Origin of the sequence: Streptomyces sp. NPDC089424 (genome assembly GCF_044749345.1) — a bacterium.
Classification (GTDB): Bacteria; Actinomycetota; Actinomycetes; order Streptomycetales; family Streptomycetaceae; genus Streptomyces.
Genome location: NZ_JBIVHU010000004.1, coordinates 513,510 through 571,180 on the forward strand (window position 1 = coordinate 513,510; position 57,671 = coordinate 571,180).

The window sequence follows — 57,671 nt, forward strand, 5'->3', positions numbered from 1 at the left end:
GTCGTACCGGCTGGGCGACTGGACGATGCCCGCGAGGAGCGCGGCCTCCGCCAGGGAGAGGTCCTTGGCGGACTTGGAGAAGTAGCGCTGCGAGGCGGCCTCGACGCCGTAGGCCTGCTGGCCGAAGAAGGTGATGTTCAGGTAGTTCTCGAGGATCTTCTTCTTGCCGAGCTCTTCCTCGACCTGGATCGCGTACTTCAGTTCGCGGATCTTGCGGCCCAGGGTCTGCTGGGTGGCCTGCGCGACCTTCGTCGGGTCGTCGCCGGCCTCCTCCACGAAGACGTTCTTCACGTACTGCTGGGTGAGGGTGGACGCGCCCTCGGCGACGCCGCCGCTCTGCGCGTTGCGGTTCAGCGCGCGCAGGACGCCCTTGAGGTCGACCGCGCCGTGCTGGTAGAAGCGCGAGTCCTCGATCGCGACGATCGCCTTCTGCATGAACGGCGAGATGTCCTTGAGCTCGACCACCGTGCGGTCGCGCGAGTAGACCGTGGCGATGTCGTCGCCGCGCGCGTCGAGGATGGTGGTCCGCTGGCTGAGCGGTGGGGTCCGCATGTTGGCGGGGAGCTCGTCGAAGCTCTCCACCGATCCCTTCGCGGCGAGGCCCAGCGCGCCGACGGCGGGCAGCGCGATGCCGGCCATGACGGCTCCCGCGAGCACACTGACACCGAGGAACTTGGCGGCCTGTTGCGTTGGCGACAGACCACCGCCCGAGCGCTTCTTTGGCATGAGGGCAGCCTACGTTCTCATTCGCCGGACACGCGTATATGCCTTGGCCTAAGCTGCTCTCAACTGTCACAGCAGTAGGGCTACGTATCAATACGTCCGGCGACCCCGAATCGTTCCGGATCCCCTCGGCCTTTTTCGTCGAGGCGTGTTGGGGGCGTGCCCGAATCGGCCTTGTGTGTCACTTGGCGTCCGTTGTGACGCAACTGAACCATCCCTAATTGTCGGGATTGTCGCGCATGTCGCAGGCTCACTCCCCCGGGTGATCTGCCGCTTACGCATAGTCCGTTCGGGCCATTCAAGATTGGGCCCGCTGGGGGTGTTGCGCCGTGCCCACCTTCCGTAACGTCCTCAACTGGCGGCGGTGAATATGCCGCTGCCGCCGTGGGGGAGCCTCGATTCGGGAGAGGACGGCGCCGGTATGGGCTGGGTAACCGACTGGAGTGCGCAGGCGGCCTGCCGCACTACCGATCCGGATGAACTGTTCGTTCAGGGAGCAGCGCAGAACAGGGCCAAGGCGGTGTGCACCGGATGTCCGGTACGCACGGAATGCCTGGCCGACGCGCTGGACAACCGCGTCGAGTTCGGCGTGTGGGGAGGAATGACCGAGCGCGAGCGCCGCGCACTGCTGCGCAGGCGCCCGACCGTCACCTCCTGGCGCCGGCTCCTGGAGACCGCGCGGACGGAGTACGAGCGGGGTGCCGGCCTGGTACCCCTCGACGACGACGAGGTGTACGAGAACTTCGCAGCGGTGGGCTGAGTGCGACAGGCCTGAGCGTCACGGGCCTGAGCGCGACGGCATTGGTCGCGACGGGGTTCGGCGTCACGGGCTGTTCGCTACGAGGCTCGGTACCACGGGGCTGAGTGTCCCGAGGCTGGTCGCGGCGGGGTTCGGCGTCACGGTGCTGGTCACGAACGGGTTCGGCCCCACAGGCCGGGCGCGACGAAGACTCGGCACCACGAAGCCGAGGTCACGGGGCTGAGCGCCAATGCTCGGCGTCGCGAGGCCGAGGTCACGGGGCTGAGCGCCAATGCTCGGCGTCGCGAGGCCGAGGTCACGGGGCTGAGCGCCATGGCTCGGAGTCGCGAGACTGAGCGCGGACGCTCACTCTCGCGAGAGCGCGGTCGCAGGGCCGAACACCACCGGGCCGGCCGCGACGGAGACTCGGCGTCACGAAGCCGAGCGTCGCGGGCCTGCGGGTCACGGCTCGGCGTCACTGAGCCCGGCGGGCGCGCTCGCGCGCGTGAGCGCCTGTCGCAGGGCTGGGCGTCACGAGGCCGGCCGCGACGCGGCCGGGAACCGCGGGACCCCCGTGGGGAGCCCGCCCTCAGACGTCCTCGACGGGCAGCTCCGGCCGATGGGCCGCGAGCCGTTCGCCGATGTTCCGCAGTCCCGTGAGGTCGTGCACGTCGCCCGGCAGCGCGGCCACTTCGACCACCGCCACCTCGGGGTGCAGCGAGGTGAAGCGGTCACGCGTGCGCTGCTCGCGCGCGATGAGTTGCATACGTTCCGCGTGCAGCCTCAGGAGGCCGGCGGTGAGCTGGTCGACGGGGCGCTGCGAGGTGAGCTCGTCCGTGACGACGGGGGAGTCGTCCTCGTCCGTGGCGGTGGGGGAGTCCTCGGTGCGAGCCGGTGCCTCGGAAGCGGGTGCATCTGAACTGCCATACATGTCGGGAGAGTTACGAAGTCCAGCTTTCCCGCCCCCCTGATCCACAATGCCGGGCTCTTCAAGATTTTCCGCGGCGGCGAGCGCCCGCTCGGCCGACAGCCGGTCGGCGCCGCTGCCGTGGACGCGGTTGAGCACCAGTCCGGCCAGCGGCATGTCCTCGGCGGCCAGCCGCTTCACGAAGTACGCGGCCTCCCGCAGCGCGTCCCGCTCCGGTGCCGCCACGACCAGGAACGCCGTCCCGGGCGCCTGGAGCAGCTTGTACGTGGCGTCCGCGCGCGTGCGAAACCCGCCGAAGGTGGTGTCCATCGCGGACACGAACGTCTGGACGTCCTTGAGCAGCTGACCGCCCAGCAGCTTGCCGAGCGTGCCGGTCATCATCGACATCCCGACGTTCAGGAACTTCATTCCCGCCCGGCCGCCCAGCTTCGCCGGGGCCGTCAGCAGCCGGATCAGCCGCCCGTCCAGGAAGGAGCCGAGCCGCTTGGGCGCGTCCAGGAAGTCGAGCGCGGAGCGCGAGGGCGGGGTGTCGACGACGATCAGGTCCCACTCGTCCCGGGCCCGCAGCTGGCCCAGCTTCTCCATCGCCATGTACTCCTGCGTGCCGGCGAAGCCCGCGGAGAGCGACTGGTAGAAGGGGTTGCCCAGGATCGTGGCGGCCCGCTCGCGGTCCGCGTGCGCCTCGACGATCTCGTCGAAGGTGCGCTTCATGTCGAGCATCATCGCGTGCAGCTCGCCGTCGCCCTCGACGCCCTTGACCCGGCGCGGGGTGTTGTCCAGCGAGTCGATCCCCATGGACTGCGCGAGCCGCCGCGCCGGGTCGATGGTCAGTACGACGACCTTGCGGCCGCGCTCGGCGGCCCGCAGGCCGAGCGCCGCGGCCGTGGTGGTCTTGCCGACCCCGCCCGATCCGCAGCACACCACGATGCGGGTGTCCGGATCGTCCAGCAGCGGATCGACGTCGAGCACGGGCGCGGGGGACAGCCGGTGGTGCGCCGGCGGGGGGTTCGGACTCATGAGAGGTCCTGCTTCCGCAGCTCGGTGGCCAGTTCGTACAGGCCCGCCAGGTCCATGCCCTCGGCGAGCAGCGGCAGTTCGTGCAGGGGCAGGCCCAGCTCCGCGAGGACGGCACGCTGTTCGTGCTCCAGCAGATACCGCTCGCCGTACTCCTCGGCCTGCGTCACCAGCGGGTCGACCAGCTTCTCGGCGTTCTGCCCGCGGCGCGCCCCGCCGAGCCCCGCGGCCGACAGCGACCGCGCGACATCGGCGCGCGGCAGCGTCCGTACGAGGTCCAGGTCGGCCGCGTCCAGCACCTCGGGCCGCACCATGTTCACGATCACCCGGCCGACCGGCAGCTGCGCCGCGCGCAGCTCGGCGATGCCGTCCGCGGTCTCCTGGACGGGCATCTCCTCCAGGAGGGCCACCAGGTGCACGGCGGTCTCCCGGGACTTCAGCACCCGCATCACGGCCTGCGCCTGATTGTGTATCGGGCCGATCTTCGCGAGGCCCGCGACCTCGTCGTTGACGTTGAGGAAGCGGGTGATCCGGCCCGTGGGCGGCGCGTCCATCACGACGTAGTCGTAGACGAACCGTCCGGCCCGGTCCTTGCGCCGGACCGCCTCGCACGCCTTGCCGGTCAGCAGCACGTCCCGCAGACCGGGCGCGATGGTGGTGGCGAAGTCGATCGCGCCGAGCTTCTTCAGGGCCCGGCCGGCGCTGCCCAGCTTGTAGAACATCTGGAGGTAGTCCAGAAGGGCCAGTTCGGGATCTATGGCGAGGGCGAACACCTCGCCGCCGCCGGGGGCGACGGCGATCTTGCGTTCCTCATAGGGCAGCGCCTCCGTCTCGAAGAGCTGTGCGATGCCTTGTCGGCCCTCGACCTCGACGAGAAGCGTCCGCTTCCCCTCGGTGGCCAGAGCCAACGCTAGGGCGGCGGCGACCGTCGTCTTGCCGGTCCCGCCCTTGCCGCTGACGACCTGGAGCCTGCTCACGTCTTCGAGCGTAACCAGTTCGCGCGAAAAGCAACCGGCGGCCTGTGGACAACCCTCACCCCGGACGGCCGCGAAGGCAGCCGCCGCCAGCGGATACAGTCGGCCCCATGACCAAGTGGGAATACGCAACCGTGCCGCTGCTCGTCCACGCCACGAAGCAGATTCTGGACACCTGGGGCGAGGACGGCTGGGAGCTCGTCCAGGTCGTGCCCGGGCCGAACAACCCCGAGCAGCTGGTGGCCTACCTGAAGCGCGAGAAGCAGGCGTGAGCGCGGTCGAGGCGAAGCTCACGGAGCTCGGCCTGACGCTGCCGGCGGTCGTGCCGCCGCTGGCCGCCTACCAGCCGGCCGTGCGGAGCGGGCCCTACGTGTACACCTCGGGCCAGCTCCCGATGGTGGAGGGCAAGCTTCCGGTCACCGGCAAGGTCGGTGCGGAGGTCACCGCGGAGGAGGCCAAGGACCTCGCCCGCGTCTGCGCCCTGAACGCGCTGGCGGCCGTCAAGTCCGTCGCCGGCGACCTGGACCGGATCGCGCGTGTGGTGAAGGTCGTGGGCTTCGTCGCCTCCGCCGCCGACTTCACCGGCCAGCCCGGCGTCGTCAACGGCGCGAGCGAGCTGCTCGGCGAGGTCCTCGGCGAGAAGGGCGTGCACGCGCGCAGCGCGGTGGGCGTGGCGGTGCTGCCGCTGGACGCGCCGGTCGAGGTCGAGATCCAGGTGGAGCTCGTCCAGCCGTAGCGGGCGGCGCCCGTCGAGGTGATCACTGCCTCTCGAACATCCGCTCACCACGGGATAGCCTCGCGCCCATGGCGAACGGTCAGTGGTACCCCCCGGAGTGGCCGGACCGGATCCGCGCGCTGGCGGCGGGCACGCTGACGCCGGTGACCCCCAAGCGCGCGGCCACGGTCATGCTCCTCAAGGACACGGGCTCCGGCCCCGTCGTCCACATGCTGCGCCGCCGCGCCTCCATGGCGTTCGCGGCGGGCGCCTACGCCTACCCGGGTGGCGGCGTCGACCCACGGGACGACGACCGTCACGTCCGCTGGGCGGGCCCCACGCGCGCGTGGTGGGCGGACCGCCTCGGCGTCGACGAGGCGGCCGCCCAGGCGATCGTCTGCGCGGCCGTGCGCGAGACGTACGAGGAGGCAGGCGTCCTGCTGGCCGGGCCGGACGCCGACTCGGTCGTCGGCGACACCACCGGGCCGGACTGGGAGGCGGACCGCGCCGCCCTGGTCGCGCGCGACCTCTCCTTCGCGGAGTTCCTGGACCGCCGCGGCCTGGTGCTGCGCTCCGACCTCCTGGGCGCCTGGACGCGCTGGATCACCCCGGAGTTCGAGGCCCGCCGCTACGACACCTGGTTCTTCGTCGCCGCCCTCCCCGAGGGGCAGCGCACGCGCAACGCCTCCACGGAGGCGGACCGCACGGTGTGGATCCGGCCGGCCGAGGCGGCGGCGTCGTACGACAAGGGCGAACTGCTGATGATGCCGCCCACCATCGCGACGCTGCGGCAGCTGACGGCGTACGGGGCCGCCGAACAGGCGCTCGGGGCGGCCCCGGGCCGCGATCTGACTCCCGTCCTCGCACAGGCCCGTCTGGAGGGCGACGAGCTCGTGCTCTCCTGGCCGGGCCACGACGAGTTCACCAAGCACATCCCGACCGGGGGAGCCCCCGCATGACGGACGCAAGCGCGCTGCCCGGCCGGCCCCGGGGCGGGGTCCTGAGCGGACCCGCCACCCCGCGCGCGGTCAACGTCCTCGCGCCCAACCCCTCCGCGATGACCCTGGACGGCACCAACACCTGGCTGCTGTCCGAGCCCGGCTCGGCGGTGGCCGTCGTGGTCGACCCGGGCCCGCTGGACGAGGGACACCTGCGTACCGTCGTCGAGACCGCCGAACGGGCCGGCAAGCGCGTCGCCCTGACCCTGCTGACCCACGGTCACCCGGACCACGCGGCCGGCGCCGCCCGCTTCGCCGAGCTGACCGGCACCAAGGTGCGGGCGCTCGACCCCGCGCTCCGGCTGGGCGACGAGGGGCTCGGCGCGGGCGACGTGGTCAGGGCCGGCGGCCTGGAGCTGCGGGTCGTGCCGACGCCCGGCCACACCGCGGACTCGCTGAGCTTCCACCTCCCGGCCGACCGGGCGGTGCTGACGGGCGACACCGTGCTGGGACGCGGTACGACGGTCGTGGCGCACCCGGACGGCCGCCTGGGCGACTATCTGGACACCCTGCGGCGCCTGAGGTCCCTCACGGTCGACGACGGCGTCCACACCGTCCTCCCGGGCCACGGACCGGTCCTGGAGGACGCCCAGGGCGCGGTGGAGTACTACCTCGCCCATCGCGCCAACCGGCTCGCCCAGGTCGAGACGGCCGTCGAGGACGGCTTCCGGACGCCGTCCGAGATCGTGGCCCATGTGTACGCCGACGTGGACCGCACCCTGTGGCCGGCGGCGGAGCTGTCGGTGCGGGCCCAGCTGGACTACCTGGTGGAGCACGGCCTCATCTGAGGCCGAGGTGCGCCACCGCGGCGCCGCCCGCACGCTGGAGGACATGTCCTGCGTCCTTCGGAAGGAGCGTGGCCGGCGTGGCCCGTAACCGCCGTCTGATCCTCACCTCGCCGTCGGAGGTCTGGAGCCTGCTGGCCGACGGCCGCCGCTACGGGGAGTGGGTGACGGGCACCCAGCGGATCCTCGCGGCGGACGCGCACTGGCCCGAGGTGGGCGCCCGCCTCCAGGTCCGCGTCGGCGTCGGAGCCCTGACCCTCGACGACACCTGCGTCGTGCGGATCTGCGAACCGGAGCGCCGCCTCGAACTGGAGGCGCGGGCGGACCCGTTCGGCGCGGCCCGCATCGCCATGACCCTGCTCCCCTGGGGCGACGCGACCCTCCTCACCATCGACTGGCACCCCCTGCGGGGTCCCGGCATCCGGATGCACGGACTGCCCGTGGACTACGTCGTCAAGGTCCGCAACGGCATGATGCTGACGAAGCTGGCACGCATCGCGGTGAACGAGGGCCGGCGCCCGCTCAGCAGGGCCTCGGCGCCTTGACCCCGTGCACGCGCGCGTACTCCTCGGCGAGCCAGGGCCCGAGGTCGTCGACGTATGCCTTCAGGACGGCGGGATCGCCGGTCGGCTCGTGACCGAGGACGGCGGCCGCGCGCATCTGCCCGGCGCGCAGGGGGTGGTACGCGCCGAAGACCGAGGCCATCTCCGCCAGATCGCTGGTCCAGCCTCCCCAGCGGGGCATCACGAGCGTGAACCCCGTGCGCACCAGGTGCCGTGACATGAACCGCACGAGAGGCCGCCGGCCGGCGTCGCTGTCCGGGGCGCCGGCGATCCGCTCACGCCAGCGGGGCAGCAGCAGGGCCAGGTCGCCGTTGGTCTCGCGCGCGAGGAGGCCGTCGGGCCGGTAACGCGGCAGGAGCGCGGCGAGGTCCGGACCGGTGAGCGGGGTGCAGAGGCAGGCGACGAACCATCCCAGGTCGTGCCTCTCCAGGTCGCTCAGCAGCCGCGCGCGGCCGTACAGGAGCGTCCCGACCCCGTCGATCTCGGGGAACTCGCCGTCCAGCGCCTCCCCGAGGGCACGGGCGTCCTCCCGGTCCGCGTCGCCGGGCTCGTCCCGCAGCGCGAGCAGCAGATCCAGGTCGCTGCGCCCCACGCGCGCGGTGCCGCGCGGGATCGAGCCGTAGAGGTAGGCGCTGTGCAGCCGTTCGCCGAACACGTCCGGCAACCGGTCGCGGGCGGCGGCCACGACGGGACGGAACGGGGCCTGGACGCGCGCGAGCGAGCCCTCACGCATCAGCAGGCCCTCGGGGTCGATGCCCTTCGGGGGTGTCGTCAACGCGGTGCCGGTCCTCGGTCCCGGCAGTCCTCAGCGCGAGCGCTTCGCGAGGCGCTCCACGTCCAGGAGGATCACCGCACGCGCCTCCAGCCGCAGCCAGCCGCGCTGGGCGAAGTCGGCCAGGGCCTTGTTGACCGTCTCGCGGGACGCGCCGACCAGCTGGGCCAGCTCCTCCTGCGTGAGGTCGTGGACGACGTGGATGCCCTCCTCGGACTGCACGCCGAACCGGCGGGACAGGTCCAGCAGGGCGCGCGCGACACGGCCGGGCACGTCCGAGAAGACGAGGTCGGACATCGCGTCGTTGGTCTTGCGCAGGCGCCGCGCGACGGCACGCAGCAGCGCGGTGGCGACCTCGGGGCGGGCGTTGAGCCAGGGCTGGAGGTCACCGTGGCCGAGCCCGAGCATCTTGACCTCGGTCAGCGCGGTGGCGGTCGCCGTCCGCGGACCCGGGTCGAACAGCGACAGCTCACCGATGAGCTCGCCGGGACCGACCACGGCGAGCATGTTCTCGCGGCCGTCGGGCGACGTGCGGTGCAGCTTCACCTTGCCCTCGGTGACCACGTAGAGGCGGTCGCCGGGGTCGCCCTCGTGGAACAGGGAGTCACCTCGCGCGAGGGTCACCTCACTCATGGAGGCGCGCAGCTCCGCGGCCTGCTCATCGTCGAGCGCCGCGAAGAGCGGATTGCGCCGCAGAACGTCGTCCACGAGTTCTCTCCTTGTCGACCTGCTCAGGGGATCTTTCTCCCCCGGTGTTCCAAGGCACCCTGGTGCCCATTTTGCCGGACCGTCCAAACAGTGTGATCTGTCACAAGGATGCCGCACCGGGGTCCAGTGGTAAGCGGCAGGGGTCCAATTGGGCGCTGATCTTCAGGGTCCGGGGCGGATGTCGGTGCCGGGGCTTAGGCTGGCCGGGTGTCCAAAACACCGGTGAGAGCACAGGCCTAGGGGGCTGCGCGGGTGGTTGTACGTCGAGATTCCGCTGTGGGCGAACAGGATTCCGGCGGCGGAGAGAAAGCGGCAAAGGCGGCAGAACGGGTGGTGTCCAAGGAGACCGGGCCGGCCGCGGGGGCCACCTCTGAGCAGGGTGCCTCCGCGAAGAAGACCGGCTCCGCGAAGAAGGCCGCCCCGCGCAAGGCGGCAGCCGCGAAGAAGGCACCGGCTGAGAAGCCCACCCCTGCGAAGAAGGCTCCCGCGAAGAAGGCCGCAGCGAAGAAGGCCGCCGCGAAGAGCGCCGCCTCGGCCAGGAAAACGACCGCCGAGAAAGCGACCGCCAAGAGCGCGGGTCCCGCCAAGAGCGCGGGTCCCGCCAAGAAAGCGGCCGCCAGGAGCACCCGTCCCGCGAAGGAGGCGACCGCCGCGGGCACCGGCCCCGTCAAGAAGGCCACCCTCGGACGCGGGAAGCCCGCCGTGGCCCCCGAGCGGACCTCGGCCTCCGTGAAGAAGGCCGCGCCCGCCAGGACGGTGACCACCGCGCGGGCGCCGGGCGGCGAGTCCCGTACCGCCCTGGTCCGCCGGGCCCGCCGGATCAACCGCGAACTCGCCGAGGTCTATCCGTACGCCCACCCGGAACTCGACTTCGACAACCCCTTCCAGCTCCTGGTCGCCACGGTCCTCTCGGCCCAGACCACCGACCTTCGCGTCAACCAGACCACCCCCTCCCTGTTCGCGAAGTACCCCACCCCCGAGGACCTGGCCGCCGCCGACCCCGAGGTGGTCGAGGAGATCCTGCGGCCATGCGGCTTCTTCCGGGCCAAGACCAAGTCGGTGATGGGGCTGTCCAAAGCCCTCACCGAGGACTTCGGCGGCGAGGTCCCCGGCCGGCTCGAAGACCTCGTCAAGCTGCCCGGCGTGGGCCGCAAGACCGCGTTCGTCGTGCTGGGCAACGCCTTCGGGCGCCCCGGCATCACCGTCGACACGCACTTCCAGCGGCTGGTGCGGCGCTGGCGGTGGACCGAGGAGACCGACCCCGACAAGATCGAGGCCGCCGTCGGCGCGCTGTTCCCGAAGAGCGACTGGACCGACCTCTCGCACCACGTCATCTGGCACGGCCGCCGTATCTGCCACGCCCGCAAGCCCGCCTGCGGCGCCTGCCCCATCGCCGAGCTCTGCCCGGCGTACGGCGAGGGCGAGACGGACCCCGAGAAGGCGAAGAAGCTGCTGAAGTACGAGAAGGGCGGCTTCCCCGGCCAGCGCCTGAAGCCGCCGCAGGCCTATCTGGACGCGGGGGGCAAGCCGGCGCCGCCGCTGGGGTCCGGATGACACGAGCAGTGACGCGTACGCCCCGCCCCGGAACGATCTCGGTGCCGTGCCGCGTTGGACCATCAGGACGACGGGGGTGGCGATGACACGGGCGAGTGAGACCCGAGGCGGCTCGGTGGCGCTCAGCAGGGACGGGCTGCCCGAGTGGCTGGACCCCGTGGTGCGCGCCGTCGAGACGGTCGAGCCGCGCCAGCTGAGCCGCTTCCTGCCGCCGAAGGACGGCGGGGGCCGCCAGTCGGCCGTCCTCATTTTGTTCGGCGAGGGCGCGCGCGGCCCCGAGCTGCTGCTGATGGAGCGGGCCAGTTCGCTGCGCTCGCACGCGGGGCAGCCCTCCTTCCCCGGCGGCGCCCTCGACCCGGAGGACGGCGACCCGAAGGCCGACGGACCGCTGTGGGCGGCGCTTCGCGAGGCCGAGGAGGAGACGGGTGTCGACCCGTCCGGTGTGCAGCTGTTCGGCGTGCTGCCCAAGCTCTACATCCCGGTCAGCGAGTTCGTCGTGACGCCCGTGCTGGCCTGGTGGCGGAAGCCGAGCCCGGTGGGCGTCGTGGACCCGAACGAGACGGCCCGCGTCTTCACGGTCCCCGTGGCGGATCTCACGGACCCCGTCAACCGTGCCATGGCGCTGCATCCCAGCGGTCACCGAGGTCCGGCATTTCTGGTCGAATCGGCCCTTGTCTGGGGTTTCACGGCCGGGATCATCGACCGGCTGCTGCACTTCGCGGGCTGGGAGAGACCGTGGGACCGGGACAAGCAGGTCCCGCTCGACTGGCGGTCATGACAGGGTGACCTCGTGCTGTTGCCGGGTCCCCGGCCGAGCAGGTGTGATCGCGGAGTGATGAGGCGAGGCTTGAAGCGGTGAACGTGCTGGACATCCTGTTGCTGGTCGCCGCCGTGTGGTTCGCGATCGTGGGCTACCGCCAGGGCTTCGTCGTCGGCATCCTGTCGGTGATCGGCTTCCTCGGCGGCGGCCTCGTCGCCGTCTACCTCCTGCCCGTCATCTGGGACGCGCTGACCGCCAACGCGGAGGTGAGCACCACCGCCGCCGTCGTCGCGGTCGTCGTCGTGATCGTCTGCGCCTCCGTGGGCCAGGCCCTGACGACCCATCTGGGCAACAAGCTGCGCCGGTACATCACCTGGTCCCCGGCCCGCGCCCTGGACGCGACCGGCGGCGCCCTCGTCAACGTCGTCGCCATGCTCCTGGTGGCGTGGCTGATCGGCTCGGCGCTGGCCGGCACCACCCTGCCGACGCTCGGCAAGGAGGTGCGCAGCTCCAAGGTGCTGCTCGGCGTGTCCCGGGCGCTGCCCACGCAGGCCGACACCTGGTTCGCGGACTTCTCCTCCGTGCTCGCGCAGAACGGCTTCCCGCAGGTCTTCAGCCCGTTCGCCAACGAGCCCATCACCGACGTGCAGCCGCCCGACCCGGCGCTCGCGGGCAGCGCCGTCGCCGCCCGCGCGCAGCGTTCCATCGTCAAGGTGATGGGCACCGCGCAGAGTTGCGGCAAGGTCCTGGAGGGCACCGGCTTCGTCTTCGGCGAGCGCCGGGTGATGACCAACGCGCACGTGGTGGGCGGCGTCGAGGAGCCCACCGTCCAGATAGGCGGAGAGGGCCGTCGCTACGACGCGACGGTCGTCCTGTACGACTGGCAGCGCGACATCGCGGTACTCGACGTGCCCGACCTGGACGCGCCCGTGCTGAAGTTCGCCTCCGACGACGCGGCGAGCGGGGACGGCGCGATCGTCGCGGGCTTCCCGGAGAACGGCGCGTACGACGTGCGCTCCGCGCGCGTGCGGGGGCGCATCACGGCGAACGGCCCGGACATCTACCACCGGGGCACGGTCCGCCGCGACGTCTACTCCCTGTACGCGACCGTGCGGCAGGGCAACTCCGGCGGCCCTCTGCTGACGCCCGACGGCGAGGTCTACGGCGTGGTCTTCGCGAAGTCGCTCGACGACGCCGAGACGGGATACGCGCTGACCGTGGACGAGATCCGCGAGGACATCACCAAGGGACGTACGGCGAACCAGCAGGTGGGCAGCGACAGCTGCGCCCTGTAGTCCGTGCAGGCGCCCGGTCGTCGGGCCGTTCGGGGATCAGCCGCGCGGATGACGCAGCCGTACCGAGACCCAACGGGCCCGGCGGCGCAGAATGCGCGGGATGCCCACCCTCGGGTCCGTGGCCGCCAGTTGGGGCGTGCCCCGGCGGTGGGTGCTCGGACCGTTGGCCGAGCGGCGAGTGCGTGCTGCGTCACTGTAGTCGTGCGTCCAGCCCATACCTCGACGTCTGCCCCGTCCCAAGGTCCATAACCGCGTCCGGGGTGCCCAATTGGCTTATGCGCCGGGCATTTGGCAGTTCGTCGTACAGGTGTGCCGCTCCGCGTACCGGGCGTGACCCCGGGCCCGCCGAGCGGGCTCAGCGGTCCGGTTCGGGGTCCTTCAGCCAGCTGATCAGCTCGTGGGAGAACGCCACCGGGTCCTCCTCGTGCGGGAAGTGACCGAGACCGTCGAACAGCCGCCAGCGGTAAGGGGCTTCGACGTACTCGCCGGAACCGGCCGCGCTGCGGGTGCGCATCACCGGGTCGAGGGAGCCGTGCAGATGCAGGGTCGGAACCCGGACCGGGCGCTTCATCCGGCGGTAGAACTGGACGCCGTCGGGCCGCGCCAGCGAGCGGACCAGCCATCGGTACGGCTCGACCGAGCAGTGCGCCGTGGACGGGATGCACATCGCCCGCCGGTACGTCTGCACCGCCTCGTCCTCCGGCAGCCGCGGACCGGCCCAGTCCCGGATCAGCCGGCCCACCAGCGCCCCGTCGTCCGCGACCAGCTGCCGCTCCGGGATCCACGGCCGCTGGAACCCCCAGATGTGCGAACCGGCCGCCGTCTGCCGCACGTCGGCCAGCATCGCCGAGCGCCAGCGCCGGGGGTGCGGCATCGACGACACCACCAGACGGCGTACCAGCTTCGGCCGCATCACGGCCGCCGTCCAGGCCAGATAGCCGCCGAGGTCGTGCCCGACCAGCGCCGCGTCGGGCTCGCCGAGGGAGCGGACCACGCCGGTGATGTCGAGGGCGAGGTTGGCCGGGTCGTAGCCGCGGGGGGTGCGGTCGCTGCCGCCGACGCCCCGGAGGTCCATGGCGACGGCCCGGAACCCGGCGTCGGCGAGCGCGACCAGCTGGTGCCGCCAGGTCCACCAGAACTGCGGGAAGCCGTGCACCAGCATCACCAGCGGCCCGTCGCCCAGCTCCGCGATGTGGAAGCGCGCGCCGTTCGCCGCCACGTCCCGGTGCGTCCAGGGGCCGTCCGGCCGGACGACCGAGGCGGGCTGCGCCGAAGGGGTGTCGGGTTCCGTCATGACGACGAGCGTGCCACAGCCTCGATGGCCTCGGGTGCGCGGTCCCGCGGGGACGCGGGCAGCGCCGGCCGCTCGGGGCGCTCGGGACGCGGGTGCGGCTTGGCCTTCTGCAGGACGCCCGCCGACTCCTTCACCGACGCGGCGACCTTCTGCGGGCCCTTGCTCTTCTTCGCCTTCTTCGCGAAGACCACACCGATCAGCGCCAGCACGAGGGCGATCAGGACGTTGGCCGCGAACGACAGCAGGAAGCAGACCGCGAGGTTCCAGCCGCTCCAGGTCCGGATGCCGTACGCCAGCGCGAAGTTGAGCATCGGCAGGGAGAACAGGAGCAGCCCGCCGGCCGCGGTGAACGCGCCGCCGCTCGTCGCACCGCGCTTGACGTCCTGCCTCAGCTGGGCCTTGGCCAGCGCGATCTCGTCGTGCACCAGCGCCGACATGTCGGCCGTCGCCGAGGCGAACAGCTGGCCGATGCTGCGTTCGGCGCCGACCGGGCTGCCGTCGGGTGCGCTCATCGCGGTCTCCCTCTTCTGCGTACTGCTGCGTACGGGGTCCGTCGCTGTCTGACTGCGGACGTGATCCGTCGCCGTCCGACCGCGTACGTCCGCCGGTGTCTGACTGCGTACGGTCCCGTCTTTTGTACCGTCTCGTCAGATCATGCCGGACCGTCGCCCTCATCGCCTGCCCCGCCGCCCACTTCGGCAAGCTCGGCGGCCCTGACTTCGGCGAGCCGGCGGTGCTCGGCGGCCTTGCGCTCGTGGATCTCCGCCATCCGCAGGTGATAGGCGGGGTCGTGTTCCTCGTAGACGTCCGGGATGCCGTCGAGGTCGTCGTCGCGCTCCTCGTCCTCCCAGAGCCTGCGGTACTTGACGTTCCGTATCTTCAGCAGCACGGTCGCGATCAGCGCGGCCGTCACCGAGCCGGCCAGCACCGCGACCTTGATCTCGTCCGTCAGCGCGGCGTCGCCCTCGAACGCCAGCTCCCCGATGAGCAGCGAGACGGTGAAGCCGATGCCGGCGAGCGAGGCGACGGCGAAGACGTCCGCCCACTCCAGGTCCTCGCTCAGGGTGGCCCGGGTGAAGCGCGCGGTCAGCCAGGTGCCGCCGAAGATGCCGACGGCCTTGCCGACGACGAGCCCGAGGACGACGCCGAGCGTCTCCGGCTTGGTGAACACGTCCCCGAGCACGCTGCCCGAGACCGCGACGCCCGCGCTGAACAAGGCGAACAGCGGCACGGCGAGACCCGCCGACAGAGGGCGTACCAGGTGCTCGATGCGCTCGCCGGGCGAGTGCTCCTCGCCCTCGTGGGTGGTGCAGCGCAGCATCAGGCCCATGGCGACGCCGGCGATCGTGGCGTGCACGCCGCTGTTGTACATCAGCGCCCAGATCACCAGGGCCAGCGGGACGTAGACGTACCAGCCCCGCACACCCTTGCGCAGCAGCAGCCAGAAGAGGCAGAGCCCGGCGAGGGCGCCGCCGAGCGCGGCGAAGTTCAGGGAACCGGTGAAGAAGATCGCGATGATCAGGATCGCGAACAGGTCGTCCACGACGGCGAGCGTCAGCAGGAAGGCGCGCAGCGCGCTCGGCAGCGAGGTGCCGATGACGGCGAGCACGGCGAGCGCGAAGGCGATGTCCGTCGCGGTCGGTACCGCCCAGCCGGCCAGTGAGCCACCGCCGAGACCGTTGGTGAGCAGGTAGACCAGCGCCGGTGCGGCCATGCCGCACAGGGCGGCGACCACCGGCAGCACGGCCGCCTTCGGGTCGCGCAGATCACCGGCGACCAGTTCACGCTTGAGTTCGATGCCGGCCACGAAGAAGAAGACGGCGAGCAGGCCGTCGGCCGCCCAGTGCGCCACGGAGAGGTCGAGGCCGAGCACGCCGGGGCCGAGGTGGAAGTCCGACACGGTCTCGTAGCTGTTCCCCAGCACGGGTACGTTCGCCCAGATCAGTGCGACGACCGCGGCGACCAGCAGCAGCACGCCGCCGACCGTCTCGGTGCGCAGCGCGTTCGCGACGAAGTTCCGCTCGGGCAGGGACAGCCGGGCGAAGACCTTGTGGGCGGTGCGGGGGGCGGTCACGAGGAGGACCTCCGGTCGATGGGCAGCACGGATCACATGCCGACCAGACTTCCCGGCGCACCTTTGAGCATTATCGCATCGTTGACGCGTTCCTTAGGCTAGCTAAGCTACGGCGGGACGGCCAGGTGATCTTCACATTACGCGCGTAAGGGGCACCTGGCGCGACCGTCGCGCGTGCTGCGCTTCGGTCGCCGGATGCCCCTCGCGAGTTTCCGTGCTGCGGGCTCAGTCCTCGCTGGGCGCCGCCGGGAGCTTCGCCTGGATGAGGTCCATGACCGTGGAGTCGGTCAACGTGGTCACGTCACCGAGCTGGCGGTTCTCGGCGACATCGCGCAGCAGACGGCGCATGATCTTGCCCGAGCGGGTCTTCGGCAGTTCCGCCACCGGCAGGATCCGCTGGGGCTTGGCGATCGGCCCGAGCGTGGCGGCGACATGGCCCCGCAACTCGCCGACCAGGTCCTCGCTCTCCGCCGCGCTGCCCCGCAGGATCACGAAGGCCACGATGGCCTGCCCGGTCGTCTCGTCCGCCGCGCCCACCACGGCCGCCTCGGCGACGGAGGGGTGGGAGACGAGCGCGGACTCGACCTCGGTGGTGGAGATGTTGTGCCCGGAGACGAGCATGACGTCGTCGACGCGGCCCAGCAGCCAGATGTCGCCGTCGTCGTCCTTCTTCGCGCCGTCCCCGGCGAAGTACTTGCCCTCGAAGCGCGACCAGTACGTGTCGAGGAACCGCTGGTCGTCGCCCCAGATCGTGCGCAGCATCGACGGCCACGGCTCGGTCAGGACGAGGTAACCACCGCCGCCGTCGGGGACCTCGTTCGCCTCGTCGTCGACGACCGTGGCGGAGATGCCGGGCAGCGGTGTCTGCGCCGAACCGGGCTTGGTCTCGGTGACGCCGGGCAGCGGCGAGATCATCATCGCGCCGGTCTCGGTCTGCCACCAGGTGTCCACGATCGGCGTGCGGTCGGAGCCGATGTGCTTGCGGTACCAGATCCAGGCCTCGGGGTTGATCGGCTCACCGACCGAACCCAGCACGCGCAGGCTGGAGAGGTCGAACTTCGCGGGGATGTCGTCGCCCCACTTCATGAACGTACGGATCGCGGTGGGCGCCGTGTAGAGGATCGTGACCTTGTACTTCTGCACGATCTCCCAGAAGCGGCCCTGGTGCGGGGTGTCCGGGGTGCCCTCGTACATCACCTGGGTCGCGCCGTTGGCGAGCGGCCCGTACACGATGTAGGAGTGCCCGGTGACCCAGCCGACGTCGGCGGTGCACCAGTACACGTCCGTCTCCGGCTTGAGGTCGAAGACCGCGTGATGGGTGTACGACGTCTGGGTGAGATAGCCGCCGGAGGTGTGCAGGATGCCCTTCGGCTTACCCGTCGTGCCGGAGGTGTACAGGATGAACAGCGGGTGCTCCGCCCCGAACGCCTCCGGGGTGTGCTCGGCCGACTGACGGTCGACGAGCTCGTGCCACCACACGTCGCGGCCCTCGGTCCAGGCGACCTCCTGGCCGGTGCGGCGCACCACGAGGACGTGCTCGACGTTGCCCGCCTTCTCGGCGGCCTCGTCCACGGCCGGCTTCAGCGCGGACGGCTTGCCGCGCCGGTAGCCGCCGTCGGAGGTGATGACGACCTTGGCGTCCGCGTCCTGGATACGGGTCGCGAGCGCGTCGGCCGAGAAGCCGCCGAAGACCACGGAGTGCGCGGCGCCGATCCGGGCGCAGGCCAGCATCGCGACCGCGGTCTCGGGGATCATCGGCATGTAGACGGCGACCCGGTCGCCCTTGCGCACACCCAGCTCCAGCAGGGCGTTGGCGGCCTTGGAGACCTCGTCCTTGAGCTCGGCGTAGGTGACGGCGCGGCTGTCGCCGGGCTCGCCCTCGAAGTGGATGGCCACGCGGTCGCCGTGCCCGGCCTCGACGTGGCGGTCCACGCAGTTGTACGCGACGTTGAGCTCGCCGTCCTCGAACCACTTGGCGAACGGCGGGTTCGACCAGTTCAGCGTCTGCGTCGGCTCCTTGGCCCAGGTCAGCCGGCGGGCCTGCTCGGCCCAGAAGCCGAGCCGGTCAGCCTGGGCCTGTTCGTACGCCTCCGCCGTGACGTTGGCGCCCGCGGCCAGGTCGGCGGGTGGCGCGAACCTGCGCTCTTCTTTGAGCAGGTTGGCCAGGCTCTCGTTGCTCACGACATCTCCCTCTCGAAGGGTGTCCGTTGTGTCCCAGGCCACAGCTCATCAGACCTGACGGCCCGATGACAAGGGTCGACGGAATATTGGTTTAGACCTGTCGGGCGGCTGGTCATGGCGCACCCCGGCGTGGCGGGTCGGGCTCCGGACCGGTGACGGCACCCGGTCCCCCTACCCACGGACGGTGGCAGGACCCGGTTCAGCCGTGGTGCGGCCGTGTTGCGGCCCTCACATCCCGGACCGCCCCTCCGTGCACACGTCACGGAGGGGCGGTCCGGGCTCCGCTCAGGCGGTCAGGCCCGCCGCACGGACGGTGTCGAACACGAGCCCGTCGGCCGTGTCGGTCAGCAGATACGACTGTGCCTCCCCGACGTGGAAGTACATCCCGTGCAGCTCCAGCGCGTCCTCGCGCAGTGCCCGGGACACCGACTCGTGAGCGCGCAGGTGCTCCAGCTGCTGCACGACGTTGGTCAGGCACAGCTGCTCGGCCACGTCGGCGGGCGGCCGCCCGGCCAGCCGGGGCCAGGACGGGCCGTCACCGGCGATGCGCTCCAGGCTGGGCTGCCCGTGCCGCAGCCACCGCCTGAGCGGGGTGCGGGCGCTGCCCGGCTCGGAGTTGAGCAGCGCCTGCATCGCTCCGCAGCCCGAGTGGCCGCACACGGTGATGGACCGCACCTTCAATACGTCCACCGCGTACTCGATGGCCGCCGCGACCGAGTCGTCGCCGCTCTCCTCGCCCGGCAGGGGCACCAGGTTGCCGACGTTGCGCACCACGAACAGGTCGCCCGGACCACTGGACGTGATCATCGAGGTGACCAGGCGGGAGTCCGCGCAGGTGAGGAACAGCTGATCGGGCCGCTGCCCCTCACGGGCCAGCCGCGCCAGCTCGCCCCTGACCAGCGGGGCCGTGTTGCTCTGAAAGGCGCTGATGCCTCGGGCCAGTTGATGGTTGCCGGAGGTGTCGGTGAGGGGGTCGGGGGCGGTGTTGCGCCGGTCGGGATCGTCGGTGCCGTACGAGGCCTGTGGGCCGGCCGGGGACCGTGAGCCCTTCGGGCTCTTCGTCCCCTTGGGGCCGAACACGCTCGCACAACCCGCCGGGGCCGCCGGGTTCATCGGCGCTTTGGCCCCGCCCAGACCGACGGAGCCCATGGCGGCCGCGAGGTCGTCCCGGCCTACAGGGCGGTCGTCCCGGCCTGCGGGGCCTCCTGGGCCTGCGGGGCGGTCCGGGTTCGTGGGGCCCTCTCGGCCTGGGGCGCCGCCCAAGCCGACGGAACCCGTCGCGCCCGCGAGGTCGTTCCGGTTTGCGGAGCCGTCACGGTCTCCGGGGCCGTCCGGGCCTGCAGAGCCGTTACGGACTGCGGAGCCGTGCGGGCCTGCGGAGCCGTGCGGGACTGTCGAGCCCTTCCGGTCTGTGGGTCCGTCCGAGCTTGCCGAGCCCTTCCGGACTGTCGAGCCGTCCGGGGCTGTGGAACCGTCCGGGCCTCGGGAGCCCTTACGGACTGTGGGGCCGTGGCCTGTGGAGCTCCTCCGGACTGTCGGGCCGTCCGGGTGTGTGGAGCCGTCCGAGCCCGTGAAGCCCTCGGCCGACGTTCGGGCCGCCGAGCCCTCCGGCTTCGCCGAGCCCGTCCGGTCGACGGAGCCGTCCCGGCCTGCGGAGCCGTCCCGGCCCGGGGAGCCGTCCCGGCCTGCGGAGCCGTCCCGGCCCGGGGAGCCGTCCCGGCCCGGGGAGCCGTCCCGGCCCGGGGAGCCGTCCCGGCCCGGGGAGCCGTCCCGGCCCCGGAAATCGTCCGGCTCTGCGGAACCCTCGCGGACCACGGAGCGTTCCGGCCCCCCGGAGTTTTCCCGGGGCGCGGAGCCGTCCTGGCTTGCGGAGCCCTCCAGGACCGTTGAGCCCTTCAGCCCCACGGATCTCGCTCGGCCCCCCGAACCCTCCAGTCCCACATCGCCGTTCCACTTCTCGGAACTGTTCCAGCACTCGGAATCGCTCCGGTCCGCAAGCCCGGGGGAGTCCTGCCTGCCTGCGGAGCCCTTCCAGCCCTCGAAGGTCTTGGCGCCCCCGGCGCTCGCGGAGGCCCTGGAGCTCGCGAGGACCTTGGAGTGCTCGGTGCTCGCCGACGCCTTCCAGCCCACGAAGCCCTTGGCGCGCTCCGAACTCACCGAGCCCCAGACAGGCACCGGGCCACCGGAGCCGTCCGGCCCCGTCGGCGCCTCCAGCAGCGTCGGCTGTACCTCGCACTGGTGGTTGCGCCACGGTGTCCAGGGACTGCACCGGCAACCGGCGGCAGGGTCCGGCTCGTCCGCCCAGCCGTCCCCGCGGTGACCGGGGAACCTCATGGGCTCGGCGATGCGGACACCGGAGCGGCGGCCGATCAGCTCGACGGCGCCACCTGTCGCGGTGTGGGTGTTCTGCCAGTCCTGCAGGGTCTCGTAGGCCGCGTGGTCCATGAACGAGCCGTCCAGCTCGACGAGGACGTCGGCGCCCTGGGGCACGAGATGCAGGGCACGGCTGAGCCGTGGCACCGCGAGGAAGGTCAACTGGCCTCGTACCTGTACGTGATGGACTCCCTCCGTCACTTCATGGGTGATCCGGGTGCGGGTGAGGCGGTGCAGGGCGACGCCGACGGCCACGGCGATCCCGAACGCCACGCCCTCCAGTACGCCGAAGACCACCACGCCGAGGGTGGTCACCACGTACACCAGCACCTCACGGTGGCGGGTCACCGTGCGGATGTGGTTCAGCGAGACCATCTGGATGCCGACGGCCATCACCAGGGCGGCGAGCGAGGCGAGCGGGATGAGCTCCAGGAGCGGGACCATCAGCAGCGCGGCGATCACTACGAGAACGCCGTGCAGCATCGTGGAGTTCCGGCTGACGGCACCGGCGTGCACATTCGCCGTGCTGCGCACGGCCACGCCCGCGACGGGCAGTCCGCCGAGTCCACCGGAGACGATGTTGGCGGCGCCCTGACCGAGCAGTTCGCGGTCCAGGTCGGAGCGGGGGACCCGCGCGGCGAGTCCGGGCCGGGCGGCGGCCATCTTGTCGACGGCGACCGCGCCGAGCAGCGACTGCACGCTGCACACCAGCGTGGTGGTGAGCACGGCCGCGACCAGGCCGAGCACCGGGCCCTCGGGCAGGCCGGCCAGGGCGTGACTGCTCCAGTTGGGCAGCTCGACCTTGGGCAGGGTGAGCCCCACCAGCGAGGCCGCCGCGGTGGCGCCGGCGACGGCGACGAGCGCGGCCGGTGCCTTGCGCAGCAGGTTGCCCGCCCGGCCGGGCAGCCGGGGCCAGGCCAGCAGCAGGGCGAGTGTGAGCGCGCTGGTGGCGACCGCGGCCGGGTGCAGATGGGCCAGTTGTGCGGGCAGCGCGCGCAGGTTGTCCAGTACGGCGCTCTGCGGAGTGCCGCCGAGCACGATGTGCAACTGGGCGACGGCGATGGTGACACCGATGCCGGCCAGCATGCCGTGCACGATCGCGGGGCTGACGGCCAGCGCGGAGCGGGCCACGCGCAGGCAGCCGAGCCCGAGCTGGGCGAGCCCGGCGAGCACGGTGATGGCGCAGGTCGTACGCCATCCGTAGCGGTGGATGAGGTCGGCGGTGACGACCGTGAGGCCGGCCGCCGGGCCGCTCACCTGGAGCGGGGAGCCGCCGAGCCGTCCGGCCACCAGACCGCCCACGGCCGCGGCGACGAGCCCCGCCTGGAGCGGCGCTCCGGTGGCGAGGGCGATGCCCAGGGACAGTGGCAGCGCGATCAGGAAGACGGAGATGGCGGCCGACACGTCGACTCCGGCGATACGGAACCGGAAGCGCCGGCCGGGCGGCGGACTGTGGGGCGGGTGGACCCGCTTCGTTCGGTGGGGGTCGGGTCGGTGGGGTTCGAAGGCATGGGTGGGGACGTTGGCTGACATGTTTTCCCGTCTCCTCCGGGGCAGCGCGGTCGCGGGGACAAGGGGTCCCCCGCCGAAGCGGGGTGGGGGGTCGCGGCCGTGGGTCACGGCGTGCAGCGGCGGGATCAGCAACTTTCAGTAAACGAATCGTAATGCAGAGTAAAGGACAAGCATGGACTTTCCGGGCAAATGGGTTAAGCAATCACTCCGGAGTGTGATGTGAGCATTTCATCGGCTTGTCGTACTAATTCCTTCTCGGTCCCGTGCGACCTTGACCGCGCTGCCGACTCATCGACTGGAGAAGGAAGGTGGGCGGGATGGCCGCCACCCAGAGGATCGCCGCGGGCGCCATGGGCGCCGCGGTCTGCGCCCTGTCACTCGCCGGCTGCGGGACCGGCTCCGACCGTCCGGAGGGAGGGGGTTCCGGCCCGCAGGGTGCCCCGGCGCCCAAGAGCGCGGTCCGGCTGATCGGGGACGGCTCCACGGCGTTCACCGGCACGCAGCCCCATCTGTCCCGCGCGGAGCGGCTGAAGCCCGGTCAGAGACCGCCCCAGTTCGTGGTGTTCTCCTGGGACGGCGCGGGTGAGGACAGCCAGCGGCTGTTCTCCCACTTCCGCGAGGTCGCCAAGGCGAACAACGCCACCATGACGTACTTCCTCAGCGGCGTGTACCTGCTGCCCGAGGAGAAGCGCGACCTCTACAGGCCGCCGCAGCACTCGCCGGGCCGCTCCGACATCGGCTTCAACGACCGGCAGGGGATCGCCGACACCGTGAAGCAGCTCCGCCTGGCGTGGCTGGAGGGCAATGAGGTCGGCACCCACTTCAACGGCCACTTCTGCGGCCCCGAGGGCGGTGTCGGGCAGTGGTCGGTCGAGGAGTGGAAGGACGAGATCGCCCAGGCCAAGCAGTTCGTGAAGTCCTGGAAGACCAACAGCGGCATGACGGACGCCGCCCCGCTGCCCTTCGACTACGACCGCGAACTCATCGGCGCCCGCACCCCCTGTCTGGAGGGCCAGGCCAACTTCCGCAAGGCCGCCCGGGAACTCGGCTTCCGCTACGACACCAGCGGCGTCAACAACCAGGTGTGGCCCGGCAAGAAGGAAGGTCTGTGGGACCTGTCCATGCAGCTGGTGCCCTTCCCCGGGCACAACTACGAGCAGCTGACCATGGACTACAACTTCATGGTCAACCAGTCGGGCACCAACACCCAGGGTGACCCGGACAAGTACGAGTACTGGGGCAACCAGATGCGCGACGGCCTGCTCCAGGGCTTCCAGCGGGCCTACGACGGCAACCGAGCCCCGCTGATCATCGGCAACCACTTCGAGTCCTGGAACGGCGGCACGTACATGCGCGCCGTCGAGGACGTCGTGGAGCAGGTGTGCACCAAGCCCGAGGTGCGCTGTGTCTCCTTCCGGCAGTTGGTCGACTGGCTGGACGCCCAGGACCCCAAGACCCTCGCGAAGATGCGCACGCTGAAGGTCGGCGAGGCCCCGAAACAGGGCTGGGAGTCCTATCTGTCCGCCCGCCCCGCCCCGGCCCCGAAGGGTGCGCCCGGGGCGCCGGCGGACCGTACCTAGCCGTCGCCGGACGAGCCCGTCGGGCGGACTCGTCACTCGCGTCCGTCAGACGGGCTCGACGACGCCCTCGCCGAGCACGAAGCCGGGGTCGACCTGGGCCGCCAGGTCGGCCCCGTGCCGCTCGTTGGCCCAGGACTGGGCGTTCTTCAGGTGGAAGTGGACCATCTGGCGGGTGTAGCGCTCCCAGTCACGGCGCCCGTACGTGTCGTCCGCGGTCGTCCGCAGGACCTCCAGGGCGCGCCGGTTGGCGTCCTCCAGCCGCTCGAACAGGGGCGGCCGGCCCTTCTCCATGGCGCGCACCCAGTCCGAGTGACCGACCGTCACGAGCAGGTCTTCCCCGACCTCGGCGCGGAGGTAGTCGAGGTCGTCCTGGCCCTGCACCTTGTTCCCGACGACCTTCAGCTCGACGCCGAAGTCGCGGGCGTAGTCCTTGTACTGGCGGTAGACGGAGATCCCCTTCCGGGTCGGCTCGGCGACGAGGAACGTGATGTCGAAGCGGGTGAACATGCCGGAGGCGAAGGAGTCCGAACCGGCCGTCATGTCCACCACGACGTACTCGTCGGGCCCGTCCACCAGGTGGTTCAGGCAGAGCTCCACCGCTCCGGTCTTGGAGTGGTAGCAGGCGACTCCGAGGTCGGCGTCCGTGAAGGGGCCGGTGACCATCAAACGGACGGCCCCGCCGTCGAGTTCCACCGGCCGGGCGCAGGCGTCGTAGACCGGGTTGTCCTCGCGCACCCGCAGCAGCCGCGAGCCCTCCCCGGGGGGCGTGGTCTTGATCATCGACTCGGCGGAGCCGATGCGCGGGTTGGTGCCGCGCAGGTAGTCCTTGATCAGCGCCAGCCGGTCGCCCATCGCGGGCAGTCCGGCCGACTCCGTCTCGTCGAGGCCGAGTGCGGCCCCCAGATGCTGGTTGATGTCGGCGTCGATCGCGACGACCGGGGCACCGGCGGCCGCGAGGTGGCGGATGAACAGGGAGGACAGGGTCGTCTTTCCGCTGCCGCCCTTGCCAACGAAAGCAATTTTCATGTTCATCAAGCGTAGTGGTGCCCCCGCCCCGGCACCCGGCGTTGCGTGAAGAAGACCACTCCTTCGTGGGGTTTCCGCGGTGGGTGCGTAGGGTCGTACTCATGAGTACGACAGGCGCGACCGCCGATCCGCTCGCCGCCCTGGGCTCGCTGCCCGGTGTGGCCGAGGCCGTGGAGTCCGTGCGCAAGGCGGTGGACCGGGTCTACGGGCACCGGATCATGCGCCGGCGCAGCAACGAGATCACCGCCGAGGCGGCGCTGCGCGGAGCCCGTGGCTCCGCGGCGCTCTCCGGTGCGGACTGGGCCCTCGAAGAGGTGCGCCGGCGCTCCGACTTCAGCGGCGAGGACGGGGCGCGCGCCGTGGGTGCCGCGCTCCGGCTGAGCGCCGAGGCGGGTCAGTTGCTGTCCATCTGGCGGCAGTCACCGCTTCGGGTGCTGGCCCGGCTGCATCTGGTGGCGGCCGCGGACCACGCGGACCAGGTCGGGCGCCCCCGGCAGCAGGGCGAACGGGTCGAGGAGCCGCTGATCGAGCAGCCGCTGCCGGACGCCGATGAGGTGTCCGGACGGCTGGAGGGGCTGTCCGAACTGATCATCGCGGGGAGTTCGGCGCCGGCGCTGGTCATGGCCGCCGTCGTGCACGGCGAGCTGCTCGCGCTGCGCCCCTTCGTCTCCCACAACGGCCTGGTGGCGCGTACGGCCGAACGGATCGTATTGGTGGGCAGCGGCCTCGACCCGAAGTCGGTCTGCCCGGCCGAGGTGGGACACGCGGAACTGGGCCGTGCGGCGTATCTGGCCGCGTTCGAGGGCTACCTCTCCGGCACCCCCGAGGGTATGGCGGCGTGGATCGCGCATTGCGGCCGGGCGGTGGAACTGGGGGCGCGCGAGTCGACGGCGGTGTGTGAGGCGCTCCAGCGCGGGGCCGCCTGAACAGGGTTGCGGCGGCACGATTTCTCGTACCGCCGCTGGCATGAGCGCCGGGTTACCAGGCGTCCTCGAAGTGTTGCCCATCAGGCGGGGATCTTTGCCCGTCACCTGGTGCGGCTGGCCCGTAATCGACGGGTCGACGTCGCGTGGGTGCCCAGTTTTCATGCTCGGTCCGTGTGGCCAAATGCGTTTGAAGGGTGATCCTCTCGGATGTCCTTGGTCTCGCGGGCCGTTGTCTCCTTTGTACTCCAGGTGAGGGGCAAGCGGAAGTGCTGACCTCGGTTCTTTACTTGTGAATTCAACGAATTCGGCGAAGTGGAAGCGGTTGCCGCAATTCCGAGGCGGTTCGGACCTGGTGGTGTAGCAGGTCAAGCGGTGGCCGCGCGGCGCCGATTCGTGTACCAGACAAGACCGGCCGTGGCGGCCGCGGCACCTATGGCGGCCGCCGCGACCAGAGCCGGACGCGGCGGTACGGAGAACGCGGGCAATCGCTGCTTGAGCCGGACGGGGCGGTGGAAATCGAGAATCGGCCACCCGCGCGCGAGTGCCTCACGGCGGAGTGTGCGATCGGGATTGACCGCGTGCGGATTTCCGACCGACTCCAGCATCGGAAGATCTGTCGCCGAATCGCTGTAGGCGTAGCAGCGGGAAAGGTCGTAGCCCTCGGACTCGGCGAGCTCCCGGATCGCCTCCGCCTTCGTGGGGCCGTAGGCGTAGTACTCCACCTCGCCGGTGAAGCAGCCGTCCTCACCCACGACCATGCGGGTCGCGACCACGCGGTCCGCCCCGAGCAGCTCGCCGATCGGCTCGACCACTTCGGCGCCTGACGTGGACACAATCACCACGTCACGGCCGGCGATGTGGTGCTCCTCGATGAGGGACGCGGCCTCGTCGTAGATGATCGGGTCGATGATGTCGTGCAGGGTCTCGGCGACGATCTCCTTGACCTGCTGGACGTTCCACCCGCGGCACAGTGCCGACAAGTACGCGCGCATGCGTTCGATCTGCTCGTGGTCCGAGCCGCCCGCGAGGAAGACGAACTGGGCATATGCGGTGCGCAGCACGGCGCGGCGGTTGATGAGACCACCCTGGTAGAACGACTTGCTGAAGGTGAGCGTGCTCGACTTCGCAATGACCGTCTTGTCCAGGTCAAAGAAGGCCGCTGTGCGGGGCATCGAGTGGTTTTCCACGACCCCGAGCATAGGGGCAGCCCATTCGGCGTAAGCTCGGGCGTGTGGGTTTGCCTGAGAGGGCTCTCGGGTACACCATGGAAGTCACGGATCGTTCGCGACCGTGCTAACCCGGTCCGACTCCTCCCCCCCCGAGTCGGCCGTGGGGACGACCCCCGCTCTCCCCCCCGGCGGGGGTCGTCGCATGTCCGGGTGGGTTTTTCCCCTCTTTTCACGGCCGCGAGGCCGGCTCGGGGCGGCTGCGGCCGCCCCTTCTTCATGCCCCTGGCTCGTCACGTTGCGTAGTCGTCGGACTGCTCTGCGGAACTCGCACAGGAGATGGCGCGGCGGTCACCGGTACGGGTGACAGCGATATTCACAACCATCGAGTTGTCCACAGTTATCGACCAAGATCCACACGATTTCCCGGATCGCTGCACCGTGATTCCTGTGCGGCCCGCCGACGGCGAGTTCCTGGCCGGTTCCGATAGCCGGGCGCGCATGGCCGGATTGGTTCGGCCGTTCATATGGAGGCCGGTTGCCGGTTCTTCACATGTATGCGAATCGCGGGGCCGCAGGGGCCCCGCGAGCGCGAGGCACAAGCAGCGAAGGGGGAAGCACACTGTGGCCGGAACCGTCACACACGATCCGCAGTCCGCCGCCGGAGGCCGGCAGAGCCGACCGTTGATCGTCACCGAGGACGCCGACCTGCTCGACGACCTGCTGCGCCTGTGCGCGGCGGCCGGCGCCACGCCGGAGGTCCATCACACCCTGCCGGACCGCGGCGGAGGCTGGGAGGCCGCACCGCTGGTCCTGGTCGGGGACGACGCCGCCCGGCGGGCGGGCGGGGCCGCGCGCCGACGAGGTGTGGTGCTGGTCGGCCGCGACCAGGACGACCCCGGCGTGTGGAAACGCGCCGTCCGGATCGGCGCCGACCACGTCCTGATGCTGCCCGACGGCGAACAGTGGCTGGTCGACCGGATCGCCGACGTCGCGGAGGGCGTCGGCCGGCCCGCGCTCACCGTCGGCGTGATCGGCGGCCGGGGCGGCGCCGGAGCGTCCACGCTGGCCTGCGCGCTCGCCGTCACCTCCGCGCGTGAGGGACTGCGCACCCTGCTCGTGGACGCCGATCCGCTCGGCGGCGGACTCGATGTCCTCCTCGGCGGCGAGACCGCCGAGGGACTGCGCTGGCCCGCCTTCGCGGCCTCCCGCGGCCGGGTCGGCAGCGGGGCCCTGGAGGAGTCCCTGCCCGAGCTGCACTCCCTGAGGGTGCTCAGCTGGGACCGCGGTGACTGCGTCGCCGTTCCGCCCCAGGCCGTGCGGGCGGTGCTGGCCGCCGCCCGGCGCCGGGGTGGCGCGGTCGTGGTGGACCTGCCGCGCCGGATCGACGACGGCAGCGCGGAGGCCCTCGCCCAGCTCGACATCGGGCTCCTGGTGGTCCCCGCCGAACTGCGCGCGGTCGCGGCCGCGGGACGGGTGGCGTCCGCGGCCGGGATGGTCGTGCGCGATCTGCGCGTGGCGGTACGCGGACCGTACGCGCCCGGTCTCGACGACCGCGAGGTGGCCCGGCTGCTCGGCCTGCCGCTGGCGGGCGAACTGCCCGTGGAGTCCGGACTTCAGCGTCCGGCGGACGGCAGGACGCCGCCCGGCGCCGGACGCGGTCCACTGGCCCGGTTCTGCCGGGAGTTCTGGGAGCGGGCACTGGTCGAGGCGGGTGCGGCATGAACACCCTCGCGACACCCCTGCTGGACGGTGTGCGGCAGTGGCTGGCGGAGAGCGGCGCCGAACCCACGCCCGCGCGCGTGGCCCAGGCACTGCGGGAGCAGGGCAGGGTGCTGGGCGACGCGGAAGTCCTCGGCGCCGCCGAGCAGTTGCGGTCCGAGCTGGTGGGCAGCGGGCCACTGGAGCCGCTGCTGGCCGATCCCACGGTCACCGACGTGCTGGTCTCGGCGCCCGACCGGGTCTGGGTGGACCGGGGCGGCGGCCTGGAACTGACGACCGTGTCCTTCCCGGACGCGGCGGCCGTACGGCGCCTCGCGCAGCGTCTGGCCGCCGTCGCCGGGCGGCGCCTGGACGACGCCCGGCCCTGGGTCGACGCCCGGCTGCCGGACGGCACCCGGCTGCACGCCGTGCTTCCCCCCGTCGCCGTGGGCAGCACCTGCCTGTCGCTGCGCGTGGTACGGCCGCGCGCGTTCACGCTCGGCGAGCTGGTGGCGGCCGGCACCGTCCCGCCGGGCGGGGACGGGGTGCTGAGAGCGCTGCTCGGGGCACGGGCGTCCTTCCTGATCAGCGGCGGCACCGGCACGGGCAAGACGACCCTGTTGAGCGCACTCCTCGGGCTGGTCGGGCCGGACGAGCGGATCGTGCTCGCGGAGGACTCGGCGGAGCTGCGCCCCGACCATCCGCACGTGGTGCGCCTGGAGACCCGGCCCGCGAACCAGGAGGGCGCCGGGCTCGTGACGCTGGAGGACCTGGTCCGGCAGGCACTGCGGATGCGGCCGGACCGGCTGGTGGTCGGGGAGGTGCGCGGCGCGGAGGTGGTGCATCTGCTGGCCGCCCTGAACACCGGTCACGAGGGCGGCTGCGGGACGGTCCACGCGAACGCCGCCGCCGACGTCCCCGCCCGCCTGGAGGCCCTCGGGACGGCGGCCGGGCTCGACCGGGCGGCTCTGCACAGCCAGTTGGCGGCGGCGCTGTCGGTCGTGCTGCACCTGGTGCGGGACCGCGACGGAAGGCGGCGGATCGCGGAGGTGCAGGTGCTGGAGCGGGATGCCTCGGGGCTCGTGCGGACGGTGCCGGCCCTGCGGTGGGGCGCGGAGGCGTTCGTCCGGGAGCGGGGCTGGGGACGGCTACGCGCACTGCTCCACCGGGGGAGCGAGATCGGGCCGGGGGCGCCGGAGGACCAGAGCGGGAGGGCGGAGGAGGAGGGCGTGCCTGTGGTGGACGCGGGCGGGTGCGTGGCGGAGGAGGACGTGGGTGTGACGGACGCGGGCGGTCGTCCGGCGGACGAGGGCGCTCCTGTGGTGGGCGGGCGCCGGCTGCCGTCGTGGAGTGGTGGAGGGGCGTGGTGAGCGGGATGAAGGACACGGCGATGAGTGCGGCCCTGGTGTGCGCCGGGGCGGCCGCCTGGCTGATGGGCGAGTGGCACTCGGGCGCCCGGCGGGCACAACTGCTGTACGCCACTGGCGGGGTGATGGGCAGTCGGCCTCCCGCGTGGCGGCGCCGGGCCGCGGATTTACGTCGGCTGCGCGGGCGGCTGCGGGCCGAGTGGTGGGCGCCGCTCGCCGGGGTGGTGCTCGGGGTCCTGGGGGCGTCCGTGCTGCCGGTCGTCGCGGGGGCGGCCGGAATGCCGGTGCTGCGACGGGTGCGGCTGGCCGGGGAGGCGCGGCGGGCGCGGGAGCGGCGAGGCGACGCGGTGATCGCGCTGTGCTCGGCGCTCGCCGGTGAGGTGCGCGCCGGACGGCAACCGGGCGAGGCCCTGCTACGGGCCGCGGGGGACTCCGAAGGGCTCGGTGCGGCGCAGGCCTCGGTGTTGGCGGCGGCGCGCTTCGGCGGGGACGTGCCGGGCGCGCTCGCGGTGGCGGCACGCCAGCCGGGCGCCGACGGGCTGCTGGGGCTCGCGGCGTGCTGGCGGGTCGCGGTCGACCGGGGAGCGGGTCTCGCGGCCGGGCTCGACCGGCTGGAGGCGGCCCTGCGGGCGGAGCGCGACCAGCGCGCGGAGTTCCGGGCCCAGTTGGCCGGCTCGCGCTCGACGGCCGTGATGCTCGCCGCGCTGCCTGCCCTGGGGATCCTCCTGGGCACCGCGCTCGGCGCCGACCCGCTGCACGTGCTGCTGCACACCGGGCCGGGACTGGGATGCCTGCTGGTCGGAGCGGTGCTGGAGGGCGTGGGGCTGTGGTGGGCGCTGCGGATCGTACGGGGAGCTGAGGCGGCGTGAACGCGGAAGTTGTCCACAGGCTGGGGGTGGCCCTGGGGGTTGTGCTCGCCCTGGCGTGGATCGTCCACCGAGCGGCCGCGGCACGGCGGGAACGCCGGGCGCGGAGGCGGCTGGCCGAGCTGCTGGGCCGGCACGCCGTGGCTCAGGCGCCGCGTGTCGCGTGCGCGGCGGTCGTACGGCGCTGGTCGCCGACGGTCGCCGTGGTCGGCGCCGGATGGGTGCTCGTCGGTGGCGTCCCGGGTGTCGTCGTGGGCCTGGTCGCCGCGCTCGCGGTGTGGCGTCGGCGCCGATCGCAGTCGGAGGTGGCGGCCGGGAGTGACGCATCCGATCCGCGCGAGGCGGCCCGGCAACTGCCGCTCGCGGCCGATCTCGTGGCCGCCTGCATTGCGGCCGGCGCCGGACCGGTGATCGCCGCGCAGGCGGTCGGCGAGGCCTTGGGCGGCCCGGTGGGAGAGGCGCTCTCGCGGGGGGCGGCGGAGGTGCGGCTCGGTGGTGAACCGGCGGCGGCGTGGCGGCGGTTGGCCGCCGCGCCGGGAGCCGATGCGCTGGCACGGCTGCTGGAACGGGCCGGGGAGTCCGGGCTTCCCGCCGCCGTTCCGGTCGCGCGGATCGCCGCGGACGCCCGCGCCGACCGGGCCCGTGGAGCTACCGCACGGGCGCGCCGGGCGGCCGTGATGGTCACCGCGCCGGTCGGGCTGTGCTTCCTGCCCGCCTTCATCGCGGTCGGTGTGCTGCCCGTGGTCATCGGGCTGGCGGGAGGGGTGCTGGGAGGGGGTGGCGGCTGACGGGAGGGGTGCTTGGGAGCGGGTGGCGGCTGACGGGCGGGAGGAGGGCGGGCGCGAAAGGCGCCGGACGAACGGCTTGAGGCCGGCGAAGACAGAGCGGGAACAGAACCTCATGGGGGTCGAGATGGGCAAGGCGGTACGGGCACGCGTGCGTGCACTGGTGTGGCGCATGCGCGGCATGCGCAGGGAGGCCGGGATGGTCACCTCCGAGTACGCCGTGGGGATCGTGGCGGCGGCGGCCTTCGCGGTGCTGCTCTACAAGGTCGTGACCAGCGGGCAGGTCAGCGCGGAGCTGCAGAGCATCGTGAAGGAAGCCCTCGATGCGCGGATGTAGGTGGTGGGGTCGGGGCGCGGACCGCGGGTTCGTGACCGCGGAGGCGGCGTTGGTGCTGCCCGTGCTGGTGACGTTCGCGATGGGGCTGGTCTGGGCGCTGCTCGTGGTGGCCGCGCAGCTCCAGTGCGTGGACGCGGCCCGCACGGGCGCCCGTGCGGCTGCCCGTCAGGACCCGCACGACGCGGTGGTCGAGGTGACACAGGAGGTGGCACCGCGCGGTGCGAAGGTCACGCTCAGCCGGGAGGGCGACCGGGTCAGGGTCGTCGTCGTGGCCCGGGCACCGGCGCTGGGCCGGCTGTCGTACGAACTGCGGGAGGAGGCCGTCGCGGTCGCGGAGGAGACGGTGGCGGCGGGCCGAGGGGAGACGGGACGGTGAGGGGTGGTGGGCCGGGTGCGGCGGGTCCAGGTCGGCGCGCGCCGACGAGGGGCGGTGGCCGGGACCGTGGGTCGGCCACCGTGTGGAGCGTCGGGGCGATCGCCGTGCTGTGTGTCGTGTTCGGCGTCCTGCTCGCCCTGGGCCAGGCCGCCGTGTCCCGGCACCGTGCGGCCGGCGGCGCCGACCTCGCGGCGCTCGCGGCGGCGGACCAATGGGCGCGGGGCGGCGAGGCGGCCTGCGCGCGGGCGGCGGAGGTGGCGAGGGACCAGGGAACGCGGCTGGTGCGGTGCGCGATGACGGGCGAGGTCTCGGACGTGACGGCGGCGGCGGGAAGGGGGCCGTTCAGGATGGAGGTCAGGGCACGGGCGGGCCCTGCGGGGGCGGGGGCACCGCTTCCTCCCGCGGCCCCCGCCGCTCCCCTGGGGACCGCTGCTCCGGGGCCCGCGTGGCGTCCTCCGGTTCCTCTCGGCGGGGCCCGTCCGGGCGCACCTGAGCCGGCCGCGGCTGTTCCACGTGAAACACCTCCGGCCCCTCCGCCCCCTCAGGGTGGCCCGCCGCGCCGTCCGGCCCTTCCTCCGGCGCTCCCCGCAACAGCACGGTGAGGAGGCGTACGGCTCCGCGCTTGTGGAGCGGATCGTTGCCGTTGCCGCACTTGGGGGACTGGATGCAGGACGGGCAGCCGCTGTCGCACTCGCAGGAGGCGATGGCCTCGCGGGTGGCGGAGAGCCATGCCTTTGCGGTGTGGAAGGCGCGTTCCGCGAAGCCCGCGCCGCCCGGGTGGCCGTCGTAGACGAAGACGGTCGGCAGGAGCGTGTCGGGGTGCAGCGGGATCGACACGCCGCCGATGTCCCAGCGGTCGCAGGTCGCGAAGAGGGGCAGCATGCCGATCGACGCGTGCTCGGCGGCGTGCAGGGCGCCGCCGAGGATCTCCGGGCTGATGCGGGCCTCGTCCAGCTGGTCCTCGGTGACCGTCCACCACACGGCGCGGGTACGGAGGGTGCGGGGAGGGAGATCGAGTTTGGTCTCGCCCAGCACCTCGCCGGTGATGAGGCGGCGGCGCAGGAAGGAGACCACCTGGTTGGTGACCTCGACGGAGCCGTAGCAGAGGCGGCCCTGGCCCCAGGGCACTTCGACGTCCGTCTCCAGGACGGAGATCGTCGTGGTGTCGCGGGCCACCGTGGAGTAGGGCGGGGCGGCCTCCTCGACCAGGGCGACCGAGTCCTCCAGGTCGAGGGAGCGCACCAGGTACGTGCGGCCCTGGTGGAGGTGGACCGCGCCCTCGTGGACGGAGGTGTGCGCGGCGCCCGCGTCGACCGTGCCGAGGAGTCGTCCGGTGCCGGCCTCGACGATCTGGATCGGTCGGCCGCCCTCGCCCCGGATGTCGGCGAGGTCGGCGGCCCGCTCCCGGCGGGTCCAGTGCCAGGCCTTCGTGCGCCGGCGCAGCAGCCTGGCGGCCTCCAGCTGTGGGAGGAGCCCGGCGCTCGCCGGGCCGAACAGCTCCAGGTCGTCCTCGGTCAGGGGAAGTTCCTCGGCGGCCGCGCAGAGGTGGGGCGCGAGGACGTACGGGTTGTCGGGATCGAGGACGGTCGACTCCACCGGCCGGTCGAACAGGGCCTCGGGATGGTGGACCAGGAAGGTGTCCAGCGGGTCGTCACGGGCCACCAGGACGGCCAGCGCGCCCTGCCCGGAGCGGCCGGCCCGGCCCGCCTGCTGCCACAGGGACGCGCGCGTGCCCGGGTACCCGGCGATGACGACGGCGTCCAGGCCGGAGACGTCGACGCCGAGCTCCAGGGCCGTGGTGGCGGCCAGCGCGAGGAGTTCGCCGGAGTGCAGGGCCCGCTCCAGGGCGCGGCGCTCCTCGGGGAGGTAGCCGCCCCGGTAGGCGGCGACGCGCCCGGACAGGGAGCGGTCGATCTCCGCGAGCCGTTCCTGGGTGATCACCGAGATCAGCTCGGCGGCACGCCGGGAGCGCACGAAGGCGACCGAGCGGACGTTCTGGAGGGTGAGGTCGGTGAGCAGGTCGGCGGTCTCGGCGGTGGCGGTACGGCGGACGGGCGCGCCCTTCTCGCCGTGGAGCTCGGTGAGCGGGGGCTCCCAGAGGGCGAAGACCAGCTCGCCCCGCGGTGAGGCGTCGTCGGCCACCTCCACGACCGGGAGGCCGGTGAGACGGCGTGCGGCGACGGCCGGCTCGGCGGCGGTCGCGGAGGCCAGCAGGAAGACCGGGGAGGAGCCGTAGCGGGCACAGAGGCGGCGCAGGCGGCGCAGTACCTGGGCGACGTGGGAGCCGAACACGCCGCGGTAGGTGTGGCACTCGTCGATGACGACGTACTTCAGCGACTTCAGGAAGGAGGCCCAGCGGGGGTGGGACGGCAGTATGCCCCGGTGCAGCATGTCGGGGTTGGTCAGGACGTACGTGGCGTACTGGCGGATCCACTCGCGTTCCTCGAACGCAGTGTCGCCGTCGTACACCGCGGGTCGTACCGATTGGCCCAGCGGATGTGAAAGTTCTTTCACGGCCCGGCACTGGTCGGCCGCGAGGGCCTTGGTCGGGGCCAGGTACAGGGCGGTGGCACCGCGCCCGTTCGGGGCCTCGGCGCCGTCCATGAGCGTCGAGAAGACCGGGAGGAGGTACGCCAGGGACTTGCCGGAGGCGGTCCCGGTGGCGACGACCACGGACCGGCCGTCCAGCGCGTGTTCGGCGGCCCGCGCCTGGTGGGCCCACGGGTGTTCGATGCCCGCGGCCTGAACCGCGGCGATTACCTCGGATCGGATCCGGTCAGGCCAGACTGCATGCTGACCCGCACGCGGGGGCAAGTGCTCCGTATGAGTGATGCGCGAAGCCCTGTTCGGTCCCGAGGCGAGGCGGTCCAGGACCGTGCTCGGGGCGGGGCGGGACGCGGTGTCCGTCGGGGATCGATCGGATCGGTGATTCTTGGCCATCGGCACCGAGTGTGTCACCGGCTTGACGGACAATGGGACCAAGGCGTCGTGCACGCCTGCCGGTAAGTGATTGAATGCCATCGCGGCTGGCGAACCGTCCAGGGGGATCTGCCGAGATGTCCCAAGGACGACCGCTCGATAGCAAGGTGCTGGAGGATCCGTGGACCTGTCCCTGTCGACCGAGACCATCGGCGATCGCACGATCGTCAGGGTCGGTGGCGAAATCGACGTATATACCGCGCCCAAGCTGCGCGAGCAGCTGGTCGAGCTGGTGAACGACGGCAGTTTCCACCTCGTCGTCGACATGGAGGGCGTGGACTTCCTCGACTCCACCGGGCTCGGCGTGCTGGTCGGCGGCCTGAAGCGGGTGCGTGCCCATGAGGGCTCGCTGCGCCTGGTCTGCAACCAGGAGCGCATTTTGAAGATCTTCCGCATCACCGGCCTCACCAAGGTGTTCCCGATTCACACCTCGGTCGAGGAAGCGGTAGCGGCCACCGACTGATCACCGTCCCGGGCCGAGGGCCCGGGACGGCAGATTCGTAGAGGCGGTCCGGGCTTCGGCGGCCCGGACCCCGAGCACGCCCGTAGCTCAGAGGGGGATGCATGGCCACCGTCGAACTCCGCTTCAGCGCGCTGCCCGAGCACGTGAGGACCGCCCGGCTGGTGGCGGCGGCGGTGGCACGCAGGGCCGGAGTCGACGAGGCCGTCCTCGACGAGGTCCGGCTCGCCGTCGGCGAGGCGTGCTCGCGTGCCGTCGGGCTTCATCAGCTCAGCGGCATCACGGCGCCGGTGAAGGTGGCGCTGATCGAGGAGGAGAAGCAGTTCTCCATCGAGGTCGGCGACGAGGCGCCGCACGCTCCGACCGGGGTCCGGACATCCGGCGCAGCCGCCGACGACCCCGACGCGGAGGCCGAGGAGGACGAGATGGGCCTGGCGGTGATCAGCGGTCTCGTCGACGACGTCGAGGTGTCCGCCGGGGAGCACGGCGGTCTGATCCGAATGACCTGGCCGACCACGCCGCAGCCGACCGCGGTGCTGCCCTGAAGTCACCCTGACGTCACCCTGACGGAGCAATCACAGCGAGGGCCCTGCCGAGCAGGGCCCTCGCTGTTTTACGCGTGAAGCGGCCCGGAATTCGTGAAGGAATTCACGATCGGTGTGGATCAATTGGCTGATCAGCGGCTCCGCAATTCGATCAAGCGTCCACACTTCTGGGGCATTACCACTTTCGGGTTCGCAGCCTTCCTGCGATCATTTGCGGTGAAGCACGGGACGACTAATTCCGCTTGCCGCGCCCTGTTTTGATCAGGACCGGCTCCCTACAATCCGTCCACATCTTGAGCTCAGCCCAAGCGTCAAGGAGGACGAATGGCGGGGCTTTCTACCCCTCATCGGTTGGACCTGGACCACTCCACAACCTTCGCAGCCGCAGTGCTGACCGACGGCAACCGCGTCATGGTGATGGTCATCGCGGCCGTGGCCCTGGCCGCCCTGGTCGTCGCCGGCGTGCTGCTGCGTCAGGTGCTCGCGGCAGGCGAGGGCACCGACAGCATGAAAGAGATCGCGGGGGCCGTGCAGGAAGGCGCCAACGCCTATCTGGCCCGGCAGTTGCGCACGCTCGGTGTATTCGCCGTGGTCGTGTTCTTCCTGCTCATGCTGCTGCCCGCGGACGACTGGAATCAGCGCGCCGGAAGATCGGTGTTCTTCTTGATCGGCGCGGCGTTCTCGGCGGCCACCGGCTATATCGGCATGTGGCTCGCCGTGCGCAGCAATGTCCGGGTCGCCGCGGCCGCCCGGGAAGCGACTCCGGCGGAGGGTGAGCCGGAAAAGGATCTCACCCTCGTCTCCCACAAAGCCATGAAGATCGCTTTCCGCACGGGTGGCGTCGTCGGCATGTTCACGGTGGGCCTCGGTCTGCTGGGCGCCTCCTGCGTGGTGCTGGTCTACACGGCCGACGCGCCGAAGGTGCTGGAGGGATTCGGCCTCGGGGCCGCCCTCATCGCGATGTTCATGAGGGTGGGCGGCGGCATCTTCACCAAGGCCGCCGACGTCGGCGCCGACCTCGTCGGCAAGGTCGAGCAGGGCATTCCGGAGGACGATCCGCGCAATGCCGCGACCATCGCGGACAACGTGGGCGACAACGTCGGCGACTGCGCGGGCATGGCGGCCGACCTGTTCGAGTCGTACGCCGTGACCCTGGTCGCCGCGCTGATCCTGGGGACGGCGGCCTTCGGCGACTTCGGGCTGGCGTTCCCGCTGCTGGTCCCCGCGATCGGTGTGGTCACCGCGATGATCGGCATCTTCGCCGTGGCCCCGCGGCGCGCCGACCGCAGCGGGATGAGCGCGATCAACCGCGGGTTCTTCATCTCCGCGGTGATCTCCCTCGCCCTGGTGGCGGTCGCCGCCTTCGCCTACCTGCCCTCGTCCTACGCCGAACTCGACGGCGTCACCGATGCCGCGATCCTGGACAAGGGCGGCGACCCGCGGATCCTCGCGCTCGTCGCGGTGGCCATCGGCATCCTGCTCGCCGCCGTGATCCAGCAGCTCACGGGCTACTTCACGGAGACCAACCGGCGCCCGGTGCGGGACATCGGCAAGACCTCGCTGACCGGCCCGGCCACCGTCGTCCTCGCCGGTATCTCGGTCGGCCTCGAATCGGCCGTCTACACCGCCCTGTTGATCGGCCTCAGCGTCTACGGGGCCTTCCTGCTCGGCGGTACGTCGATCATGCTGGCCCTGTTCGCGGTCGCGCTGGCCGGTACGGGGCTGCTGACCACGGTCGGCGTCATCGTCGCCATGGACACCTTCGGGCCGGTCTCCGACAACGCGCAGGGCATCGCCGAGATGTCCGGCGACGTCGAGGGTGCGGGCGCGCAGGTGCTCACCAACCTGGACGCCGTCGGCAACACGACCAAGGCCATCACCAAGGGCATCGCCATCGCCACCGCCGTCCTCGCGGCGGCGGCGCTCTTCGGGTCGTACCGGGACGCCATCACCACCGGCGTGCGGGACGTGGGCGAGAAGCTCAGCGGCGAGGGCGCGCCCTTGACCCTGGCCATGGACATCTCGCAGCCCAACAACCTCGTCGGGCTCATCGCGGGCGCGGCGGTCGTCTTCCTTTTCTCCGGACTGGCGATCAACGCGGTCTCGCGGTCGGCGGGTTCGGTGGTCTACGAGGTGCGGCGGCAGTTCCGCGAGCACCCCGGGATCATGAACTACACCGAGAAACCGGAGTACGGGAAAGTCGTCGACATCTGTACGAGGGACGCGCTGCGGGAGCTGGCCACGCCGGGTCTGCTCGCGGTGATGGCGCCGATCTTCATCGGGTTCACGCTCGGCGTCGGCGCGCTCGGCGCGTATCTGGCGGGCGCGATCGGGACCGGCACCCTGATGGCGGTGTTCCTCGCCAACTCCGGTGGTGCCTGGGACAACGCCAAGAAGCTCGTGGAGGACGGTCACCACGGCGGCAAGGGCAGCGAGGCGCACGCCGCGACGGTGATCGGCGACACGGTCGGTGACCCCTTCAAGGACACCGCCGGCCCGGCGATCAACCCGCTGCTGAAGGTGATGAACCTGGTCGCGCTGCTCATCGCGCCCGCGGTGATCAAGTTCAGCTACGGGGACGACGCGAGCCTCGGCATACGGATCCTGATCGCCGTACTGTCCCTGGCGGTGATCGTCGCTGCGGTGTACGTCTCCAAGCGGCGCGGCATCACCATGGACGACGACGATCCCGAGCCGACGGCCAAGTCGGCCGACCCGGCGGTGGTTTCGTAGGCCCTCGCACCGGGCTCGACCCAAGGAGCGGGCGGGTGGCGCGCGTTGACGCGTCGCCCGCCCGCTCCGCCGTTCGCGCGCTGTCACCGTGAGCCTTCTCTCCCTTGGTGCAAATGGCTGCAATAAGGTGAATATCGGACCCCGGTCATGCGTTTGCTGTGCGCTTGGCGTGTATGTTCCGGGGCCGAGAGCCATGGAAGGGGCCGAACCGGTGAACAAGAAGCTCGCGGCCGCACTGTCCGGCGGTGCGGTACTGGTGCTGGCGCTGTCGGGATGCAGCAGCGACGACGGCAACGAGAAGCTCGACGCGTGGGCCAAGCAGGTCTGCGACGACCTGCAGCCGCAGGCCAAGAAGATCGCGGCCGCCAACTCCGCGATCCAGAAGGAGACCTCGGACAACAGCACGCCGGAAGAGGTCCAGAAGACCGACGCGGCGGCCTTCCAGGACATGTCCGACGCCTACAAGGCGATCGGCGCCGCCGTGACCAAGGCCGGCGCGCCCGACGTCGAGAACGGCGAGCAGAAGCAGCAGGACGCGGTCAAGGAGCTCAACACCATCTCCTCGTCCTACGCCTCCCTGCGCAAGCAGGTCGACGACCTCGACACCAAGGACCAGGCGAAGTTCGCCGACGGCCTCAAGGAGATCGCGACGGAGCTGGACAAGCTCAGCCAGAGCGGCAACGACGCGCTGACGAGGCTGGAGGAGGGCGAGGTCGGCCAGGCGATGGCCAAGCAGGACACCTGCAAGAGCGCCTCGTCCACGCCGACGGCCACCCAGGGCTGACGTTCGCGGCGGTCGTGCCGCACGGTCACAATGGGGGGCGTGAGCAACGCCAGCCTCTCCGCCCTGCCCGCCATCGACCGCCCCGACGTCACCGCGCGGCTGCGGGAGGCCCTCCTGGGGGCCGCCTTCACCGCCGACGGACTGCTCGAACTGCTCGGCGCACCCGCCTACGCGGCGCTGGCGCGCAGCGAGGTGGTTCCCGCGCTCCGGGCGACGCGCGGGGACACACCTCTGGAGGTGCTCGTACGGCTGTTCCTGCTGCAGCAGCCCGTGCCGCTCGCGCGCGTGGAGGGCGTCCTGCCCGTCGACGCGTGCCTGGACAGCGGGTGGCTGACGCGGGTCGGCGGTGACGAGGTCGCCGCGGCCGTGGACGTGCGGCCGTACGGCGGGCTCGACGGCGAGGACTGGTTCATCGTGTCCGACCTGGGCTGCGCGGTCGGCGGCGCCGGTGGCATCGCGAGCCACGAAGAGGGCGTCGTGCTGGGCGTGGGCGGCGCGTCGACGACACTGGCCGGGATCACCGTCCGCACGCCGGTCGCGGCGGCCCTCGACCTCGGCACCGGCTCGGGCATCCAGGCGCTGCACGCCGCACAGCACGCCACGCGCGTGACCGCCACCGACGTCAACCCGCGCGCGCTGCACATCGCCGCGCTCACCTTCGCGCTGTCCGGCGCCCCGGCCGCGGAGCTGCGCGAGGGCTCGCTCTTCGAGCCGCTCGCGGACGACGCGACGTTCGACCTGATCGTGTCGAACCCGCCCTTCGTGATCTCCCCCGGCGCCCGGCTGACCTATCGCGACGGCGGCATGGGCGGGGACGATCTGTGCCGCACGCTCGTTCAGAGGGCGGGGGAGCGGCTGAACGAGGGCGGGTTCGCGCAGTTCCTCGCCAACTGGCAGCACGTCGAGGGGGAGGACTGGCAGGAGCGGCTGCGGTCGTGGGTGCCGCAGGGCTGCGACGCGTGGGTCGTGCAGCGTGAGGTGCAGGACGTCACGCAGTACGCCGAGCTGTGGCTGCGCGACGCCGGCGACCACCGGGGCGACGCGGCCGAGTACCAGGCGCGGTACGACGCCTGGCTGGACGAGTTCGAGGCGCGCAAGGTGCGGGCGGTCGGGTTCGGGTGGATCACCCTGCGCAAGCGGGAGGCGGCGGTGCCCTCGATCACCGTCGAGGAATGGCCCCACCCGGTCGAGCAGCCGCTCGGCGAGACGGTCCGGGCGCACTTCGAGCGCCTCGACTACCTGCGCTCGCGCGACGACGCGGCGCTGCTGGAGGAGCGCTTCCGGCTGGCCGTCGAGGTGGTGCAGGAGCAGGTCGGGCTGCCCGGCGCGGAGGATCCGGAGCATCTAGTGCTGCGCCAGAACCGCGGGATGCGGCGCGCCACGAAGGTGGACACGGTCGGCGCCGGGTTCGCCGGTGTGTGCGACGGGTCACTGACCGCGGGGCGGATCCTGGACGCCATCGCCCAACTGGTCGGCGAGGATCCGGTGTTGCTGCGCGACCGGACGCCGGCGCAGATCCGCCTGCTCGTGGAACAGGGGTTCCTGGAGCCTGCGGAGTGAGGTGAGTCCGGGGCGCGCGGAGGTGGGGCGCGCGCCGGAGCGGGGGCGCAGAGAGGGCTTGTACGCCGGACTGGGCGCCCGGCCCTGGCGGGGTGCGCCGGGGCCGAGCGAGACGCACCGGGGCGCGTGCGCAAGGGGAAGCGTGTGCGCAAGAGAGTGGCGTGTGCGCAAGGGAGTGGCGTGGGTGACGAGAGCGGCGCGTGCGTAGGCAGGCGCCGGGGTGAAGGGGGCGGCGCGTGCGGAAGGAGTGCGCGCTGGGTGCAAGGGCGCTGAGGTGGGTTCTGCGCGCCGGGATGCGCGGGAGCCCTCAGTCAGGTCTGACGCCGGCGCCTCGACCTCCGGCCGGCCGGAGGAAATCGGGCACCGCCACCCTCGGCGCGGGACGCGAAACCGGCCAACATCCTTCCCCTCCGCTCGCGCGGCACCAAGGAACCGATCATGGAAATGAGCGGCCGTCCCGATCATGGCCGAAGTTCGCCTGAGGAAGTCGCGGCCGAAAACCGTTGAAAAAACTTTCGAGAGCCCTGGCCCGATGAAGCGGGGCCTTGTCCGAAAGCAGCCGCACCGCCCCGTCGACCCCCCGTTCACGTCAGGTTCGCCTGGGCGCAGCCCGTGCGTGTCAACCTCCCGGGAATTGAACACTCGCCGACGGGAAAAAGGGGCACGCTCAGCCATGGAGAGTGGACCGGCGATCTTCGCGGGATTGGTGTTCGCCCTGTTCGGAGGCGGACTGCTGGTGTGGACGGCGACTCGGGTGCGCCGTCGCGAGCCGGTCGCCCACGGTGTGAACCCGGTCGCATCGGCGACCCTCGCGACCGTCGCCGCGGTGATCGCGCTGACCCTCGGAGCGTGGTGCTTCACCCAGCTCTGACAGCCGGGGAAGCGTTCCACCTGGGGTAATCGGTAGGGCACGCTCCGGATAGAACCGGTCGGTGCGGCGGACACGCCGGGCGGCAGGAATGGCGGTAGTCGGGTTACCGTTCGAGTGGCCGTTGCGGGCTTTTCCCGTTTGACACGGGGGCGGGATGTACCGTCACACTCCGCAGCGTCACCAGCGAGTGAGCCAAGAAAGGTGCCCTGACCCCGGGAGTGCAAGGCCTGGGGAGGCCCAGCGTCGACCGGAGAGAAGAGCGAAGTTGTCCCCGACCAGCGAGACCGCACAGGGCGGCCGCCGACTCGTCATCGTCGAGTCGCCTGCCAAGGCGAAGACGATCAAGGGCTACCTCGGCCCCGGCTACGTCGTCGAAGCGAGCGTCGGGCACATCCGCGACCTCCCCAACGGCGCGGCGGAGGTGCCGGAGAAGTACACCGGCGAGGTCCGCCGCCTCGGCGTGGACGTCGAACACGACTTCCAGCCGATTTATGTGATCAACGCCGACAAGAAGGCGCAGGTCAAGAAGCTCAAGGATCTGCTGAAGGATTCCGACGAGCTCTTCCTCGCCACCGATGAGGACCGGGAGGGCGAGGCGATCGCCTGGCACCTCCAGGAGGTCCTCAAGCCCAAGGTCCCGGTCAAGCGGATGGTGTTCCACGAGATCACCAAGGCCGCGATCCAGGCCGCGGTGGCCAACCCGCGCCAGCTCAACCAGAAGCTGGTCGACGCCCAGGAGACCCGCCGCATCCTCGACCGCCTCTACGGCTACGAGGTCTCGCCGGTCCTGTGGAAGAAGGTCATGCCGCGGCTGTCGGCGGGCCGCGTCCAGTCGGTCGCGACCCGGCTCGTGGTCGAGCGGGAACGCGAGCGCATCGCCTTTCGTTCGGCTGAGTACTGGGACCTGACAGGCACCTTCGCGACCGGCCGCGCGGGGGACCCGTCGGACCCGTCGTCGCTGGTCGCCCGTCTTCAGACCGTCGACGGCAGGCGGGTCGCGCAGGGCCGCGACTTCGACTCCCTCGGACAACTGAAGAGCGCGAACACCCTCCACCTCGACGAGGCGAACGCCCGCGCCCTCGCCGCCGCCCTGGAGGACACCCGGTTCTCCGTCCGCTCGGTCGAGTCCAAGCCGTACCGCCGCTCGCCGTACGCCCCGTTCCGTACGACGACGCTCCAGCAGGAGGCCAGCCGCAAGCTCGGCTTCGGCGCGAAGGCGACCATGCAGGTCGCGCAGAAGCTGTACGAGAACGGCTACATCACCTACATGCGTACGGACTCCACGACCCTGAGCGACACGGCGGTATCCGCCGCCCGCGCCCAGGTGACGCAGCTGTACGGCGCCGACTACCTGCCGCCCCAGCCGCGGACGTACGCCGGCAAGGTCAAGAACGCGCAGGAGGCGCACGAGGCGATCCGCCCCTCGGGTGATCGTTTCCGCACGCCCGCCGAGACGGGCCTGACCGGCGACCAGTTCAAGCTCTACGAGCTGATCTGGAAGCGGACGGTCGCGTCCCAGATGAAGGACGCGACCGGGAACAGCGTGACGGTGAAGATCGCCGGCACCGCGGCCGACGGCCGGGACGTCGAGTTCAGCGCGTCCGGCAAGACGATCACGTTCCACGGCTTCCTGAAGGCCTACGTCGAGGGCGCCGACGATCCGAACGCCGAGCTGGACGACCGCGAGCGCCGGCTTCCGCAGGTCGGCGAGGGCGACCCGCTGTCGGCCGAGGAGATCACGGTCGACGGCCACGCCACCAAGCCCCCGGCCCGCTACACCGAGGCCTCGCTGGTCAAGGAGCTGGAAGAGCGCGAGATCGGCCGCCCGTCGACGTACGCGTCGATCATCGGGACGATCCTCGACCGTGGCTATGTGTTCAAGAAGGGCACGGCGCTTGTCCCCTCCTTCCTGAGCTTCGCCGTGGTCAACCTGCTGGAGAAGCACTTCGGCCGGCTCGTCGACTACGACTTCACCGCCAGGATGGAGGACGACCTCGACCGCATCGCGCGCGGTGAGGCGAAGGCGGTGCCGTGGCTGAAGCGGTTCTACTTCGGCGAGGGCACCGTCGCGGCCGTCGCCGCGGACGCCGGCAACGGCGACGGGGACCACCTCGGCGGCCTCAAGGAACTGGTCACCGACCTGGGCGCGATCGACGCGCGCGAGGTGTCGTCGTTCCCCGTGGGCAGCGACATCGTGCTCCGCGTCGGGCGCTACGGCCCGTACATCGAGCGCGGCGAGAAGGACACCGAGCAGCACCAGCGCGCCGACATCCCGGACGACCTGGCGCCGGACGAGCTGTCGGTCGAGCTCGCGGAGGAACTGCTCGCCAAGCCGAGCGGCGACTTCGAGCTGGGCACCGATCCGTCCACGGGTCACACGATCGTGGCCAAGGACGGCCGTTACGGCCCCTACGTCACCGAGGTGCTGCCCGAGGGCACCCCGAAGACCGGCAAGAACGCGGTGAAGCCGCGGACCGCCTCGCTGTTCAAGTCGATGGCGCTGGACACGGTGACGCTGGAGGACGCCCTCAAGCTGATGTCCCTGCCGCGTGTCGTCGGCAAGGACGCGGAGGGCGTCGAGATCACCGCGCAGAACGGGCGCTACGGGCCGTACCTGAAGAAGGGGACGGACTCGCGGTCGCTGCAGACCGAGGACCAGCTCTTCACGATCACGCTGGAGGAGGCCGCCGCGATCTACGCCCAGCCGAAGCAGCGTGGCCGCGCCGCCGCCAAGCCGCCGCTGAAGGAGCTGGGCGAGGACCCCGTCAGCGCCAAGCCGGTGGTCGTCAAGGACGGCCGTTTCGGCCCGTACGTCACGGACGGCGAGACCAACGCGACCCTGCGGTCCGGTGACAGCGTCGAGACGATCACGCCGGAGCGGGGCTTCGAACTGCTCGCCGAGAAGCGTGCGAAGGGCCCTGCCAAGAAGACGGCGAAGAAGGCGCCCGCCAAGAAGGCCACGGCCAAGACGACTACGGCGAAGAAGACCGCAGCCAAGAAGACCACGGCGGCGAAGAAGACGACGACCGCGCAGAAGACGACGGCCACCAAGAAGACGACCGCCAAGAAGGCGACGGCTTCCAAGGCGACGTCGGAGGACTGAGCGGGCGGGGTACGGCGCTTGCCGCGGCGGCACGCACCCGCCCCGGCCGGCAACGGCCCTTCCTTCACCTGACGTTCGCGAGACGCGCGCCCCGGCACCACATCGGTGCCGGGGCGTGCGGACGTTCGGGCGGGCGCACTGGAGTGTCGGTGCGGCCCGATAGGCTGAAAGCATGACGCGAGCCGAGCAGCCAACGGCCCATCACCCGGCCCCCGACGACGCCCTCGTCGCGGACTCCCGCGAGCGTGCCGTGCGCGCGCTGTTGCGCCGGCCACAGCTGAGGAGGTTGTGGAGCGCACAGCTCGTCAGCGGTATCGGCGACATGCTCGCGCTCCTGGTGCTGGTCCTTCTCGTCCTCCAGGCGGCGATCGCCGAGGAGTCGTTCGGTGGTGGGTACCGGGGCGTGGCCTTCGCGGTCGCGGCGGTCTTCGCGGTGCGCGTCCTCGCGACCCTGCTCTTCGGCGCCGTGCTCCTCGGGCCGCTCGCCGCGCTCACCTCGCAGGACGGCCCCCTCGACCGCCGCTGGACCATGGTCGGCGCGGACGGTCTGCGGGTCGCGCTGCTGATCATCGCGCCGCTGTGGATCGACTGGACGCCGCAGGACGCGCTCGCCCTGCTGCTGGTGACCGTGTTCGTCACCGGGGTCGCCGAGCGGTTCTGGACGGTGTGCCGTGAGAGCGCGGCGCCCGCGCTGCTGCCCGCGCCGCCCCCGGAGGGCGCGACGGTACGGCCGCTGCCGGACCACCTGGACGCGCTGCGGCGCCTGTCGCTGCGTACGACGTTCGTGACCGTGCCCCTTGCGGCCGCCGCGCTGGTCGTCGCCGGATTGTTCAACAATCTGCTGGGCGCCGGGATCGCCTGGTTCGGCCAGCACCAGGCGGCCCTCGCCTCGTACGTGGCGGCGGGCCTGTTCGCCGCGTCGCTGTCGGTGCTGACCTTCCTGGAGGTTCCCGGGACCCGCACCCCGCGCGCGCGGTCCCCGCTGGAGGGGCTGCGCCGTCCCCGCTCGGCAGAGGGCTCCGACAAGGGCCGCACGGGTGCGATGCCGCTGCTGGTGCTCGCCTGCGCCGCCGTCGCCGGCGCGGTGGCCGCCGTCGTCGCGGTGTCCGTGCTGCACGCCAAGGACCTGGGCGGCGGCCCGGTGACGTACGGGCTGCTGGTGGGCGTGCTCACCGGCGGTGTCGTCGTCGGCATCCGCACGGCGCCCAAGGTGCTGGTGTCGCTGTCGCGGCGCCGCCTGCTGGCCCTGGCGATCGCCTTCACCGGCGTCGCGCTGCTGGCCGCCGGGCTCGTCCCGGACCTCGCCACCGTGCTGCTGATCGTCGCGCTGGCCGGTGCGGGCGCCGGTGTGGCCGCCAACACCGGGCACACGCTGCTCGACCAGGAGTCCGAGGACTTCCGGCGGGCCCGCACGACCGAGCACCTGCACGCGATGGTGCGGGTCTTCGTGGCGCTCGGCGCGCTGATCGCGCCCGTGGTGGCCGCGCTGATCGGGCCGCACCGGCTGGAGAACGGCAAGTTCGTGTTCGCGCACGGCGGGGCGGCGTTCACGCTGATGCTGGTCGGCGCGCTGCTGCTGCCGGTGGCCGCGCTGGTGCTGGCCAAGCTCGACGACCGCTCCGGGGTGCCGCTGCGCCAGGACGTGCGCGACGCGCTGCTCGGCGGCGACGACCCGGAGCCGACGCCCGCCACCACCGGGTTCTTCATCGCCCTGGAGGGCGGCGACGGCGCCGGAAAGTCCACCCAGGCCGAGGCGCTCGCCGAGTGGATCAGGGACAAGGGCCACGAGGTGGTGCTGACCCGGGAGCCGGGGGCCACCCCCGTGGGCAAGCGGCTGCGCTCGATCCTGCTGGACGTCTCCAGCGCAGGCCTCTCGCACCGGGCCGAGGCGCTGCTGTACGCGGCGGACCGGGCCGAGCACGTGGACACCGTGGTGCGGCCGGCCCTGGAGCGCGGCGCGGTCGTCATCTCCGACCGCTACATCGACTCCTCGGTGGCCTACCAGGGCGCCGGCCGTGACCTGTCGCCGACCGAGATCGCCCGGATCAACCGCTGGGCGACCCACGGCCTCGTCCCGCATCTGACCGTGCTGCTGGACGTCTCGCCGGAGGCCGCGCGCGAGCGGTTCACGGAGGCGCCCGACCGGCTGGAGTCGGAGCCCGCCGAGTTCCACGCGCGCGTGCGGTCCGGCTTCCTGACGCTGGCCGCGGCCGACGCCGGGCGCTATCTGGTGGTGGACGCCGGGCAGGAGGCCGAAGCCGTCACCACCGTGATCCGGCACCGGCTCGACCAGCTGCTGCCGCTGTCCGAGGCCGAGGTCCGGGCCCGGGAGGAGGCCCGCCGCAAGGCCGAGGAGGAGGCCCGCCGCAAGGCGGAGGAAGAGGCCGCCCGCAAGGCCGAGGAGGAGCGCCTGGAGCGCGAGCGCCAGGAGCAGCTCGCCCGGCTGCGCGCCGAGGAGGAGGAGCGCAAGCAGCGCGAGCTGGAGGAGGCGCAGCGGCGCGAGGCCGAGCGGCAGGCGGAGGAGGCCCGGCAGCGGGCCGAGGAGGCGAGCCGCCGTGCCGAGGAGGAGCGGGTCCGGCTCCTCGCCGAGGAGCGGGCGCGCGCCGAGGAGGAAGCCCGCCGCAAGGCCGAGGAGGACCGGCGCCGGCAGCAGGCCGAGGAGGAGGCACGGCTGCGCGCCGAGGCCGAGGAGCGCCGCCTGGAGAAGCAGCGCAAGGCCGAGGAGGCGCTGCTGCGGGCCGAGGAGGCTCGCCGGGCCGCCGAGCAGGCGGCGTCGGCGGCGGCCGCGGGACCCCGGCCGTCGGCTCCCGCGACGCCCGACGTGCCCACCGACGCGGCGACCGTGCCGACGCCGGTGGTGACGCCGACCAACGCCTCCGGCGGACCCGTGGAGGACACGGCGGTACTGCGGCCGGTGCGCCCCGACGCCGGGAGGCCGCAGGCGCGGACGGACGCCGGCGGGCCCGGGTCCGACGCCGAGGTGACGACGGAGCTGCCGCAGCCGGGGACGACCGCGGGTGCGGCCGACGAGACGGCGGTGCTGCCGCCGGTCCGGCCGTCGGGTGCGGCCGACGAAACCGCCGTGCTGCCGCCGGTCGTGCCCGGCGCCGCGGACGAGACCGCGGTGCTGCCGCCCGTGCGGGACGAGGACCCCGCCGACCGGGTGCCGCCCGGCTACTTCCGGGACGAGCCCCAGGGCGCGGAACCGGACGGCACCGAGGACCGCACGCGGGAGCTGCCCCAGCTCGACGCCGACGGCAGGCCGCAGCGGCGGCCCCGTCCGGACTGGGCCGAGGAGACCCCGCTCGACGACCTGCCGTCGCTGGCGGACGAACTGCTCGGACCGCACGAGGACGGGTACGACGACGAGCAGGGCGGGCGCGGCAAGGGGCGCGGGCGCTGAGGCGCGTGCGCTGAAGCGGTGCGTGCGCTGAAGCGGTGCGTGCGCTGAGTCGGTGAGTGTGCTGACGGGGGGCGTGCGGCTGACGGGACGTGGCCGTGGAGCCCTCCGTCGTCGTTCCCGGCCGCGTCCCGCCGCGTGGTCGGTGGTCGCGTCCGTCGTTGTCGGTGGTCGCCCCCACAATGGAGGGCGTACCGCGAAGTGTGACGGAAGGGCGGCGTGACCCATGAGCGTCTGGGACGACCTCGTCGGGCAGGAGCGGGTGAGCGAGCAGCTCACCGCCGCTGCCCGGGACGCCGACGCCCTGGTCTCAGCCGCCGCGGCCGGCACCGCGCCCCCCGAGGCGTCCAAGATGACGCACGCGTGGCTGTTCACGGGACCGCCCGGCGCGGGACGGGTCCGGACCGCGCGGGCGTTCGCGGCGGCGCTGCAGTGCGTCAGCCCGGACCGGGCGCTCGGCGGCGCACCGGGGTGCGGTTTCTGCGACGGGTGCCACACGGCGCTGGTCGGTACGCACGCCGACGTCTCCACGGTCGTCGCGGTCGGTGCGCAGATCCTGGTCGTCGACATGCGGGACACGGTCCGCAAGTCGTTCACCTCTCCGGCGAACGGCCGCTGGCAGGTCATCCTCGTCGAGGACGCCGAGCGGCTGAACGAGAAGTCCGCCAACGCCGTCCTGAAGGCGGTGGAGGAGCCCGCCCCGCGGACGGTCTGGCTGCTGTGCGCCCCCTCCATCGAGGACGTCCTGCCCACCATCCGCTCCCGTTGCCGCCACCTGAATCTGAGCACGCCCTCGGTGGACGCCGTCGCCGACATGCTCGTGCGCCGCGACGGCGTCGAGCCCGACGTGGCAGCCGCGGCGGCCCGCGCCACGCAGGGGCATGTCGACCGGGCCCGCCGCCTCGCCACGGACCCGGCGGCACGCGAACGCCGGGCGGCCGTGCTCAGACTGCCGTCGCGCGTGGACGACGTCGGCGGCTGTCTCCGGGCGGCGCAGGAGCTGGTGGACGCGGCCGCGGAGGACGCCAAGCAGCTCGCCGAGGAGGTCGACGGCAAGGAGACCGAGGAGCTGAAGGCGGCGCTGGGCGCGGTGCAGGGAGGACGGATGCCCCGGGGCACGGCGGGCGTGATGAAGGACCTGGAGGACAAGCAGAAGCGCCGGCGGACCCGGACGCAGCGCGACAGTCTCGACCTCGCCCTCACCGACCTGACCGCCTTCTACCGCGACGTCCTCGCCCTCCAGCTCGGCTCCCGCGTCGCGCTCGCCAACACGGACGCCGAGGACGCGCTGGAGCGGCTCGCGCGGAGCAGTGCACCCGAGTCCACGCTGCGGCGCATCGAGGCGATCGCCGCGTGCCGGGACGCGCTCGACCGGAACGTGGCGCCGCTGCTCGCCGTCGAGGCGATGACCCTGGCCCTCCGGGCGGGGTGAGCGGGGGTCGCCGGCGATGTCCGTCAGCGCCGTCGGTGACGTACCTCGTCCGTGGGACATCCGTGGGACAGCCTGCACTCGTCCGAGGCGCGGGCCGCACGGAGCGCGTTCAGGCGATGGCGCAGCGTTACGCTCGCGGGATGCACACAAGGCGCACCCACCGCAGGCCCAGGTCCGTGTTCAGCGTCAGGTCCCGCACCGGAGCCGGCTTCCTCGCCCTCGCGGCGCTGGTCGCATCCGCCTGCTCCTCCGGGAGCTCGACGAGTTCCGCCAGCGCGCCGGCCCAGGCGGCGCTCGCCGCACTGCCCCAGGCGGCGTCCGCCACGCTGACGTCGTACTACGGACAGAAGCCGAGCTGGCGCTCGTGCGGTGTCCCCGGCTTCGAGTGCGCGACGCTGCGGGCGCCGCTCGACTACGCCAGGACCGACGCCGGCGACGTGCGGCTCGCCGTGGCCCGCAAGAAGGCCACCGGGCCGGGCAAGCGGCTGGGCTCACTGCTGGTGAACCCGGGCGGGCCGGGCGGTTCGGCGGTCGGCTACCTCCAGTCGTACGCCGGGATCGGCTACCCCAAGGAGGTGCGCGACCGGTACGACATGGTCGCGGTCGACCCTCGCGGGGTCGCCCGCAGCGAGCCCGTCGAATGCCTCGACGGGCGGGAGATGGACGCGTACACGCAGACGGACATCACGCCCGACGACCGGCGCGAGGTCGACGGCCTGGTCGCGGCGTACAAGAGCTTCGCCGAGGGGTGCGGGGCGGACGCCCCCGATCTGCTGCGGCACGTCTCCACCGTCGAGGCGGCCCGGGACATGGACATCGTGCGGGCGGCGCTCGGGGACCGGAAGCTGACCTACGTCGGGGCGTCGTACGGGACGCTGCTCGGTGCGACGTACGCCGGGCTCTTCCCGAAGCAGGTGGGGCGACTGGTGCTGGACGGCGCGATGGACCCGACGCTGTCGGCGCGTCGGCTGAACCTGGAGCAGACCGCCGGGTTCGGGACGGCGTTCACGGCGTTCGCGAAGGACTGCGTGCGGCATGCCGACTGCGCCGTCGGGGGCCGTGGGGTCAAGCCGGAGCAGGTCGGGCGGAACCTGAAGGCGTTCTTCGACAAGGCCGACGCGAAGCCGCTGCCCACGGGCGACGAGGGCGGCCGCCGCCTCACCGAGTCGCTGGCCACCACCGGGGTGATCGCGGCCATGTACGACGAGGCGGCCTGGCCGCAGTTGCGCGAGGCGCTGACCGCGGCCGTGAAGAAGAACGACGGCGCGGGCCTGCTGGCCCTGTCCGACGGCTACTACGAGCGGGACGCCGACGGCCGCTACTCGAACCTGATGTACGCCAACGCCGCCGTGAACTGCCTGGACCTTCCGCCCTCCTTCGACACCCCGGACGACGTCCGCAAGGCGCTGCCCTCCTTCGAGAAGGCGTCCCCGGTGTTCGGTGAATCCCTCGGCTGGGCGGCCCTGAACTGCGCGTACTGGCCGGTCGCGCCCACGGGCGAGCCGCGCCGCATCGAGGCGAAGGGGGCGGCGCCGATCGTGGTGGTCGGCACCACCCGGGACCCGGCGACGCCGTACCACTGGGCGCAGGGCCTGTCCCGCCAGCTCTCCTCCGGCCGCCTCCTGACCTACGACGGCGACGGCCACACCGCGTACGGGCGCGGCAGCGAGTGCATCGACCGTACGATCAACGCGTATCTCCTGCGCGGTACGGCCCCCAAGGACGGAAAGCGCTGCTCCTAGACCCGCCCCCGGCCCCGGAGTCACCCGCCCCGGGGCCGGTACGGAGCACCCCCGGAAACTGTGTAGACTTACCGACGTTGCTGATCGCACCATGGTGCCGACAGCGCGCCGCCTTAGCTCAGATGGCCAGAGCAACGCACTCGTAATGCGTAGGTCTCGGGTTCGAATCCCGAAGGCGGCTCGGTCCAAAGCCCAGCTCAGACATTGTCCGAGCTGGGCTTTTGCGTTCCAGGAATTGTTGATGAACATCCGGGTTTGCGTCGTTCCCTTTTTTGTTCTTTTGGTGCCTTTTGCCAATTTCCGGGCGGATGTCACCATGCGAAACTCCAGCAACATCATGAGCATGTCGTTATTGGGGAGAGTGGGGGAGTGTTGCGCGGGATGTGGGGGGCCGTTGTGCTGACAACGGCTGTGCTGCTGGCTGGATGCGGGACGGACAAGGCAGGACGTTCCCATGACGGCCGGGACCCGGGGACGCGGACGGCCGGCGAAAGCACTGCCAGCGCGAGTGCGAGCGGGAGCGCGGCAACGGCCGCGACGGAGATGAGCCAGTCCGAGGTGCAAGCGGGCATCGCCGCCGGTATGCGGGCCGGTGGATTCTCCGAACCGAGGTACGTCGCCCTTGAGAACGACGATCCGTTCGACGCTTGCATGATCGACGGTGGCACGTCCACCGACACTGATCCGAGCCCGAAGGACATCGCCCTTCTGTCCGGAGAGCTGAAGCGTCAGGGATGGGTCCAGGAGGACTACTGGGCGGAGGAGGGCATGACGCTCCTGTACATGCGAAGAGGGGCGTGGACGGTGACTTTCATGGGCGGCACCCTTACGAAGGAGGAAGTCGCCGAGCGCCTGCCGGAGGATGAGCGGGCGGCCGCCCAGAAAATCAAGGGCCTGCGCGTTGCCGCGGTCGACCGTGCGTGTCAGAACCGCGTGTACAAGAGCCTGTACCCGTGACCTGAGCCGGGTCATCGGCGGCCGCAGTGGATACGCGCAACCTCTCCGTCCGCCGGGAGGTGGATGAGGTATCCGGTTAGACTCGTCGCATGACGAGCGCCCATCGGCGCAAGGACGCCGCCCGCAACCGGGAGCGGATCGTCGCCGTGGCCCGGGAACTCGTGGACGAGGGCGCGCCGCTGCAGCTCAACGACGTGGCCCGACGGGCGGGTCTGGGCGTCGGTACCGTCTACCGTCACTTCCCCACCGCCGAGGCTCTCCTGGAGACCCTCGCGACGCCCGGTCTCGAGGCACTCGCCGCCTACGGCGAGCGGGCGCTGGCCGACGACGACCCCGGCCGGGCCCTTGCCCGCTTCCTGCGCCGCACCGTCGAGGCGCAGGTCACCGACGCTTCGCTGTCCCGGGTCACCGCCATGGCCGCGGACGCCCTGCCGCGCACCACCGAGCTGAAGCGGACGCTGGCGGCGGTCGGCGGGCGACTGCTCGACCGGGCCCACGCGGCCGGCGCCGTGCGCCCCGACCTGACCGGCGAGGACCTGGTCCCCCTGATGTGCGGGATCGCCTACGCCGCGCGCGTCCACGTCGGCCCCGCCGACCGCGTCGAGACCGCTCGCCGCTATCTGACCTCGCTGCTGGAGGGCCTGTACCCCACCACCGCCGGGCAGCGGGAGCCCACGGCGAAGGACCCGTCGGCGTGAAGGCGCTCGCGAGCATCGACGCCACGCTGCCGACGGACCGGCACCCCGAGCACGTCTGGTACACCTCCTACGGCTCCAACGTGCATCTCGACCGGCTCGCCTGCTACATCAGGGGCGGTCGCCCGGCGGGGGCCGGGCGGGAGTACCCGGGGTGCCGCAACCCCGCGATGCCCACCCGGTCGATCCCGGTGGAGCTGACCGGCGCCCTGTACTTCGCCACCAGGTCCCCGGTCTGGGGCGGCGGCCGGGCCTTCTACGACCCCCGGTGCGGCGGCCGGGTGCTTGCCAGGGCGCACCTGGTGACCGCCGACCAGTTCTTCGACATCGCCGCCCAGGAGATGTACCGGGACCCGGGAATGGACCTCGACCTGGTCGACGTACTGACGAACGGGCGGGCCGTGCTGGGCGAGGGACGCTACGAGACCCTCGTGTGCGCCGGGCAGGTCGCCGGTCTGCCCGCGCTGACCTTCACCGCTCCCTGGCGGATGAACGAGGTGCCGTGGGTCCCGCCCTCCGCCGACTACGTGAGGTTCCTGTCCTCGGGCCTGGTGTCGGCGGGCGCGTGGGACAGGGAGGCGATCACGTCGTACGTCGCCGCCTGCCCCGGCGCGCGCGGTCACTGGTCTGAGATGGCCCTCATCGATCTGCTGAGCCCGGACACGTGACGGAGGGCGCCCCCGGTCAGCCGAGGACGCGGACCGGGGTGCCGGCGAGGTAGGCCTCGATGTCCTCGACGGCCTGACCGTAGTAGCGGCGGTAGTTGGCCTGCGAGACGTAACCCAGGTGCGGGGTGGCGAGCAGGCGCGGGGCCTCGCGCATCGGATGGCCGGCGGGCAGCGGCTCGACGTCGAAGACGTCCACCGCCGCGCCGGCGATCCGGCCCTCGCGCAGGGCGGCGAGGAGTGCCTCCTGGTCGACGATCGCCGCGCGGGAGGTGTTGACCAGGTGCGCGGTCGGCCGCAGGAGGGCCAGTTCCGCCGGGCCCAGCAGGGCCCGGGTGCGGTCGCTCAGGGCCAGGTGGACCGAGACGAAGTCGCTGGTCGTGAGGAGCTCCTCCAGCGTCGGGGAGAGGTGGACCCCGATCTCGTCCGTGCGCTCCTCGGTGAGGTTCTGGCTCCAGGCCGTGACCTCCATGCCGAAGGCCAGGCCGATCCGGGCCACGCGGCTGCCGATCTTGCCGAGGCCGAGCAGGCCCAGGCGGCGGCCGTGCAGGTCCGCGCCGACGGTGGACTGCCAGGGGCCGCCGGTGCGCAGGGCGGTGCTCTCCTGGACGATGCCACGGGCCAGGCCGAGGATCAGGGCCCAGGTCAGCTCGACCGGGGGAGTGGAGGAGCTCTCCGTGCCGCACACGGTGACACCGTTGGCGTGCGCGGCGGCGTAGTCGATCACGGAGTTGCGCATGCCGGAGGCGACGAGGAGCTTGAGGCGGGGGAGCCGTTCGAGGAGCGAGGCGGGGAAGGGGACGCGTTCGCGCAGGGTGACCACGAAGTCGAAGTCGAGGAGGGCCGTGGCCAGTTCGTCCTCGGTGCGGAAGTGGTCGGCGAAGGTCGCGACCTCGACCCTGTCGCCGAGGGGGGTCCAGTCGGCGACGGTGGTCGCGACGCCTTGGTAGTCGTCCAGTACGGCGCAGCGGTAGCGCATGTCTCGTCCTCCCGGGGGCCGGTGTCTCTCCCCAGGGTGGCGGGTGCGCCGCACGTTCGGACGCGGGCCCCCGTCGTTCACCTCTGCCGACCGGGGCCCACTGGCGTCCCGGGCCCGGCCGCGGCGGCGACACTCCCCCGAGTTGCGCGGCCATACGCGCGCACCGTCGGGCCGGATCCGATGATGTGATCACATCAGGCCACACCAACGGATCGCTAACATGTGGCCAATGGTTTTCCCCGGCGTCTGCCCGGGGGCCGGCGTGCCGGAACGGTGGCGGGTTCCGGTCGTGGTCGCCCGGGTGCGGGTGGCGGAAAGTGCCGGGTGGAAGGCTGTGGGCGGTGTGATGCGGTGCCGACCCCGGTTCGGACTGCGGTTCGGGCTGCTGGGGCCGCCTGTTCTGTACGTGCCGTGGGGAGGCGGGCCTTTCCGGGAGGATCCGGCGCACGCGTCGTCGCACGAAGTGCCCCAGCAAGCGGTGCCGCCGCACGACGTGTCGTCGCACGAGGTGCCGCCGCACCCAGAGCCCTTGCGCGAGGCGCCGTCGGGACCTGCCGTGCGCCCTCTGAGCAGCCCCATGGCACGCGTCCTCCTCGCCGCCCTGCTCCTGGAGGCCGGCCGGGTCGTCCCCGTCGCGTCGCTCAAGGACACCTTGTGGGGCGGCGCGCCGCCCGCCTCCGCGAAGGCCTCCCTGCACAACCACGTGGCCCGGCTGCGCCGGATGCTCGACGAGCCCGGCCGACTGCGTGCCGTGCCGCCCGGATACCTGCTGCGGGTCGAGCAGGGTGAGCTGGACGTCCATGTCTTCGAGGCCCACGTCGCCGCCGCGCGTAACGCGCACGCGGGGCGGGAGTGGGAGCGGACGGTGCGCGAGTGCGCGCGGGCGCTCTCGCTGTGGCGGGGCGCGCCCCTGAGCGGGCTGCCGGCCGACGTGGGCGGGTACGCGTTCGTGCAACGGCTGGTCGAGGCGCGCCTGCTGGTCCTGGAGTGGCGCCACGACGCCGAACTCGCCCTCGCGGAGGAGCGGGCCGCCGGACGGGAACGGCTGGCCGGGCTCGTCCCGGAGCTGGCCGCCCTCGCCGCCGAGCATCCGCTCCACGAGGCCTACCACCGTCAGCTCATGCTCGCCCTGCACCGCACCGGCCGCCGCGCCGAGGCCCTCGCCATCCACCGGGATCTGCGGTCGCGGCTCCTGGAGGAGCTCGGTGTCGAGCCCGGGGCCGGGGTGCGCGCGGCCCATGTGGAGGTGTTGCGTGGGGCCGTACAGAGGGGTGCCGCGCCGGAACGCCGGCTTCCGGGCGACCGGACCGCGCCCGTCGCGAGCGCGGCGCCGCCGGACGAGCGCGGCCCCGAGACGGCCGCCGCACCGAGACCGTCCCAACTCCCACCCTCACCCGCACACTTCACCGGCCGCGTCCCGGTACGCGACGCCCTGCTCCGGACCCTCGCCCGGCCGGCCGCGCTCGCCGTCGTCAGCGGCATGGCCGGCGTCGGCAAGAGCGCGCTCGCGCTGTATGCCGCGCACACGATGGCGGAACGTTTCCCCGATGGTCAGCTCTACGTCCATCTGCACGGCGCCACCCCCGGCATGACCCCCCTCACCGCGGGCCAGGCGCTCACCGCGCTCCTGCGCGACCTCGGTGTGGAGCCCCGCAGCGTCCCCGAACACCCCGATGCCGCCGCCGCGTTGCTGCGCTCGCTGCTCGCCCCGACGCGCACGCTCCTGGTGCTGGACGACGCCGCGAGCGCCGCGCAGGTACGGCCGCTGCTGCCGGCCGGCGCCGGGTGCGCGGTGATCGTCACGAGCCGTTCGCCGCTGACCGCGCTCGACGGCGCCCGCCGCTTCGCGCTCACGCCGCTGAGCGGAGCGGAGAGCGCGGCGCTGCTGCGGGCGGTGTCCGGGCGGGACGGGCTCGACGCCGGGCACCCGCTCGTCGAGCTCACCGGCCGGCTGCCGCTCGCCCTGCGCGTCGTCGCCGCCCGGCTCGCCGCCCGCCGGGCGCTCACCCCGGACGTCCTCGCGGCTCAACTGACCGCGACCGAGGGGCGCTTGCACCATCTGGAGTACGACGACCTGAGCGTACGGCGTTCCCTCGCCGTCGCCCACGACGCGCTCGCCGCCTCCGACCGCGAGGCCGACCGGGACGCCGCCCTCGCACTGCGCAGCGTCGGCGCGCTCGACCTGCCGTCGTACGGCGCACCCCTGATCGCCCGCCTCACCGGCACCGGCGAGCGCCGCGCCGAGGCCGCGCTGGACCGGCTGGTCGACGTGGCGCTCCTGGAGGAGACGGCGTACGCCCGCTACGCACCGCACGACCTGGTCCGCGACTTCGCCCGCGAACTGGCCGCCTCGGGCGGACGGACGGAGGCCGACACGGCCGAAACCCGCCGGCACCCCCGTCGCAACGCGCACCCCCACCCGCACTCCCACTCCCACCCCGGCCCTGACCCGCACCCCAGCCTTGATCCCCACCCCCGCGAAGACCTCGTCGACACCGCCCTCCGCTGGTACGCCGCCACCGCCGAGCGCACCCTCACCGCCATCGTCGAGCCGGGGCTCGACCAGGACGACCGCCGCCGTCCCACGGCCGCACAGCCCGCCGGCCATGCCGCGCACGTGGCGACGGTGGCCGCCTTCGAGGGGACCGAGGCGGCGTTCGCCTGGGCGGACGGC

General features: G+C 72.2%; 46 protein-coding genes, 1 tRNA gene and 1 pseudogene (2 of these 48 cut by a window edge). 33 read left to right on the forward strand and 15 right to left on the reverse strand.

Translation table 11 applies throughout. The annotated features are described in order from the left end of the window. On the reverse strand, positions 1–726 hold the 5' end (the start) of the coding sequence (locus ACIP2X_RS22045; protein ID WP_401675622.1) for a transglycosylase domain-containing protein. It extends 1,578 nt beyond the left edge of the window; only the first 726 of its 2,304 coding nucleotides appear in the window; it begins with the start codon at positions 724–726; its stop codon lies beyond the left edge, outside the window. A gap of 418 nt (positions 727–1,144) precedes the next feature. On the opposite strand from ACIP2X_RS22045, the gene wblA reads away from it, so the two are divergent. Next, on the forward strand, positions 1,145–1,483 hold the full coding sequence (gene wblA, locus ACIP2X_RS22050) for a transcriptional regulator WblA (protein ID WP_391014411.1): 339 nt from the start codon (positions 1,145–1,147) through the stop codon (positions 1,481–1,483). A gap of 568 nt (positions 1,484–2,051) precedes the next feature. Here the strand turns inward: wblA and ACIP2X_RS22055 are convergent. Further along, positions 2,052–3,407 (reverse strand): ArsA family ATPase, encoded by a 1,356-nt coding sequence (locus ACIP2X_RS22055; RefSeq protein WP_401675625.1) that lies wholly within the window; start codon positions 3,405–3,407, stop codon positions 2,052–2,054. Next, positions 3,404–4,381 (reverse strand): ArsA family ATPase, encoded by a 978-nt coding sequence (locus ACIP2X_RS22060; RefSeq protein ID WP_401675627.1) that lies wholly within the window; start codon positions 4,379–4,381, stop codon positions 3,404–3,406. Before ACIP2X_RS22060 ends, ACIP2X_RS22055 begins: the two co-directional genes overlap by 4 nt. 107 nt (positions 4,382–4,488) lie before the next feature. Here ACIP2X_RS22060 and ACIP2X_RS22065 point away from each other — a divergent pair, with 107 nt between their 5' ends. The 5 genes from ACIP2X_RS22065 to ACIP2X_RS22085 all read left to right on the forward strand — a co-directional run bounded on the left by ACIP2X_RS22065 (position 4,489) and on the right by ACIP2X_RS22085 (position 7,421). After that, entirely contained in the window at positions 4,489–4,650 is a 162-nt protein-coding gene (locus ACIP2X_RS22065) for a DUF4177 domain-containing protein (protein WP_003975360.1), read from the forward strand. Further along, positions 4,647–5,114 carry a RidA family protein gene (locus ACIP2X_RS22070; protein ID WP_401675629.1) on the forward strand — a complete coding sequence of 156 codons (468 nt, stop codon included), beginning with the start codon at positions 4,647–4,649 and terminating at the stop codon, positions 5,112–5,114. The genes ACIP2X_RS22065 and ACIP2X_RS22070 overlap by 4 nt, the downstream gene beginning before the upstream one ends. A gap of 68 nt (positions 5,115–5,182) precedes the next feature. Next, positions 5,183–6,052, forward strand: coding sequence for an NUDIX hydrolase (locus ACIP2X_RS22075; protein ID WP_401675631.1), 870 nt, complete (start codon positions 5,183–5,185; stop codon positions 6,050–6,052). Then, positions 6,049–6,879 (forward strand): MBL fold metallo-hydrolase, encoded by an 831-nt coding sequence (locus ACIP2X_RS22080; protein ID WP_401675633.1) that lies wholly within the window; start codon positions 6,049–6,051, stop codon positions 6,877–6,879. Before ACIP2X_RS22075 ends, ACIP2X_RS22080 begins: the two co-directional genes overlap by 4 nt. Before the next feature lie 77 nt (positions 6,880–6,956). Further along, a complete protein-coding gene (locus tag ACIP2X_RS22085; RefSeq protein ID WP_401675635.1) occupies positions 6,957–7,421 on the forward strand; it encodes an SRPBCC family protein in 465 nt (154 codons plus the stop codon). Here the strand turns inward: ACIP2X_RS22085 and ACIP2X_RS22090 are convergent. After that, positions 7,399–8,172: a nucleotidyltransferase gene (locus tag ACIP2X_RS22090; RefSeq protein WP_401675838.1), complete on the reverse strand. Its 774-nt coding sequence runs from the start codon at positions 8,170–8,172 to the stop codon at positions 7,399–7,401. The two genes, ACIP2X_RS22085 and ACIP2X_RS22090, sit on opposite strands and share 23 nt — an antisense overlap. Positions 8,173–8,244: 72 nt before the next feature. After that, positions 8,245–8,919 carry a Crp/Fnr family transcriptional regulator gene (locus ACIP2X_RS22095; RefSeq protein ID WP_053756529.1) on the reverse strand — a complete coding sequence of 225 codons (675 nt, stop codon included), beginning with the start codon at positions 8,917–8,919 and terminating at the stop codon, positions 8,245–8,247. A 333-nt stretch (positions 8,920–9,252) separates the two neighbouring features. Here ACIP2X_RS22095 and nth point away from each other — a divergent pair, with 333 nt between their 5' ends. The 3 genes from nth to ACIP2X_RS22110 all read left to right on the forward strand — a co-directional run bounded on the left by nth (position 9,253) and on the right by ACIP2X_RS22110 (position 12,528). Then, the gene (nth, locus tag ACIP2X_RS22100; RefSeq protein WP_401675637.1) at positions 9,253–10,473 is read left to right on the forward strand and encodes an endonuclease III; all 1,221 of its coding nucleotides are present in this window, start codon (positions 9,253–9,255) and stop codon (positions 10,471–10,473) included. Positions 10,474–10,555: 82 nt separating this feature from the next. Continuing rightward, positions 10,556–11,251, forward strand: coding sequence for an NUDIX hydrolase (locus ACIP2X_RS22105; RefSeq protein ID WP_401675639.1), 696 nt, complete (start codon positions 10,556–10,558; stop codon positions 11,249–11,251). A 77-nt stretch (positions 11,252–11,328) separates the two neighbouring features. Beyond that, complete coding sequence (locus ACIP2X_RS22110) at positions 11,329–12,528, forward strand: MarP family serine protease (protein ID WP_401675641.1); 1,200 nt, start codon at positions 11,329–11,331, stop codon at positions 12,526–12,528. A gap of 36 nt (positions 12,529–12,564) precedes the next feature. Here ACIP2X_RS22110 and ACIP2X_RS22115 read toward each other — a convergent pair whose 3' ends face one another. From ACIP2X_RS22115 to ACIP2X_RS22140, 6 genes are all read right to left on the reverse strand, one after another. Then, positions 12,565–12,744 carry a hypothetical protein gene (locus ACIP2X_RS22115; RefSeq protein WP_401675643.1) on the reverse strand — a complete coding sequence of 60 codons (180 nt, stop codon included), beginning with the start codon at positions 12,742–12,744 and terminating at the stop codon, positions 12,565–12,567. 139 nt (positions 12,745–12,883) lie between these two features. Next, positions 12,884–13,822, reverse strand: a complete 939-nt coding sequence (locus tag ACIP2X_RS22120; protein ID WP_401675645.1) for an alpha/beta fold hydrolase — start codon at positions 13,820–13,822, stop codon at positions 12,884–12,886. After that, the gene (locus ACIP2X_RS22125) at positions 13,819–14,334 is read right to left on the reverse strand and encodes a phage holin family protein (RefSeq protein WP_401675647.1); all 516 of its coding nucleotides are present in this window, start codon (positions 14,332–14,334) and stop codon (positions 13,819–13,821) included. Before ACIP2X_RS22125 ends, ACIP2X_RS22120 begins: the two co-directional genes overlap by 4 nt. A 140-nt stretch (positions 14,335–14,474) precedes the next feature. Further along, complete coding sequence (gene nhaA / locus ACIP2X_RS22130) at positions 14,475–15,896, reverse strand: Na+/H+ antiporter NhaA (RefSeq protein WP_401675649.1); 1,422 nt, start codon at positions 15,894–15,896, stop codon at positions 14,475–14,477. A 225-nt stretch (positions 15,897–16,121) separates the two neighbouring features. Beyond that, the gene (acs, locus tag ACIP2X_RS22135; protein WP_401675651.1) at positions 16,122–18,077 is read right to left on the reverse strand and encodes an acetate--CoA ligase; all 1,956 of its coding nucleotides are present in this window, start codon (positions 18,075–18,077) and stop codon (positions 16,122–16,124) included. A gap of 285 nt (positions 18,078–18,362) precedes the next feature. Further along, positions 18,363–21,983: a SulP family inorganic anion transporter gene (locus ACIP2X_RS22140; RefSeq protein ID WP_401675653.1), complete on the reverse strand. Its 3,621-nt coding sequence runs from the start codon at positions 21,981–21,983 to the stop codon at positions 18,363–18,365. Positions 21,984–22,279: 296 nt separating this feature from the next. On the opposite strand from ACIP2X_RS22140, the gene ACIP2X_RS22145 reads away from it, so the two are divergent. Beyond that, a complete protein-coding gene (locus tag ACIP2X_RS22145; RefSeq protein ID WP_401675655.1) occupies positions 22,280–23,542 on the forward strand; it encodes a hypothetical protein in 1,263 nt (420 codons plus the stop codon). Positions 23,543–23,587: 45 nt separating this feature from the next. On the opposite strand, the gene ACIP2X_RS22150 is transcribed toward ACIP2X_RS22145, so the two are convergent. After that, the gene (locus tag ACIP2X_RS22150; protein WP_401675657.1) at positions 23,588–24,568 is read right to left on the reverse strand and encodes an ATP-binding protein; all 981 of its coding nucleotides are present in this window, start codon (positions 24,566–24,568) and stop codon (positions 23,588–23,590) included. A gap of 101 nt (positions 24,569–24,669) precedes the next feature. On the opposite strand from ACIP2X_RS22150, the gene ACIP2X_RS22155 reads away from it, so the two are divergent. After that, a complete protein-coding gene (locus tag ACIP2X_RS22155) occupies positions 24,670–25,494 on the forward strand; it encodes an oxidoreductase (RefSeq protein WP_401675659.1) in 825 nt (274 codons plus the stop codon). A 365-nt stretch (positions 25,495–25,859) separates the two neighbouring features. Here the strand turns inward: ACIP2X_RS22155 and ACIP2X_RS22160 are convergent, their stop codons facing one another. Continuing rightward, a complete protein-coding gene (locus tag ACIP2X_RS22160; RefSeq protein ID WP_401675661.1) occupies positions 25,860–26,693 on the reverse strand; it encodes an HAD family hydrolase in 834 nt (277 codons plus the stop codon). Positions 26,694–27,284: 591 nt separating this feature from the next. Between ACIP2X_RS22160 and ssd the strand changes: the two genes are divergently transcribed. The 7 genes and pseudogenes from ssd to ACIP2X_RS22195 form a co-directional block, all read left to right on the forward strand. Continuing rightward, complete coding sequence (gene ssd, locus ACIP2X_RS22165) at positions 27,285–28,385, forward strand: septum site-determining protein Ssd (RefSeq protein ID WP_401675663.1); 1,101 nt, start codon at positions 27,285–27,287, stop codon at positions 28,383–28,385. Beyond that, positions 28,382–29,731 carry a TadA family conjugal transfer-associated ATPase gene (locus ACIP2X_RS22170; RefSeq protein WP_401675665.1) on the forward strand — a complete coding sequence of 450 codons (1,350 nt, stop codon included), beginning with the start codon at positions 28,382–28,384 and terminating at the stop codon, positions 29,729–29,731. The genes ssd and ACIP2X_RS22170 overlap by 4 nt, the downstream gene beginning before the upstream one ends. Before the next feature lie 20 nt (positions 29,732–29,751). Further along, positions 29,752–30,597 carry a type II secretion system F family protein gene (locus ACIP2X_RS22175; protein ID WP_401675667.1) on the forward strand — a complete coding sequence of 282 codons (846 nt, stop codon included), beginning with the start codon at positions 29,752–29,754 and terminating at the stop codon, positions 30,595–30,597. Next, the gene (locus tag ACIP2X_RS22180) at positions 30,594–31,382 is read left to right on the forward strand and encodes a type II secretion system F family protein (RefSeq protein WP_401675669.1); all 789 of its coding nucleotides are present in this window, start codon (positions 30,594–30,596) and stop codon (positions 31,380–31,382) included. The genes ACIP2X_RS22175 and ACIP2X_RS22180 overlap by 4 nt, the downstream gene beginning before the upstream one ends. Before the next feature lie 124 nt (positions 31,383–31,506). After that, positions 31,507–31,716, forward strand: coding sequence for a DUF4244 domain-containing protein (locus ACIP2X_RS22185; protein ID WP_401675840.1), 210 nt, complete (start codon positions 31,507–31,509; stop codon positions 31,714–31,716). Continuing rightward, positions 31,703–32,092, forward strand: coding sequence for a TadE family type IV pilus minor pilin (locus ACIP2X_RS22190; protein WP_401675671.1), 390 nt, complete (start codon positions 31,703–31,705; stop codon positions 32,090–32,092). The genes ACIP2X_RS22185 and ACIP2X_RS22190 overlap by 14 nt, the downstream gene beginning before the upstream one ends. 116 nt (positions 32,093–32,208) lie before the next feature. Further along, positions 32,209–32,406 (forward strand): annotated as a pseudogene (locus tag ACIP2X_RS22195) (Rv3654c family TadE-like protein); the annotation flags it as partial. 40 nt (positions 32,407–32,446) lie between these two features. Here ACIP2X_RS22195 and ACIP2X_RS22200 read toward each other — a convergent pair. Continuing rightward, complete coding sequence (locus ACIP2X_RS22200) at positions 32,447–35,113, reverse strand: DEAD/DEAH box helicase (RefSeq protein ID WP_401675673.1); 2,667 nt, start codon at positions 35,111–35,113, stop codon at positions 32,447–32,449. Between the two features lie 79 nt (positions 35,114–35,192). On the opposite strand from ACIP2X_RS22200, the gene bldG reads away from it, so the two are divergent. The 14 genes from bldG (at position 35,193) to ACIP2X_RS22270 (ending at position 54,021) form a co-directional block, all read left to right on the forward strand. Next, positions 35,193–35,534 (forward strand): anti-sigma factor antagonist BldG, encoded by a 342-nt coding sequence (bldG, locus tag ACIP2X_RS22205; RefSeq protein ID WP_024885807.1) that lies wholly within the window; start codon positions 35,193–35,195, stop codon positions 35,532–35,534. Between the two features lie 101 nt (positions 35,535–35,635). After that, positions 35,636–36,076 (forward strand): ATP-binding protein, encoded by a 441-nt coding sequence (locus tag ACIP2X_RS22210; protein WP_401675675.1) that lies wholly within the window; start codon positions 35,636–35,638, stop codon positions 36,074–36,076. Between the two features lie 324 nt (positions 36,077–36,400). Beyond that, a complete protein-coding gene (locus ACIP2X_RS22215) occupies positions 36,401–38,809 on the forward strand; it encodes a sodium-translocating pyrophosphatase (protein WP_401675677.1) in 2,409 nt (802 codons plus the stop codon). Between the two features lie 193 nt (positions 38,810–39,002). Then, positions 39,003–39,593: a small secreted protein gene (locus ACIP2X_RS22220; RefSeq protein ID WP_401675679.1), complete on the forward strand. Its 591-nt coding sequence runs from the start codon at positions 39,003–39,005 to the stop codon at positions 39,591–39,593. Between the two features lie 30 nt (positions 39,594–39,623). Continuing rightward, the gene (locus tag ACIP2X_RS22225; protein ID WP_401675682.1) at positions 39,624–41,153 is read left to right on the forward strand and encodes a methyltransferase; all 1,530 of its coding nucleotides are present in this window, start codon (positions 39,624–39,626) and stop codon (positions 41,151–41,153) included. A 673-nt stretch (positions 41,154–41,826) separates the two neighbouring features. Beyond that, on the forward strand, positions 41,827–42,024 hold the full coding sequence (locus ACIP2X_RS22230) for a hypothetical protein (RefSeq protein ID WP_401675684.1): 198 nt from the start codon (positions 41,827–41,829) through the stop codon (positions 42,022–42,024). Positions 42,025–42,289: 265 nt separating this feature from the next. After that, complete coding sequence (gene topA / locus ACIP2X_RS22235; protein ID WP_401675686.1) at positions 42,290–45,127, forward strand: type I DNA topoisomerase; 2,838 nt, start codon at positions 42,290–42,292, stop codon at positions 45,125–45,127. A gap of 172 nt (positions 45,128–45,299) precedes the next feature. After that, a complete protein-coding gene (gene tmk / locus ACIP2X_RS22240; RefSeq protein ID WP_401675688.1) occupies positions 45,300–48,530 on the forward strand; it encodes a dTMP kinase in 3,231 nt (1,076 codons plus the stop codon). Between the two features lie 223 nt (positions 48,531–48,753). Further along, positions 48,754–49,959: a DNA polymerase III subunit delta' gene (locus ACIP2X_RS22245; RefSeq protein WP_401675690.1), complete on the forward strand. Its 1,206-nt coding sequence runs from the start codon at positions 48,754–48,756 to the stop codon at positions 49,957–49,959. Positions 49,960–50,099: 140 nt separating this feature from the next. Beyond that, positions 50,100–51,701, forward strand: a complete 1,602-nt coding sequence (locus tag ACIP2X_RS22250) for an alpha/beta hydrolase (protein ID WP_401675692.1) — start codon at positions 50,100–50,102, stop codon at positions 51,699–51,701. A 107-nt stretch (positions 51,702–51,808) separates the two neighbouring features. Further along, a tRNA-Thr gene (locus tag ACIP2X_RS22255) sits at positions 51,809–51,882 on the forward strand. Between the two features lie 362 nt (positions 51,883–52,244). Continuing rightward, positions 52,245–52,658, forward strand: a complete 414-nt coding sequence (locus ACIP2X_RS22260; protein WP_401675695.1) for a hypothetical protein — start codon at positions 52,245–52,247, stop codon at positions 52,656–52,658. Positions 52,659–52,747: 89 nt separating this feature from the next. After that, positions 52,748–53,356 carry a TetR/AcrR family transcriptional regulator gene (locus ACIP2X_RS22265; RefSeq protein ID WP_401675697.1) on the forward strand — a complete coding sequence of 203 codons (609 nt, stop codon included), beginning with the start codon at positions 52,748–52,750 and terminating at the stop codon, positions 53,354–53,356. Beyond that, positions 53,353–54,021, forward strand: a complete 669-nt coding sequence (locus ACIP2X_RS22270; RefSeq protein WP_401675699.1) for a histone deacetylase — start codon at positions 53,353–53,355, stop codon at positions 54,019–54,021. Before ACIP2X_RS22265 ends, ACIP2X_RS22270 begins: the two co-directional genes overlap by 4 nt. 16 nt (positions 54,022–54,037) lie before the next feature. Here ACIP2X_RS22270 and ACIP2X_RS22275 read toward each other — a convergent pair whose 3' ends face one another. Further along, positions 54,038–54,997, reverse strand: a complete 960-nt coding sequence (locus ACIP2X_RS22275) for a D-2-hydroxyacid dehydrogenase family protein (RefSeq protein ID WP_401675701.1) — start codon at positions 54,995–54,997, stop codon at positions 54,038–54,040. 346 nt (positions 54,998–55,343) lie between these two features. Between ACIP2X_RS22275 and ACIP2X_RS22280 the strand changes: the two genes are divergently transcribed. Then, positions 55,344–57,671, forward strand: the 5' portion of a protein-coding gene (locus ACIP2X_RS22280) for a BTAD domain-containing putative transcriptional regulator (protein ID WP_401675842.1). It continues 945 nt past the right edge of the window; 2,328 of the gene's 3,273 nt are visible here — the first part of the coding sequence; its start codon is at positions 55,344–55,346; the stop codon falls past the right edge of the window.

Excerpts from the sequence above, each read along its gene's own strand:
- wblA (WP_391014411.1), top strand. The coding sequence starts at position 1,145 with ATGGGCTGGGTAACCGACTGGAGTGCGCAGGCGGCCTGCCGCACTACC.
- ACIP2X_RS22055 (WP_401675625.1), bottom strand. The coding sequence starts at position 3,407 with ATGAGTCCGAACCCCCCGCCGGCGCACCACCGGCTGTCCCCCGCGCCC.
- ACIP2X_RS22065 (WP_003975360.1), top strand. The coding sequence starts at position 4,489 with ATGACCAAGTGGGAATACGCAACCGTGCCGCTGCTCGTCCACGCCACG.
- ACIP2X_RS22075 (WP_401675631.1), top strand. The coding sequence starts at position 5,183 with ATGGCGAACGGTCAGTGGTACCCCCCGGAGTGGCCGGACCGGATCCGC.
- ACIP2X_RS22080 (WP_401675633.1), top strand. The coding sequence starts at position 6,049 with ATGACGGACGCAAGCGCGCTGCCCGGCCGGCCCCGGGGCGGGGTCCTG.
- ACIP2X_RS22090 (WP_401675838.1), bottom strand. The coding sequence starts at position 8,172 with ATGCGTGAGGGCTCGCTCGCGCGCGTCCAGGCCCCGTTCCGTCCCGTC.
- ACIP2X_RS22105 (WP_401675639.1), top strand. The coding sequence starts at position 10,556 with ATGACACGGGCGAGTGAGACCCGAGGCGGCTCGGTGGCGCTCAGCAGG.
- ACIP2X_RS22115 (WP_401675643.1), bottom strand. The coding sequence starts at position 12,744 with ATGGGCTGGACGCACGACTACAGTGACGCAGCACGCACTCGCCGCTCG.
- ACIP2X_RS22120 (WP_401675645.1), bottom strand. The coding sequence starts at position 13,822 with ATGACGGAACCCGACACCCCTTCGGCGCAGCCCGCCTCGGTCGTCCGG.
- ACIP2X_RS22125 (WP_401675647.1), bottom strand. The coding sequence starts at position 14,334 with ATGAGCGCACCCGACGGCAGCCCGGTCGGCGCCGAACGCAGCATCGGC.
- ACIP2X_RS22140 (WP_401675653.1), bottom strand. The coding sequence starts at position 21,983 with ATGTCAGCCAACGTCCCCACCCATGCCTTCGAACCCCACCGACCCGAC.
- ACIP2X_RS22145 (WP_401675655.1), top strand. The coding sequence starts at position 22,280 with ATGGCCGCCACCCAGAGGATCGCCGCGGGCGCCATGGGCGCCGCGGTC.
- ACIP2X_RS22150 (WP_401675657.1), bottom strand. The coding sequence starts at position 24,568 with ATGAAAATTGCTTTCGTTGGCAAGGGCGGCAGCGGAAAGACGACCCTG.
- ACIP2X_RS22155 (WP_401675659.1), top strand. The coding sequence starts at position 24,670 with ATGAGTACGACAGGCGCGACCGCCGATCCGCTCGCCGCCCTGGGCTCG.
- ACIP2X_RS22160 (WP_401675661.1), bottom strand. The coding sequence starts at position 26,693 with ATGCTCGGGGTCGTGGAAAACCACTCGATGCCCCGCACAGCGGCCTTC.
- ACIP2X_RS22170 (WP_401675665.1), top strand. The coding sequence starts at position 28,382 with ATGAACACCCTCGCGACACCCCTGCTGGACGGTGTGCGGCAGTGGCTG.
- ACIP2X_RS22175 (WP_401675667.1), top strand. The coding sequence starts at position 29,752 with ATGAGTGCGGCCCTGGTGTGCGCCGGGGCGGCCGCCTGGCTGATGGGC.
- ACIP2X_RS22185 (WP_401675840.1), top strand. The coding sequence starts at position 31,507 with ATGGGCAAGGCGGTACGGGCACGCGTGCGTGCACTGGTGTGGCGCATG.
- ACIP2X_RS22190 (WP_401675671.1), top strand. The coding sequence starts at position 31,703 with ATGCGCGGATGTAGGTGGTGGGGTCGGGGCGCGGACCGCGGGTTCGTG.
- ACIP2X_RS22200 (WP_401675673.1), bottom strand. The coding sequence starts at position 35,113 with ATGGCATTCAATCACTTACCGGCAGGCGTGCACGACGCCTTGGTCCCA.
- ACIP2X_RS22210 (WP_401675675.1), top strand. The coding sequence starts at position 35,636 with ATGGCCACCGTCGAACTCCGCTTCAGCGCGCTGCCCGAGCACGTGAGG.
- ACIP2X_RS22215 (WP_401675677.1), top strand. The coding sequence starts at position 36,401 with ATGGCGGGGCTTTCTACCCCTCATCGGTTGGACCTGGACCACTCCACA.
- ACIP2X_RS22220 (WP_401675679.1), top strand. The coding sequence starts at position 39,003 with ATGGAAGGGGCCGAACCGGTGAACAAGAAGCTCGCGGCCGCACTGTCC.
- ACIP2X_RS22225 (WP_401675682.1), top strand. The coding sequence starts at position 39,624 with ATGGGGGGCGTGAGCAACGCCAGCCTCTCCGCCCTGCCCGCCATCGAC.
- ACIP2X_RS22230 (WP_401675684.1), top strand. The coding sequence starts at position 41,827 with ATGGAGAGTGGACCGGCGATCTTCGCGGGATTGGTGTTCGCCCTGTTC.
- tmk (WP_401675688.1), top strand. The coding sequence starts at position 45,300 with ATGACGCGAGCCGAGCAGCCAACGGCCCATCACCCGGCCCCCGACGAC.
- ACIP2X_RS22245 (WP_401675690.1), top strand. The coding sequence starts at position 48,754 with ATGAGCGTCTGGGACGACCTCGTCGGGCAGGAGCGGGTGAGCGAGCAG.
- ACIP2X_RS22250 (WP_401675692.1), top strand. The coding sequence starts at position 50,100 with ATGCACACAAGGCGCACCCACCGCAGGCCCAGGTCCGTGTTCAGCGTC.
- ACIP2X_RS22260 (WP_401675695.1), top strand. The coding sequence starts at position 52,245 with ATGAGCCAGTCCGAGGTGCAAGCGGGCATCGCCGCCGGTATGCGGGCC.
- ACIP2X_RS22265 (WP_401675697.1), top strand. The coding sequence starts at position 52,748 with ATGACGAGCGCCCATCGGCGCAAGGACGCCGCCCGCAACCGGGAGCGG.
- ACIP2X_RS22275 (WP_401675701.1), bottom strand. The coding sequence starts at position 54,997 with ATGCGCTACCGCTGCGCCGTACTGGACGACTACCAAGGCGTCGCGACC.